40 protein-coding genes, 1 tRNA gene, 1 other RNA gene, 1 pseudogene and 1 CRISPR repeat array are annotated in these 49,052 nt (G+C 72.1%); of the genes and pseudogenes, 12 read left to right on the top strand and 31 right to left on the bottom strand.

Translation table 11 applies throughout. From position 1 onward, the window contains the following. Together AB0G74_RS28710 and AB0G74_RS28705 are read left to right on the top strand one after the other, a co-directional pair. Positions 1–276 (top strand): annotated as a pseudogene (locus AB0G74_RS28710) (hypothetical protein); the annotation flags it as partial. After that, positions 273–1,088 carry an SAM-dependent methyltransferase gene (locus AB0G74_RS28705; protein ID WP_361151898.1) on the top strand — a complete coding sequence of 272 codons (816 nt, stop codon included), beginning with the start codon at positions 273–275 and terminating at the stop codon, positions 1,086–1,088. The pseudogene AB0G74_RS28710 and the gene AB0G74_RS28705, both read left to right, overlap by 4 nt. A 46-nt stretch (positions 1,089–1,134) precedes the next feature. Here the strand turns inward: AB0G74_RS28705 and AB0G74_RS28700 are convergent, their stop codons facing one another. After that, on the bottom strand, positions 1,135–2,565 hold the full coding sequence (locus AB0G74_RS28700) for a PLP-dependent aminotransferase family protein (RefSeq protein ID WP_361151896.1): 1,431 nt from the start codon (positions 2,563–2,565) through the stop codon (positions 1,135–1,137). Between AB0G74_RS28700 and AB0G74_RS28695 the strand changes: the two genes are divergently transcribed. Both AB0G74_RS28695 and AB0G74_RS28690 read left to right on the top strand, forming a co-directional pair. Further along, positions 2,564–3,820, top strand: a complete 1,257-nt coding sequence (locus tag AB0G74_RS28695; protein WP_361151893.1) for an aminotransferase class V-fold PLP-dependent enzyme — start codon at positions 2,564–2,566, stop codon at positions 3,818–3,820. The genes AB0G74_RS28700 and AB0G74_RS28695 overlap by 2 nt on opposite strands. Next, a complete protein-coding gene (locus AB0G74_RS28690; RefSeq protein ID WP_361151890.1) occupies positions 3,817–5,106 on the top strand; it encodes an MFS transporter in 1,290 nt (429 codons plus the stop codon). The genes AB0G74_RS28695 and AB0G74_RS28690 overlap by 4 nt, the downstream gene beginning before the upstream one ends. A gap of 156 nt (positions 5,107–5,262) precedes the next feature. Here the strand turns inward: AB0G74_RS28690 and AB0G74_RS28685 are convergent, their stop codons facing one another. Then, positions 5,263–5,478, bottom strand: coding sequence for a DUF6243 family protein (locus tag AB0G74_RS28685; RefSeq protein ID WP_361151888.1), 216 nt, complete (start codon positions 5,476–5,478; stop codon positions 5,263–5,265). Between the two features lie 579 nt (positions 5,479–6,057). Between AB0G74_RS28685 and AB0G74_RS28680 the strand changes: the two genes are divergently transcribed. The 3 genes from AB0G74_RS28680 to AB0G74_RS28670 all read left to right on the top strand — a co-directional run bounded on the left by AB0G74_RS28680 (position 6,058) and on the right by AB0G74_RS28670 (position 9,790). After that, complete coding sequence (locus tag AB0G74_RS28680; protein WP_361151885.1) at positions 6,058–6,657, top strand: hypothetical protein; 600 nt, start codon at positions 6,058–6,060, stop codon at positions 6,655–6,657. A gap of 405 nt (positions 6,658–7,062) precedes the next feature. Beyond that, a complete protein-coding gene (locus AB0G74_RS28675; RefSeq protein WP_361151882.1) occupies positions 7,063–8,250 on the top strand; it encodes a methyltransferase domain-containing protein in 1,188 nt (395 codons plus the stop codon). A gap of 254 nt (positions 8,251–8,504) precedes the next feature. Continuing rightward, positions 8,505–8,899: a CRISPR direct-repeat array (repeat unit 29 nt; unit sequence GTGCTCCCCGCGCGTGCGGGGATGGTCCC). 141 nt (positions 8,900–9,040) lie between these two features. Continuing rightward, complete coding sequence (locus AB0G74_RS28670) at positions 9,041–9,790, top strand: dienelactone hydrolase family protein (protein WP_361151880.1); 750 nt, start codon at positions 9,041–9,043, stop codon at positions 9,788–9,790. A gap of 42 nt (positions 9,791–9,832) precedes the next feature. On the opposite strand, the gene AB0G74_RS28665 is transcribed toward AB0G74_RS28670, so the two are convergent. The 4 genes from AB0G74_RS28665 to AB0G74_RS28650 all read right to left on the bottom strand — a co-directional run bounded on the left by AB0G74_RS28665 (position 9,833) and on the right by AB0G74_RS28650 (position 14,217). Further along, on the bottom strand, positions 9,833–11,623 hold the full coding sequence (locus AB0G74_RS28665) for a DEAD/DEAH box helicase (protein WP_361151878.1): 1,791 nt from the start codon (positions 11,621–11,623) through the stop codon (positions 9,833–9,835). A 222-nt stretch (positions 11,624–11,845) separates the two neighbouring features. Continuing rightward, positions 11,846–12,256, bottom strand: coding sequence for a type II toxin-antitoxin system death-on-curing family toxin (locus AB0G74_RS28660; RefSeq protein ID WP_361151875.1), 411 nt, complete (start codon positions 12,254–12,256; stop codon positions 11,846–11,848). A 5-nt stretch (positions 12,257–12,261) separates the two neighbouring features. Then, the gene (locus AB0G74_RS28655) at positions 12,262–12,465 is read right to left on the bottom strand and encodes a CopG family transcriptional regulator (protein ID WP_361151905.1); all 204 of its coding nucleotides are present in this window, start codon (positions 12,463–12,465) and stop codon (positions 12,262–12,264) included. Positions 12,466–12,582: 117 nt separating this feature from the next. Then, on the bottom strand, positions 12,583–14,217 hold the full coding sequence (locus AB0G74_RS28650) for an MFS transporter (RefSeq protein WP_361151872.1): 1,635 nt from the start codon (positions 14,215–14,217) through the stop codon (positions 12,583–12,585). 265 nt (positions 14,218–14,482) lie between these two features. Here AB0G74_RS28650 and AB0G74_RS28645 point away from each other — a divergent pair. Continuing rightward, positions 14,483–14,554, top strand: a tRNA-Cys gene (locus AB0G74_RS28645). Between the two features lie 143 nt (positions 14,555–14,697). Here the strand turns inward: AB0G74_RS28645 and AB0G74_RS28640 are convergent. From AB0G74_RS28640 to AB0G74_RS28590, 11 genes are all read right to left on the bottom strand, one after another. Next, positions 14,698–15,294: an AAA family ATPase gene (locus AB0G74_RS28640; protein WP_361151869.1), complete on the bottom strand. Its 597-nt coding sequence runs from the start codon at positions 15,292–15,294 to the stop codon at positions 14,698–14,700. 306 nt (positions 15,295–15,600) lie between these two features. Beyond that, positions 15,601–17,931: a xanthine dehydrogenase family protein molybdopterin-binding subunit gene (locus AB0G74_RS28635; RefSeq protein ID WP_361151867.1), complete on the bottom strand. Its 2,331-nt coding sequence runs from the start codon at positions 17,929–17,931 to the stop codon at positions 15,601–15,603. Further along, complete coding sequence (locus AB0G74_RS28630) at positions 17,928–20,018, bottom strand: 2Fe-2S iron-sulfur cluster-binding protein (RefSeq protein ID WP_361151865.1); 2,091 nt, start codon at positions 20,016–20,018, stop codon at positions 17,928–17,930. The genes AB0G74_RS28635 and AB0G74_RS28630 overlap by 4 nt, the downstream gene beginning before the upstream one ends. Further along, positions 20,015–20,914 carry an FAD binding domain-containing protein gene (locus tag AB0G74_RS28625; protein WP_361151863.1) on the bottom strand — a complete coding sequence of 300 codons (900 nt, stop codon included), beginning with the start codon at positions 20,912–20,914 and terminating at the stop codon, positions 20,015–20,017. Before AB0G74_RS28625 ends, AB0G74_RS28630 begins: the two co-directional genes overlap by 4 nt. Positions 20,915–21,441: 527 nt before the next feature. Further along, complete coding sequence (locus AB0G74_RS28620) at positions 21,442–23,100, bottom strand: beta-N-acetylhexosaminidase (RefSeq protein ID WP_361151860.1); 1,659 nt, start codon at positions 23,098–23,100, stop codon at positions 21,442–21,444. Between the two features lie 104 nt (positions 23,101–23,204). After that, positions 23,205–24,032: a carbohydrate ABC transporter permease gene (locus tag AB0G74_RS28615; RefSeq protein ID WP_361151902.1), complete on the bottom strand. Its 828-nt coding sequence runs from the start codon at positions 24,030–24,032 to the stop codon at positions 23,205–23,207. A 77-nt stretch (positions 24,033–24,109) separates the two neighbouring features. Beyond that, a complete protein-coding gene (locus tag AB0G74_RS28610; RefSeq protein WP_358824032.1) occupies positions 24,110–25,105 on the bottom strand; it encodes a sugar ABC transporter permease in 996 nt (331 codons plus the stop codon). Between the two features lie 33 nt (positions 25,106–25,138). Continuing rightward, a complete protein-coding gene (locus tag AB0G74_RS28605; protein ID WP_361151856.1) occupies positions 25,139–26,437 on the bottom strand; it encodes an extracellular solute-binding protein in 1,299 nt (432 codons plus the stop codon). Between the two features lie 265 nt (positions 26,438–26,702). Next, positions 26,703–26,984, bottom strand: a complete 282-nt coding sequence (locus tag AB0G74_RS28600) for a DUF3039 domain-containing protein (protein ID WP_358824030.1) — start codon at positions 26,982–26,984, stop codon at positions 26,703–26,705. A 148-nt stretch (positions 26,985–27,132) separates the two neighbouring features. Then, complete coding sequence (locus AB0G74_RS28595) at positions 27,133–27,906, bottom strand: ABC transporter permease (protein WP_361151852.1); 774 nt, start codon at positions 27,904–27,906, stop codon at positions 27,133–27,135. Beyond that, positions 27,903–28,640, bottom strand: coding sequence for an ATP-binding cassette domain-containing protein (locus AB0G74_RS28590; RefSeq protein WP_361151900.1), 738 nt, complete (start codon positions 28,638–28,640; stop codon positions 27,903–27,905). The genes AB0G74_RS28595 and AB0G74_RS28590 overlap by 4 nt, the downstream gene beginning before the upstream one ends. Before the next feature lie 124 nt (positions 28,641–28,764). On the opposite strand from AB0G74_RS28590, the gene AB0G74_RS28585 reads away from it, so the two are divergent. Together AB0G74_RS28585 and AB0G74_RS28580 are read left to right on the top strand one after the other, a co-directional pair. Beyond that, on the top strand, positions 28,765–29,955 hold the full coding sequence (locus AB0G74_RS28585) for a histidine kinase (protein WP_361151849.1): 1,191 nt from the start codon (positions 28,765–28,767) through the stop codon (positions 29,953–29,955). Further along, positions 29,952–30,641 (top strand): response regulator transcription factor, encoded by a 690-nt coding sequence (locus AB0G74_RS28580; protein ID WP_361151846.1) that lies wholly within the window; start codon positions 29,952–29,954, stop codon positions 30,639–30,641. Before AB0G74_RS28585 ends, AB0G74_RS28580 begins: the two co-directional genes overlap by 4 nt. Before the next feature lie 438 nt (positions 30,642–31,079). On the opposite strand, the gene AB0G74_RS28575 is transcribed toward AB0G74_RS28580, so the two are convergent. Continuing rightward, positions 31,080–31,640: a YqgE/AlgH family protein gene (locus tag AB0G74_RS28575; protein WP_361151843.1), complete on the bottom strand. Its 561-nt coding sequence runs from the start codon at positions 31,638–31,640 to the stop codon at positions 31,080–31,082. A gap of 249 nt (positions 31,641–31,889) precedes the next feature. Between AB0G74_RS28575 and murA the strand changes: the two genes are divergently transcribed. Continuing rightward, the gene (gene murA, locus AB0G74_RS28570) at positions 31,890–33,233 is read left to right on the top strand and encodes a UDP-N-acetylglucosamine 1-carboxyvinyltransferase (protein ID WP_361151840.1); all 1,344 of its coding nucleotides are present in this window, start codon (positions 31,890–31,892) and stop codon (positions 33,231–33,233) included. A gap of 199 nt (positions 33,234–33,432) precedes the next feature. On the opposite strand, the gene AB0G74_RS28565 is transcribed toward murA, so the two are convergent. The 13 genes from AB0G74_RS28565 to ftsE form a co-directional block, all read right to left on the bottom strand. Further along, the gene (locus AB0G74_RS28565) at positions 33,433–33,714 is read right to left on the bottom strand and encodes an HU family DNA-binding protein (protein WP_004571953.1); all 282 of its coding nucleotides are present in this window, start codon (positions 33,712–33,714) and stop codon (positions 33,433–33,435) included. Between the two features lie 363 nt (positions 33,715–34,077). Then, the gene (locus AB0G74_RS28560) at positions 34,078–35,505 is read right to left on the bottom strand and encodes an NAD-dependent malic enzyme (protein ID WP_361151837.1); all 1,428 of its coding nucleotides are present in this window, start codon (positions 35,503–35,505) and stop codon (positions 34,078–34,080) included. Between the two features lie 495 nt (positions 35,506–36,000). Then, entirely contained in the window at positions 36,001–38,532 is a 2,532-nt protein-coding gene (locus AB0G74_RS28555; RefSeq protein WP_361151835.1) for a UvrD-helicase domain-containing protein, read from the bottom strand. A 71-nt stretch (positions 38,533–38,603) separates the two neighbouring features. Continuing rightward, the gene (locus tag AB0G74_RS28550; protein ID WP_361151832.1) at positions 38,604–39,623 is read right to left on the bottom strand and encodes a zf-HC2 domain-containing protein; all 1,020 of its coding nucleotides are present in this window, start codon (positions 39,621–39,623) and stop codon (positions 38,604–38,606) included. Beyond that, complete coding sequence (locus AB0G74_RS28545) at positions 39,620–40,213, bottom strand: sigma-70 family RNA polymerase sigma factor (protein ID WP_358824021.1); 594 nt, start codon at positions 40,211–40,213, stop codon at positions 39,620–39,622. Before AB0G74_RS28545 ends, AB0G74_RS28550 begins: the two co-directional genes overlap by 4 nt. A 645-nt stretch (positions 40,214–40,858) precedes the next feature. Beyond that, the gene (locus AB0G74_RS28540; protein WP_361151830.1) at positions 40,859–41,536 is read right to left on the bottom strand and encodes a CGNR zinc finger domain-containing protein; all 678 of its coding nucleotides are present in this window, start codon (positions 41,534–41,536) and stop codon (positions 40,859–40,861) included. Positions 41,537–42,235: 699 nt separating this feature from the next. Beyond that, positions 42,236–43,564, bottom strand: coding sequence for a serine hydrolase domain-containing protein (locus AB0G74_RS28535; protein ID WP_361151828.1), 1,329 nt, complete (start codon positions 43,562–43,564; stop codon positions 42,236–42,238). A 153-nt stretch (positions 43,565–43,717) separates the two neighbouring features. Next, on the bottom strand, positions 43,718–44,392 hold the full coding sequence (locus AB0G74_RS28530) for a disulfide bond formation protein DsbA (RefSeq protein ID WP_361151826.1): 675 nt from the start codon (positions 44,390–44,392) through the stop codon (positions 43,718–43,720). Between the two features lie 114 nt (positions 44,393–44,506). Next, positions 44,507–44,901: a transfer-messenger RNA gene (gene ssrA / locus AB0G74_RS28525) on the bottom strand. 223 nt (positions 44,902–45,124) lie between these two features. Beyond that, the gene (gene smpB, locus AB0G74_RS28520; protein WP_361151823.1) at positions 45,125–45,616 is read right to left on the bottom strand and encodes an SsrA-binding protein SmpB; all 492 of its coding nucleotides are present in this window, start codon (positions 45,614–45,616) and stop codon (positions 45,125–45,127) included. 18 nt (positions 45,617–45,634) lie between these two features. Then, complete coding sequence (locus AB0G74_RS28515; RefSeq protein WP_361151820.1) at positions 45,635–46,801, bottom strand: S41 family peptidase; 1,167 nt, start codon at positions 46,799–46,801, stop codon at positions 45,635–45,637. 67 nt (positions 46,802–46,868) lie between these two features. After that, positions 46,869–47,786 carry a permease-like cell division protein FtsX gene (ftsX, locus tag AB0G74_RS28510; RefSeq protein WP_361151818.1) on the bottom strand — a complete coding sequence of 306 codons (918 nt, stop codon included), beginning with the start codon at positions 47,784–47,786 and terminating at the stop codon, positions 46,869–46,871. Between the two features lie 56 nt (positions 47,787–47,842). After that, on the bottom strand, positions 47,843–48,532 hold the full coding sequence (gene ftsE / locus AB0G74_RS28505) for a cell division ATP-binding protein FtsE (protein ID WP_361151815.1): 690 nt from the start codon (positions 48,530–48,532) through the stop codon (positions 47,843–47,845). A gap of 267 nt (positions 48,533–48,799) precedes the next feature. Between ftsE and AB0G74_RS28500 the strand changes: the two genes are divergently transcribed. Further along, on the top strand, positions 48,800–48,991 hold the full coding sequence (locus AB0G74_RS28500; protein ID WP_361151812.1) for a hypothetical protein: 192 nt from the start codon (positions 48,800–48,802) through the stop codon (positions 48,989–48,991). Positions 48,992–49,052: the final 61 nt, after the last annotated feature.

The following is a 49,052-nucleotide window of genomic DNA, read 5'->3' as shown; positions in this document are numbered from 1 at the left end:
ATCGTGCCCCTCTGCCCCAACCCCTGCGCGACCCTCGCCGTCCGGCAGTGTCCGTCCCTCGCCCGGGGGTACCGGGCGGTACGGGTCCGCTACCCCCGCGCCTGGGGCTACCACGGCAACCAGTACGCCCCCGGCCCCGGACGGCGCCCCGCCACCACCGCGACCGCCGTCCACCTCGCCCACGAAGACCCCCGCCTGCCGTGGCTCCTCGCCGACCTCACCGTCACCCAACTCCTCGGCTGCACCCCCGTAAGCGACTTGGGGGATGTGTCGTGACCGTGCTCCCTACCCCGTCCGCGTTCCGGCCGGTGAGCAGTGCCCGTTTCCAGCACGCCGCCCTCGGTGACGCTGCCGAGGCCCTCGACGCGTACGAGGCGGACGAGGAACTCGTACGCACCCTCCACGCCCTCGGCTACCCCGCCCGCGAGGTCGCCCGCGCCACCCGCGCCTTCCGCCTGAGGGCCCTCACCCACACCACACGAGACCTCGGCATCGCCCAAGTCCTGGAAATCGGCCCCGGACTCCCACCCCGCTCCACCCCCGCCAGCCACCACCTGGTGCAACGCCACCACCACCGCGCCAGAACCCTCTACATCGACCACGACCCCCTCGCCGTCACCCACCTCAACACCGCCCACGAAACCGAAGAGACGGGCCGCATGGTCCGCGCGGTCCTCGGCGACCTCCGCAACCCCCACCACATCCTCGACGAGGCAGCCGCCCACCTCGACCTCAACAGACCGGTCGCCCTCGTCGCCACCGCAGTCCTCGACACCCTCTACGACCACGAACACCCCCGCACCCATCTACGAATCCTCTTGGGCGCTCTCCCACCCGGCAGCGCACTCATCGCCACCCACCTCACCCACGAACACAACCCCGAAACCGTCCACCGCGCGGTCCGCACCCTCCAGATCGCCGGACTCCCCACCCGACCCCGCACCTTCGAAGACATCGCCGCCTTCTACACAGGACTGACCCCCGCAGGCCCCGGCCTCGTCCCAGCCGGCCAATGGCAGCCCACCCACACCGACAACCACACCCCAGCCAACGACCACACCTACGCAGCCATCGGCCTCCTCACCTGAAAACCCCACCCGGACACAGGGCCCCGACTGACAAGGGCCGGTGGTGTCACTCCTCCCGCTCCGGGCCGAGATCCCCGAACGCGGCTCCCAGCCGGCGTACCCCCTCCGTCAGCTCCGCGCAGTCGGCCGCGGCCGCGAACCCGATACGCAGGTGAGCGGCCGGCGGCTCGGTGGCGAAGTAACGGCTGCCGACGCTCACGGCGACGCCGCGCTGCCGGGCGGCGCTCGTGAGCACCGCGTCGTCCACGCCGGGCGGCAGACGGACCCACAGATGCAGCCCTCCGGCCGGCAGCCCGGAAAGGGCCGCGCCGGGGACCTCCCGGGCGATCGCGGCGGCCACCACGGCGCAGCGCTCACGCAGCGCCGTACCGAGCGAGCGGACGTGCCGGTCCCAGGACGGGGAGCTGAGCACTTCCAGCGCGGCCTCCTGGAGCGGGCGCGTGACGAAGAAGTCGTCGACCAGGCGTACTGCCCGCATCCGTTCCATGACCGGCCCGCGAGCCACGAGGGCCCCGATCCGCAGGCTCGGCGCGGCGGGCTTGGTGAGCGAGGTGATGTGGACGACCGTGCCGTCGCGGTCATCGGCGACCAGCGGCCGCGGCACGGCGCCGCCGTGTCCCAGGTGCCGCGCGAAGTCGTCCTCGATCACGAACGCGCCGGAGGCGCGCGCCACATCGAGGATCTGGCTGCGCCGCTCGGGCGCCAGTACCGCGCCGGTCGGGTTCTGGAAGGCCGGCTGGCAGTACAGCAGCCGTGCACCGGTCATCGCGAACGCGTCGGCCAGCAGGTCGGGCCGCAGCCCGTCGGCGTCGAGCGGGACCGGCACCGGTCGCAGCCCCGCGGCGCGGGCGGCCGCCAGGGCGCGGGGATAGGTGGGCGACTCCACCAGGACCGGGCTGCCGGGTCCGGCGATCGCCCGGAAGGCGATCGACAGGGCGCTCTGTCCGCCCGCGGTGACCAGGACGTCCTGCGGTGCGACGCTGCCGCCGACGAGACGGGCGAACACGGTGCGCAGCTCCGTCAGACCGGCGGCCGGGGCACGGTCCCAGGCGTCCGGGCGGCGCGCCGCCCGCGCCAGCGCCGCGCTCAGGGCGCGGGTGGGCTGGAGCGAGCGGTGCACATAACCGCCGTCCAGGGAAATCGTCCCGGCCGGTGGCGGCCCGAGCCGATCGGCGATCAGATGTGTGTCGACGGCGCGGTCCGTGAGGGCGACCGTCTGCCAGTCGGTGCTGGTAGCGGAGTCGGAGGACTCTTCGCCGAGCCGGGTGCGCCGCGCCACGTACGTCCCGCTGCCCGGGCGGGTCACCACCGCGCCCTCCGCCGCCAGTGCGGCGATGGCCCGTGCCACGGTCGCGGGGCCGACCCGGTACTCCTTGATCAGCTCGCGGCTGCTCGGCAGCCGGTCGCCGGGCGAGAGCCGCGCGAGCAGTGTGCGCAGCCTGTCGGCCAACTCGCCAGAAGTGCTACTGTCATTCATGAGGAATGACAATAGCGCTATCGGTTCGGTTCGGGAAGCACTTCAGCTGGACGTCGCCGCGCTGCGGGCCGACACCCCGGGGTGCCGGAAGGTCATCCACTTCAACAACGCGGGCTGCGGACTGCCGACCACCCCCGTACTCGACGCGATGATCGGCCATCTGAACCTCGAAGCACGGATCGGCGGTTACGAGGCGTCAGCCGCCCGGGCCGCCGAAGTGCGCGCCTTCTACACGGAGATCGCCGCCCTCATCAACACCACGCCCGACAACATCGCCTTCGCGGGCAGCGCCACCCACGCCTACGCCAACGCCCTGTCCTCGATTCCCTTCGAGGCCGACGACGTCATCCTCACGACCCGTGACGACTTCGTCTCCAACCAGATCGCCTTCCTGTCCCTGCGCAAGCGGTTCGGCGTACGCATCGTCCACGCTCCCGACACCGCCGACGGGGGCGTCGACACGGAGGCGATGGCCGCGCTGATGCGGACCCACCGGCCCCGGCTGGTGTCCGCCACCCATGTCCCCACCAACTCGGGACTCGTCTCACCGGTCGCCGAGATCGGCCGGCACTGCCGGGAGCTGAACCTGCTCTACCTGGTGGACGCCTGCCAGTCGGTGGGCCAGTTCGTCATCGACGTGGCGGAGATCGGCTGCGACCTCCTCACCGCCACCTGCCGCAAGTTCCTCCGCGGCCCGCGCGGCTCCGGATTCCTGTACGTATCCGATCGCGTCCTGCGGGCGGGCTACGAACCGCTGTTCATCGACATGCACGGCGCCCGCTGGACCGAGCCGGGCGCATACGAGCCCGCTCCGACAGCGGCCCGGTTCGAGGAGTGGGAGTTCCCCTACGCCACGGTGCTCGGCAGCGCCGCCGCGACGCGCTACGCCCGCGAGGTCGGCATCGAGGCCGTCGAGCAGCGCACACCGGCACTCGCCGCCCGGCTGCGCGACCGGCTCGGAGCCGTACCCGGGGTGCGGGTGCTCGACCGCGGTCCGCGGCTGGCCGCGCTCGTCACCTTCGCGGTGGAGGGCTGGCAGCCGCAGCCGTTCAAGGCGGCCGTGGACGCCCGGGGTATCAACTCCGCCCTCAGTTTCCGCGAGTTCGCGCAGTACGACTTCCGGGACAAGGGCATCGAATGGTGCCTGCGTCTGTCGCCGCACTACTACAACACCGAGGAGGAGGTGGACCACGTCGCCGACGCGGTCGCCGACCTCGCCCGGCAGGCTCCCGATCTCCGAAGGGGGCGCCGATGACCGCCGTGGGGACGCGCGCCGCCGGGGGAACGGCTCCGGACAGCCTCTGGCGCAACGGCGACTTCCTGAAGTTCTGGTTCGGCGAGACCCTGTCGCTGCTGGGCGCCCAGGTCACCAACCTCGCCCTGCCGCTCACCGCGATCACCGCCTTCGGCGCCACCGACGAACAGGTCGGCTTCCTTCGGTTCCTGCAACTCGTCCCGTATCTCGGGCTCGCCCTGGTCCTCGGCGTATGGGTGGACCGCGCCCGGCGGCGGCGGCTGATGCTCGGCGCCAACCTCGTCCGGATGGTCCTGCTGGCCCTCGTACCCGTCCTCTACTGGACGGGCACGCTCGACCTGACCCTCCTGCTGGCCGTCGCCTGCGCCGTCGGCGTCGCCTCAGTGCTGTTCGACGTGAGCTGGATGTCCTACGTACCCACCCTGGTGCGTGATCCCGAACGCTACGTCGAGGCCGGTGCCAAGATGGGGATGAGCTCGTCAGCGGCCGATGTGGCGGGCCCCGGACTCGCCGGTCTTCTGGTCGCCGCCGTCACCGCACCCGTGGCGCTGGTCGCGAACGCGTTCTCCTGCCTGGTGTCCGTGGTGTCGCTGCTGCTCATCCGCACCCCCGAACCGCGACCCGTATCCGCGACCGTACGACGCCGTGTGCCGGCCGAACTCCGGGCAGGTCTCCGCTGGGTGCTGAGGAATCCGGTCCTGCGGTCGCTCGCGCTCATCGGGTTCTGCTGCAACTTCTCGATGGTCACCGTGTGGACTGTGTTCCTGCTCTACGGGACACGCGACCTCCACCTCGGACCGACGGCCATCGGCGGTGTCTTCGCGACCGCTTCGGTGGGCGGTCTGATCGGCGCGGCGATCTCCCGCACGGTGATCCGGCGCTTCCGGCTCGGACGCGTCTACCTCGTCGCGCAGTCGGCCCTCCTCCTCGGCCCCCTGCTGATCGTCCTGGCGGCTGGCCCCCGCCCGGTGATGGTGGGGATGTTCGTCTTCTCCTTCTTCACCAGCTACCTGGGGCTCGGTGTCGCCGGCGTCGTCATCGTCAGCCTGCGTCAGGCCGGCACCCCGCAGTCGATGATGGGCCGGATGACGGCGGTCTTCCGCACCCTGCTGTTCGGCGGCGGAGCCCTCGGCGGTCTGTCCGCGGGCCTGCTCTCCGGCCGCCTCGGCGCCCACGGGGCGCTGACCGTCGCGGCGGCCGGTTCCGCCGCCGTGGTGATCACGCTCGCGCTGTCACCCGTGAGCCGGCTCACCGGCCTGCCGACGGAACCGCCGGCCGAGACGTGATCCGCGTCCGGCCGCCGCTTCCGGGGGCCGCCCAGGGGCGCGGCGCGGTCGCATCGGTGTGCGGCACGCAGCACGCAGCACGCAGCACGCAGCACGCAGCAGGCCCGGGTATCCGACCCGGGCCTGTTTCGCGCGCTGCCGTCCGGCAGCGGCGCGTCAGCTCTGCGCGTTGTCGTCGCCCGTCGGCCCGGCACCCTCAGCCGCGTCCGTCTTCTCACGCATCTTGCGCACCAGCTCCGCCTTCCGGTCGGCGGCACCCCGGCGGTCGAGGTTGCGGTGCGGACCGTTGTTCTGACGCTCGGCGCGGGACAGCCTCTTGCGCTGGCCGCCGCCCTGGCCCACGGGGTTGTTGATGTTCTTGCTCACGGTCATGGGTTCTCCCGGGAATGGTGTGAAGTGATCTACGGATTCGTCGGTGGGGAGACGGTCGCGGCGACGACGGACGTCAGCGGCGGCCCGTCACGCTCTCACCCGGAAATCGGCGCCTGGAAGAACATGACAACGACGTTACCCGGTTCCGCCGGTCCCGCCCACCGAGCCGGTCGCCGCCCCGGTGCCGGTGGCGTCCGTCCCGGAAGGCCGACGCCGGGCCCCGGGGGCGGTCGCCGCCCGCCCGGACCGGGTACGGACGGGGGTCGGCGGGGCCACCGCGGGCGTTGTCAGTGGTCGCGGGCACACTGACGGCATGAGCGGTCAGGGCCGTTACCCGCGGCATGCCGTGATACGGAGACAGGACACGGTGAATGCGGAGTCTTGCCCGTAGCATTTATCTGCGAGCGCCATACTTTCCGATAAAGCCGAAGAGTCGCTTGCCGCCCGCACGGAAGAAATGCACAGAAGGCCGACCGGCGCCATCGCGAACGCGAACGCGTGTGCAATGAAGGGCAGTTGGCTCTTTCGTGATAGGGTCTTAATGAATTCGCAGGATGTCGCGACCCAAAGGGGAATGGCGTGAATACCGAGAAGGTTACGGCCCGTCGTCTTACTGCCGAGGAGATTTCAAGCCTGGGCGTCCAGGACAGAATTTTTGTCTCGGCGGGGACGGAGAGCCTTCCTCTGGACTGCTATGCCCCGGCTTTCCTCACGGAGCCGGGTAAGAATTTCGAGGGGGGATCCTTCGCCGCGAAGACGGTCTTCGGCGAAGAGGTCCATGCCCTCCCGGACGACGCCGAAGACGCCGGGATCTGGGTCGCCGACAAGGCGGGGCAGGAAATCGAGGTCCTCCAGAGCGCCGGCGTTCTCCTGAACCTCGCCCTCTTCGTGCCCGACGGGAACAAGGAGTCCCTGGAAGCGCTCTACTCCGCCGCGAGGGACGCGTTCGGCGCGGGAGTCGTCCAGCGCTGGAGCGAGGAGGTCGTGGCGGTCCCGGACGTCAAGGTCGACCTGTACGAGGAGCCGGCCCGGGCGCGGAAGAACGCGAACAATCAGAACCGCGACCGCCGCGCCCTGGACATCTACCCGACCCGGGTGCGGTTCCTGGAGCCCAGCGAAGGCTGGAAGTTCGTCGTCGAACCGCACAAGGAGATCGTCGACGACACGCCGACGATCTGATCCGGCGCCCTTCGGGGACCGGCCGCGCCACCCTCAACCGGTCCGGATAGCACGGAAGCCCCGGGCCGTTGGCCCGGGGTTTTCTGCGGAGCGGGCAACAAGAACCGAGGGCCGCTCCGGGATATGGCCCCACCGACGCCGATCCCTCACCGAGCCCATGACGTACGCGACTTCGCAGCCGATGCGAAGTGTCCGGTTGTCCGCGAACCGCTCGCCGAACGCGTTGCCGCCGAGAGCAGCCGGTCGAAGGCCGTCGACGCACGGCCCTGCTCACAGACCGGGACTCGGCCGATCCACGCGCAGTCCACAGCACGGACAGCAAACCCCTCGGGCAGTGGGACTGATTCGCATGAAACGGGACAGGCGATTACCGAAGCCATCGCCGACGACCGTGAGGAGCGTCCTATGACCCCACCCGACATCCCACTCCACTCCGCAGACCGGCTGCACGGACTGGTCGACGAACTCCACGCCCGGCAACCGCTCCCCGCCGAATGGCGCAACGCCTTCACCGAGGTGCCCCGGGCGATCTTCGTACCGGCCTGGTACGAGCACGGCCTCGACGAACGAGGCATCTCGGTATGGCAGCTGCGGGACGCCACCGACGATCGCGAGCGGTGGCTACAGGCGGTGTACAGCGACGAAACCCTGGTCACAGCGCTCGACCCCGCGACCGCCGAGAAAGTCGGCGACCGGGCGTGGACCGGCGTCGCGTCCTCCTCCAGCACAGCTCCGGGACTCGTGGCCGGAATGCTGACCGAGCTGCAACTCGAATCCGGCCATCGCGTCCTGGAAATCGGCACGGGGACCGGCTACAACACGGCCCTCCTGAGCGCGCGCCTCGGTCCGCAGTTGGTGTACTCCATCGATATCGACCCCGGCCTGGTCGAGACCGCGAGAACGCGGCTGGCCGAACTCGGGTACGCGCCGCTGCTCGCCGTCGGGGACGGTCGCAACGGCCATCCGGCGGGCGGTCCGTACGATCGCGTGATCGCCACCTGCTCCGTGACCCGGATTCCGGAAGCATGGATCCGGCAGACCCGGCCCGGAGGCATGATCCTCACCGATCTCGCCCTGGGTATCGACGGAGGAATCGTCAGACTGGTCGTGGACCCCGACGGCGGCGCCACGGGAGGCTTCACCGCGACCTCGGGCCGCTTCATGCCGGCCCGTTCCGATGCCACGACCTACCCCGTTCGGGAGCGTGCCGCGTACCGGCCGGAGTCCGGCACTCGACGCACGGCGGTCAGCGCCGCCGACATCCAGGAGCAGTACGGCTTCCGGATCGCTCTCTCCCTGGCCCTCCCCGAGGCGGAACTCGTCCACCACCTCGACGACGCGGGCGGCCCGACGTCCATCCAGTTCCAACAGCCGGACGGCTCCTGGGCCCGTACCCCCGTCGGCACGACCGACCACCCCCCGACCGTGACCTACGGCGGCGACGGCGCCCTGTGGGAACGCGTCGAGGCGGAGTGGGCCCGATGGAACGAGCAGGGCCGCCCGGGCCATACGGCATACGGCATCGCTCTGGACCCCGACGGGACGATGCGCGGCTGGCGCACCACCGACAACTACGTATGGCCCGTGGGATGAACGGACGCCGCCCCGCGTCGCCCCACGGCCGTGCGGGGCCCTGGTGGAGGGCTCGACGGGCCCTCCGGGAGCGGCTGGAGGAGCTGCGCCCCGCCGGGTATCGTCAGCGCTCGGTACCGACGAACGGGGTGGGAAGCGTGCCGTACAACGAGGCTCAACAGCCGCCCCATTCAAGCCGAATGCACTTTTCGCCGGAGTCGGCACTAGTGATGAAAAACAGCACCTCCGCCTGACAAACCCGCAGGTGGGAAACTGTGCTCCCCGCGCGTGCGGGGATGGTCCCGGGTTCGGGTTCCCCGGGATGATCCCGGCGGCGTGCTCCCCGCGCGTGCGGGGATGGTCCCACGATCAGCCCGGATTCCGCCGGCAGGCGGTCGTGCTCCCCGCGCGTGCGGGGATGGTCCCGACGTCTCCCCGGCTGCTCTCTTCCGGTCCGTGTGCTCCCCGCGCGTGCGGGGATGGTCCCGTCCGGCTTGCCAGCAGGGTCAAGGACGGCCAGTGCTCCCCGCGCGTGCGGGGATGGTCCCCCCGACAACGCCGCTCGGTACGCGGTCACCTTGTGCTCCCCGCGCGTGCGGGGATGGGCCCCAGCTCGGCTTGATGTCCGTCTCCGGCCTTTTGTGTTCCCCGCGCCTGCGGGGACCGTCGCCTCCCGCCACCGCCGACACCGCAGCCGCGAAAAGCACCGCGTCTTCACAGCAGCCAGCACAACCAGCGAGACGCCCGTGGCGTTCCGCCGACCGTGAACCCAGGACCCCTCCGGCCCGGTGATCGCTTACCGTCGAGTTTCATGACGACGACGATCACCACACGCACGGTCGAGTACCCGGCCGACGGTCTGACGATGATCGGGCATCTGGCGCTCCCGGCGCTCCCCGCCCTCCCTGCCGGGGGCGACCGGCGGCCCGCGGTGTTGGTCGGGCCGGAGGGCACCGGGCTCAGTGATGTCGAGCGGCGCCGGGCCGATGCCCTTGCCGAAATGGGGTACGTCGCGCTGGCCTTCGATCTTCATGGCGGCGGGCGCTACTTGAGCGAGCCCGAGGAGATGCTGGCCCGCTGTCTGCCGCTGCTCGACAACCCCGATCGGATGCGCGGCATCGGGCACGCGGCGCTCGATGTGCTGCGCGCCGAACCGCTGGCCGACCCCGGGCGGATCGCCGCCGTCGGCTACGGGACCGGTGGCGCGATCGCGCTGGAGCTCGGGCGGGACGGGGTCGACCTGCGTGCGATCGGGACCGTCAACGGGCTGGTCACCGGTCGGCCGGGCGAGGCGGCGCGGATCCGGTGTCCGGTGTGGGCGGGGGTCGGGTCGGAGGACCCGATCATGTCCCCCGCCCGGCGGGACGCGTTCACAGCAGAGATGGAGGCCGCGGGCGTCGACTGGCGTCTCGTGGTCTACGGCGGCGCCTTGCACGCCTTCCACCATCCGACGGTCGACCACACCGTGCTCCCCGGCGTCGGATACCACCCCGAACACGCGCGGCGAGCCTGGCGCGACATCGTCGGCCTGCTCACCGAGTGCCTGCCCGTGACGGAGTGATCCGGGCGGGACGTGTCGGCGTACGGCCCCGGAACCCGCCGGTCACCGCATCCGCGTCGCCCACTCCTGCACCTTTTTGATCCGTTCGCGGATCTGGCCCGCCGTGGCCTCGGCGCTCGGCGGGCCGCCGCAGACGCGGCGGAGTTCGGTGTGGATCACGCCATGCGGCTTGCCGCTCTGGTGGACGTAGGCGCCGACCATCGTATTGAGCTGCTTCCGCAGTTCCAGCAGTTCCTTGTGGGAGACGACGGGGCGGCGTTCGGCGGGGAGTTCGAGGAGGTCCGCCTCCTCGTCCGGCTTCTTGCGGCTGTGGGCGATCTGGCGGGCCTGGCGCTTCTGGAGGAGCATCTGGACCTGGTCGGGTTCGAGCAGGCCGGGGATGCCGAGGTAGTCCTGTTCCTCCTCGCTCCCCGGGTGCGCCTGCATGCCGAACTCGGCGCCGTTGTACATCACCCGGTCGAAGACGGCGTCCGACTCCAGCGCCTCGAAGGGGAGCTGGTCCTGGTCGCCGGTGTCCTCGTCCTGGGCCTTGTTGGCCTCGTCCATCTCCTTCTCGGACTCGGCGTACGGGTCCTCCTCGCCCTCCTTCTTCGGGCGGTCGAGGACATGGTCCCGCTCGACCTCCATCTCGTTGGCGAAGCCGAGGAGCATGGGGATCGTGGGGAGGAAGACGGACGCGGTCTCGCCGCGCCTGCGGGAGCGGACGAAGCGGCCGACGGCCTGGGCGAAGAACAGCGGGGTCGAGATGGTGGTCGCGTACACCCCGACCGCGAGCCGGGGTACGTCGACGCCTTCCGACACCATCCGGACCGCGACCATCCACCGGTCGGTGCTGTCGCTGTACTCGTCGATCCGCTTCGACGCCCCGGTGTCGTCGGAGAGGACGACCGTCGCCTTCGTACCGGTGATCTCGCGGATGAGTTTGGCGTACGAGCGCGCCGCGTCCTGGTCGGCGGCGATCACCAGCCCGCCCGCGTCCGGGATGGACTTGCGGACCTCGGTCAGCCGCTGGTCGGCGGCGCGCAGCACGTTCGGCATCCACTCGCCGCGCGGGTCGAGGGCCGTCCGCCACGCCTGGGAGATCGCGTCCTTGGTCATCGGCTCGCCGAGCCGGGCCGCGACCTCGTCACCGGCCTTGGTGCGCCAGCGCATGTTGCCGCTGTACGAGAGGAAGATGACGGGCCGCACGACCCCGTCGCCGAGGGCGTGGCCGTAGCCGTACGTGTAGTCGGCGGCGGAGCGGCGGATTCCGTCGTTGCCCTCCTCGTAGGTGACGAAGGGGATCGGGTTGGTGTCCGACCGGAACGGCGTACCGGTCAGCGCCAGCCGCCGGGTCGCCGGGTCGAACGCCTCCAGACACGCCTCGCCCCAGGACTTGGAGTCGCCCGCGTGATGGATCTCGTCCAGGATGACCAGCGTCTTCCGCTGCTCGCAGCGGTTGCGGTGGAGCATCGGGCGGACGCCGACACCCGCGTACGTCACGGCGACGCCGTGGTACTCCTTGCTGACCGGACCGGCGCTGTAGTCCGGGTCCAGCTTGATCCCTATCCGTGCCGCCGCGGCGGCCCACTGCTTCTTCAGATGCTCGGTCGGGGCGACCACGGTCACCTGCTGGACCACATGGTGGTGGAGCAGCCACGACGCCAGCGTCAGCGCGAAGGTGGTCTTTCCGGCGCCGGGCGTGGCGACCGCGAGGAAGTCCTTCGGCTGTTCCTGTACGTATCGGTCCATGGCCGCCTGCTGCCAGGCGCGCAGCTTGCCCGCCGTGCCCCAGGGGGCGCGGCCGGGGAAGGCGGGGGACAGATGGTGGGAGTGGGAGGCGGTAGTAGTCACGGTCTCCGGTGCAGCGATTCGGTGGGCGGCGGGTCGTCCGGGCGCGGGCGCGACGCGTCCCGGCCGGGCCCTCGGGGCTCGGTATGACAACCGGGCCACCCTACCGGTGCGCTCGCGACCGTCCGGTCCGGACGACGCCGCCGCCTCGGCGGGTGCGACCTAGCTCACACGGGCGGGGTGCCCGCACGAGGGCGGCGGAGGCCGGGGAGGGGCCCGGGCCCCTCAGCGCCTCGCTGCCGCGTCCGCGCGCAGCTCCCGCAGGCGTACCGCTATCTCCGGTACGTCCGCGAGAGCCCCCGACGCGACCGCGACGACCAGGTCGTACGCCGCGTCCTCGGAGACGTTCAGCAGCTCCTCGCCGTTGAGGTGGAGGAAGACCGCCGTACAGAGCCACGCCATCCGTTTGTTGCCGTCGACCAGGGGGTGGTTCACCGCGAGGGCGTGCAGCAGTGCCGCCGCCTTCTCGAAGACGCCGGGGTACGCCTCCACCCCGTACATCCGCGCCCCGGGGCGGTGGACCGCCGAGCCGAGGAGGCCGGGGTCGCGCACGCCGACGGGGCCGCCGAAGCCGATCTCGGCCAGATCGCCCGCCTCGGCCTCCGTGAGGGGCCGCGAGCGGAAGGGGAGCGTCATGGCGGCTACTCCCCCAGCCGTCGCAGCAGGTCCGCCTGGCGGCGGGCGTACAGCGTGCCGATCCGGCGGACCTCCGCGCGGTCCTCCGCCGCCGCCCGCTCCAGATACGCGTCCACCGCCGCGAGGACGAGCGCGTGCGGATCCCGGCCGTCGGCCTCCGCGCGGGCGGCCAGGGCCTCGTACCGGTCGGCTCGGAGCCGGAGTTCCATGGTGGTCGTGGCGGTCGTCATGGGGGCGACCGTAGCGGGCGGGCGTACGGGGGTCGTACTCATTTACGGGGGGGTACGGGCCCGGCCCCTGGCCGCCCCTCGGCCGCCCCGGGGCCGTCAGGCCGTCGTGGGCGCGATCGCCGTCGTCGGCGTCTCGGCCGGGGGCGACGGGACCCGCAGCCGGGTCGCGACCCAGGCGCCGATCAGGGCGACCACGGCCATCGGGACGAAGACCACCGCGAAGGCCGCCGGGTGGGAGCCGCCGGAGTCCGCCGCCGACGTGGTCGCGTGGTGGGCCACCGCGCCGCCGCCGAGGGCCGCGAAGGCCGCGCCGCCCGCCGCGAGCAGCATGATGTTGGAGAGGCCGTCGGAGATCTGGAGCGCGGCGGAGTTGGCCCCGGCCTCCTCGGGGGCGGAGAGCTTCAGCAGCAGCACACTGGTCGAGGCGATCACCATGCCCATGCCGAAGCAGCCGATTCCCCAGGCGACGGCGAGGGTCCACACCGGGACGGAGTCGATCAGTACGAGCGGGGCCGCCGCGATCGCCGCCGCGCAGAGGATCATGCCGCCGGACACCATCCGCTCCCGGTACGGCTCCATCTGCGGCCGGGACTGGAGGAAGGAACCCGCGGCCCAGGTGAGGCCGCCCGCCGCGAGGGAGAGGCCGGCCATCGTCGGGGAGAGGCCCCGCTGGGTCACCAGCATCAGCGGGATGAACGATTCGGCGGCGATGAACGCGCCCGCAGCCAGACCCCGCAGCAGCACCACGGACGGCAGTCCCCGGGCGGCCCGGTAGGTGCCCTTGGGGAGCAGCCCCAGCACGGCGGGCACCAGCAGGGCGGCACCGGCCGCCGCCGGGAGGAGGGAGAGCCAGACCAGGTCCTGGGCCGAGTACTGGAGCAGTCCGGCGCCGAGGGAGATACCGAGCGCCAGCCGGATCCGGCGGCGGTCGAACGGCGGCCGGGGCGCGGTCGGGTCGGCCGGGCCCGAGGCCATCCGGCGGATCTCGGGCAGCGCCAGCGCCAGCGGGAAGACCACCAGCGCGGGGATGCCGAGGAAGACCCAGCGCCAGCCCAGCTGCTCGGTGATGGTGCCGGAAGCGAGCGGTCCGACGATCGAGGGGATGATCCAGCTCGCGGCGAAGGCGGCGAGGATCTTGGGCCGCAGATGTTCGGGGTACGCGCGGCCGATGACCACGTAGAGACTGACGATCACGAGTCCGCCGCCGAAGCCCTGGACGGCCCGGCCGAGGATGAAGAGCCACATCGCCCCGGCGGTGCCGGAGAGGACGAGTCCGGCGCCGAAGGCGGCGATACCGGTGGCCAGCGGGCGCAGCGGGCCCTCGCGGTCGGCCCACTGCCCGGCCAGCACCATCGCGAGGAGGCTGGTGGTGAAGTAGGAGGAGAAGGCGAAGGCGTAGACCTCGACGCCGTTCAGCTCGCGGGCCGCGACGGGCATCGCGGTGCCGACGGCGGTCGCCTCGAAGGCGATCAGCAGGACGACGGCGATGATGCCGATACTGAGCGCCCGGTACGTACGGTCCAGGACCCCGTCGGGCTTCCCGGCGGGGACCTCCGTCGGCCCCGCCCCGGCGTCGCCCCTGTTCCCGGTACCGTCCCCGTCCCCGGAGGCCCGGATCGGCCCGGTGTCCACGGCGACCGGCCCCTCCTGGATCGGGGACTGTGCCTGGGGTATGACGGGGCCTGTGGCCTGTGGGGTGACCTCCGGGTCACGGGGTTCGAGGGCGCTCATCAGCCCAGGGTAAGTGGCATAACCAAAGATCGTCCCTGTCGCGGGGCGGGGATCGTCCTGGTCCCTTGGTCCTACGTCTCCGAGCCCCGCGCCGGACCGGTCGGCGGGGTACGGCGCCACCCCTCGCGGGACATACCCGGGAGGGGTTTATGAACGGAGCATGGCGGTTGTATTGCGGGGCTCCGTGATCCCTTGGCCCGCGCCCCCGCGCGCCCCTACGGTCGTGACCAGGGAGACCACCGCGACACCGGCGGGGGAACCCCACGACCGTGTACCCGAGTGGTTCAGGGCCTCGTCTGCAAAACGAGTTACGCCGGTTCGAATCCGGTCACGGTCTCGGTACGCGCGCTCATGGCGGGCGGACCATGGCAACACGGGAAACGGACCCGGTCGTCCCCTACGGCGGAAGGTGGGCGGCCGGGTCCGTGGCGTGCGCGTGACGTCTCCGCGCCCAGCGCCCCGCCGGGGCCGCACCCGGAACTACACCCGCGCCTCGTCCACCCGCGCCTCGTCGACCCGGGCCTCGTCCAGCCGCGCCAGGATCGCGTCCACCGTCTCCGCCACGGTCAGCCCGCCCGAGTCCAGCCAGAGTCCGGTACGCGGCGTCTCGTCGCGCAGGATCCTGTCCATCCCCTCCGGCGTCCAGCCCAGCCCGTAGCCCGTCTTGGCCCGGGCCTCCTCACGGGCCGAGATCACATCCGGCCGGGGCGCGAGCACGACGACGTACAGGGGGCGGGTCCGGACCATGGCCACGACCTCGGGGAGGGCGTCCCCGATCACGATGTCCTGGAGGACGGCCGTCAGGCCCGCGTCCGCGTACAGATCGGCGGTCGCCGCCGCGATCCGGTGCCGCAGGCGGAGTTGTTCCCGTACGACGTCACGGGCCTCGTCGTCGGCGCTCATCTCCGCCGCGCCGGAGACCATCATCCGGCGGAAGGCGTCCCCGCGGACATGCGCGGAACGGGGCAGGCGCTCGGCGAGGGCCTGGGCGACGGTCGACTTCCCGGCGGCCATCACGCCGGTCACGAGGACGACGGCGGAGTCGAGTCGGTGGAGGGGGGTGGGGTGATCGGTCATGATCCCGACGCTATGCCCCTGCGGGGTGCGCCCTCCACGTATTTTGCCCGCCACCGCGCAGGGGCCCGCGCCCCGAGCGCCCCGCCTGCGCGAGGGCCTTCCGCTCGGGCGAACCCGCCTGCCGGGAAAGCCTGTAGCCGGGCCGCGGACCGTGCGTGGCTGGTCGCGCAGTTCCGCCCCCCTATGCCTTCGGCAATGGGGAGACCCCCAGCGCCCCTGACCACCTCCACCTGACCGGCCCCCATGGGAACGACCACGGCGGGGCCGCGCCCCTAAATGCTCTCCCCAGCGCCGCCCCTGAGAGGGCTACGGCTGGACCACCGCCGCCTGGGGGCGGATCGGGAGGCGGTTGACCGGGCGGCCCGTCGCCGCGCGGACCGCCGCCGCGACCGCCGCCGGGGACGTCACCACCGGTACGGCGCTGGCCGGCTTCGCGCCGAAGGAGGCGACGACGTCCCGCTCCTCGACGAGTTTGACGATCCGGATGTCGGGGGCGTCCAGGGCCGTCGGCAGCGCGTAGCCCGTGAGGTCGGGGCGGCGGACGACGCCGCGGTTGGTACGGAGGTTCTCGGTGAGGGCCGTGCCGATGCCGAGGGTGACGCCCGCCTCGATCCGGACCGCGAGCTGCGCGGGGTTGAGGATCCGGCCGACGTCCTGCGCGACGGCCATCTCGACGACCCGGACGGAGCCCAGTTCGATGTCGACGTCGACCACCGCGCGGAGCGCGCAGAACGCCAGGCCGACGAAGGCGTCGCCCTGGCCGGTCTCGTCGAGGGGCTCGGTCGGGTGGGGGCGGCACTGGGCGGTGGCCCAGAGTTCCTTGCCCTCCAGGGCCTCCGCGACGGTGACCGAGAGCACCCCGTCGTACGAGGTGATCTTGCCGTCGGCGATCTGGAGCAGTTCGGTGGACATTCCGAACTGGTGCGCCAGGGGCTGGAGGAGCTGGGTGCGGACCATCTTCGCGGCGCGTTCGACCGCTCCGCCGGAGACCCAGGTGTGCCGGCCGTGGCAGGCGGGGCCCGCCGGGGGCTGGTCGGTGTCGACGGAGGCCACCTGGACCTCGTCGACGCCGAGGGTCTCCTGGACGATCTGCCGGGCGAGGGTCGTGAAGCCGGAACCGGTCTCCACGGCGGCGCAGATGACGGTGGCGATGCCGTCCTGGACCTTGACGGTGGCGGTGGACACCTCGTCGGTGCCCTCGGCGCCCAGCATGTGGACCATGCCGAGGGCGTAGCCGACGCCCCGGCGTACGGCGGCGGGCTCGCCCGCGCCCTCGGGTCCGCCGGGGAGCAGCCAGTCGTCCTCGGGCGAGTCCTTGGGGAGCGCCGGGAGGGGGTGGTCGCGTACCGCTTCGAGGAGTTCGGCGACGGGCGCCGGGCAGGTCACGGTCTGGCCGGTGGGGAGGAGGTCGCCGGTGGCCAGGACATTGCGGAGCCGCAGGTCGGTGGGGTCGAGGCCGAGTTTGCCCGCGAGCTTGTCCATCTGGGCCTCGTAGGCGGCGCAGACCTGCATGGCGCCCTCGCCCCGGACGTGGCCGGAGGGGGGGTTGTTGGTGCGGACGGCCCAGCCCTCGATGAAGGCGTGCGGGACGACGTACGGTCCGCAGGCGAAGGCGACGGCGGCGGCCAGGGACTCGGACGAGGAGTCGGCGTAGGCCCCGGCGTCGAGCAGGAGCTGGGCCTCGACCTTGAGCAGTCGGCCCTCGGCGTCGGCGTGGTGCCGGTAGCGGAGCAGGGTGGGGTGCCGGTGGGGGTGACCGAGGAAGGACTCCTCGCGGGTGGCGGCCAGTTTGACGGGGCAGCCGGTGCGCAGGGCGAGCAGTCCGAGGGGGAGCTGGAAGCCGGGGTCCTCGCGGTCGGAGGTGGCGCCGGGGACGCCGGTGACGACCACCTTGACGCGTTCCGGTTCGAGGCCGAAGCAGGCGGCGGCCAGATCGCGGTCGGTGTGCGGGTCGGTGGAGGCGACGTACAGTTCGACGCCGCCGTCGGGGCGGGGTACGGCGAGTCCGGCCTCGGCGCCGATGGGCGCGGGGTCCTGGCGGCCGATCCGGTAGAGGCCCTCGACGATGACGTCGCCGGTGACGTCGGGGTCGCCGTAGCGCAGCGGGATGTGCCGGACGAGGTTGCCGTCGGGGTGCAGCGGCGGGGCCTCGAAGGCGAGTTCGGGGTCGGTGACGGGTTCCAGCGCCTCGTACTCGACCTCGATGGCGGCGGCGGCGAGCCGGGCCGTGTCGGGGTGGTCGGCGGCGACGGCGGCGATCGCCTCGCCGTGGTGGCGGACCACTTCGGAGGCGAAGACGGGCCGGTCGGCGACCCGGCGGCCGTAGGAGGAGTCGCCGGGGATGTCCTGGTGGGTGATGACGGCCCGGACGCCCTTCATCTCCAGGGCCGCCGAGGTGTCGATCGAGAGGATCCGGGCGTGCGGGTGCGGGGAGCGCAGGATGCCCGCCCACAGCAGGCCCTCGGCCCAGAGGTCGGAGGCGTACGGGAAGGTGCCCTCGGTCTTGGCCCGGGCGTCGGCCGCCTGGAGGGACGTGCCGATGCCGTGCGCGGGCGGCTCCGGTTCGGGGCCGCGGGGGCCGGGCGCGGGGGCCGTGAGGGGGGTCGCCGTGGTGGTCGCGGTGGCGTCGCTGGTCACGCCATGCCTCCGTCATGGGGGTGGGGCTGCACACTACCCGCCCCGGGAGGCGCCTGGTGCGGGATACGGGCTTCCTGGCCGGGGGGCGCGGTACCGGGCCGGTGCTGGCCGGATTCCGCTTCGGCCGCCGCCGCGTTGGCCTCGCGTTCGGCGACGACCTCCCGTACGGCGTCGAGTACGCCCCGGTAGCCGGAGCAGCGGCAGAGGTTGCCGCAGAGGGCCTGCCTGGTCTCCAGGTCGGTGGGGCGGTGGTTGCCTTCCAGCAGGTCGTGGACGGTCATCGCCATGCCGGGGACGCAGAAGCCGCACTGGACGGCGCAGTTGCGGACCAGGGCGCGCTGGACGTCGGAGGGTTCGCCGTGTTCGGCGAGGCCCTCGACGGTACGGACCTCGGTCCCGGCGGCGGTGGCCGCGGGCACCAGGCAGGAGGCGACGAGCCGGCCGTCGACCTGGACGTTGCAGGCGCCGCACTCGCCCTGGGAGCAGCCGTCCTTGGCGCCCGCGAGGCCGAGGCGCTCGCGGAGCACGTAGAGCAGGGACTCGCCGATCCAGGCGTCGGTGACGGGGCGGTCGGCGCCGTTGACCCGCAGGACGTAGGAGGTGGGCGGGTGTTCCTCGAAGACGGGGGCGGGTACGGGTTCCGGTCCGGGCTCGGCGGCCGGTTCCGGTTCGGGGGTCTCCGCGGGCTCGGGGGCCTCGGCGGCGGCCGGTTCGGGCTCGGAACCGGCCTCGGATTCGGGAGCCGGTTCGGGAGCGGCGGGGGCTTCCCCGGCGGCCTCGTCGGTTTCCGTTACGGCCTCGACGGCGGCGGCGTCTTCGGTGGCTGCGGCACCGTCGGCCGGGGCGGCGGAATCCGGGCCGGGCTCCGGGGCCACCGGGCCGTCGGGGACCCCGTCGGCCTGCGGCTGTTCCGGGTGGGCCGGGTGGGGCGCCTGGTCGGCCGGGTGTCCGGCGACGGGCACGGTGACGGAACCGGCGGCGGGCGGGGCGACCGAACCGACTGAGCCGATCGCGGCTCCGGTCTGCGACTCCGGCTCGGGCTCCGGGTGGCCGAGGTGCTCGGCCGGGACGGCGGGAACGGCCGGTTCCGCGTGTTCGGGGTACTCGGGGTGCCCAGGATGTTCGGAGTGCTCGGGTTGTTCGGGGTACTGGGCGTACTCCGCCGACACCGGGAGTCCGGTCGGTCCCGGGTGCACGGGCGGCACCACGGACCCGTGGTGCGGGTGCCCGGCCACGGGCTCGCCGTGCGACGGGTGGTCGTGCGGCGGGTGTACGGGCACGGTGTGCGGATGCCGCGGCGCGGCCCAGGGCGCGGCGGCGCCGCCCGGCAGGGTCGCGGGGGCGTCGGAGGGCGCCCAGGGCGCCGCGGCGGCCGCCCCGCCGGTTTCGGGGTGGGGCTCGGTGCCGACGGACGGCTGGGGGCCGTTCCACTGCTGGGCCTGGAGCATGGCGGCGGTGTACTCGCCGGTCTCCTCGGGCAGATCGCCCCGGGCGACCGGGATCGTCCACTGGCCGGTGACATCGCTCGGCGCGGCCGGGCCGCCCTGCTGCCCGCCGGCGTCGGGGAAGGCCCACTGGCCGGTGGCGTGCGGGTCCTCCGCGCCCCGGGGGGAGTGCGGCCCTGCGGGGTCGGGCCAGCCGCCGGTGAGCTGCCCGCCCGCCGTACCGCCGTCGTGCGGAAGCCGGGCCTCCGGCGGGATCTGCGGATCGGCCACGGGGGTCAGCGGCAGGATCATCGGCGGTACGAAGCCGTGGCCCGGCGCCTCCAGGGGCGCGGCACGCAGCTGGTCCTCGGACGGGAGCTGGACGAAGGCGGTCGCCTCGTGGTCGAACGCGCCCTGGGGCATGGGCTGCCAGCCGCCGTGCCCGGTGGGCTGCGGATATCCCGGGTGGTGGCCGTGCGGGTCGTGATGGCCCTGGTGTCCGGTCTCGCCGTGGTGCCCCTGGTGCTGGTGACCGGGTACGCCCTGGTCGCCGGGGTGGTCACCGGCGGGGTTGCCCGGATGGGCCGCGTTCCCGGCGTGACCGGTGTGACCGGCCTGACCAGGGTGTCCGTTGTGACTGGTGTTTCCGTTGGTGTCGTTCACGACAGCGCCCTCCCCAGTGCGCGCCGGGCCAGCGCGGCGACGGTGCGCCGCAGATGCAGTACGGCGGGCGGCAGCGGTGGTGGCTCCTCGCCCGGGGCGGTGGGTTCGGGATCGGGGATGCAGGCGGCCGCGACATAGTCGCCGAAGGCCGCCAGCGCCTCGGCGGCGAGCCCCCGCTCGCCGTCCCAGTCGATCAGTGAGGCGATCCAGCGCTCCGCCTCCAGCGGGCGCAGCGGCATCGCCGCGATGGCGCCGACGGCGCAGCGCACCCCGCGCCGCTGCGGGTCGAGGACGACCGCGACGGACGCGGTGGCCCGGCCGGGTCCGGTCCGCCCGGTGGCCTTCAGGAACACCTGGGGCGCGTGGAGCAGGGGGACGCGGACGTAACCGATGAGTTCGGCGGGGCCCAGCAGATCGCGGCCCGCGAGGAGCTGGGCGACCGGGGTCTCCCGGCGGACGCCGCCGGGCCCGGCGATGATCAGCTCGGCCTCCAGGGCGGCGAGGACGGGCAGGGTGTCCCCGGTCGGCGCGGCGGAGGCGATATTGCCGCCCAGGGTGCCCGCGTTGCGGATCTGCGGCGGTCCGGCGGCGCGCGCCGACGCGGCGAGCGCCGGGATGAGCGCGGCGAAGTCGGGCCGTCCCATGCGGGCATGGGTGAGTCCGGCGCCGAGGAGGGCGTGTCCGCCGTCCTGGTAGCGCCAGCCGCGGATCTCGTTGATCCGGCCGAGTCCGACGAGTCCGGCGGGCCGCAACTGCCCCCGGTTGACCGCGGCCATGAGGTCGGTACCACCCGCGACCGGCACGGCCGTGGGCATGGCGGTCAGCGCCGCCACGGCCTCGTCGAGCGACGCCGGAAGCGTCACCGACTGCGAAGTCTGCGGTGCGTGCGTGGTCACCCAGCTGCCCCTTCCCGGTGTCCGGCGTCCCGCCTGTGTTGCCGTACCGTACGTGCTCACAGCCCGGACGTGGCAACTCTGGCACATCTTCCGAGCCGACCGCCGCGAGGGTCCACGAAGGGCCGGTCCGCGACGGATGCCCTCTTCCTTTGCCGATGCCCCTCTTTCAGCCTCATCGGCGTTCCGCCCCATCCGTACCCGTCGGACACCATCGGACACCTTCGGGGCATTCGCCGGTCAAAAGGCGATGCGGTGGAGATGACCGCTAAATCATACGATTCGCCGCGCAACGCCCCGGGTTCTTCCCGGGGATGGGCTCGCCGGGCGGGGTCGGGCAGCGGGGCGGGGGCCGAACGGCGGGGCAGGGGGCGCCGGAGGGCCGGGGAGGACGCCGAAGGGCCTGTACGTCACACCACGAGGCGCACCGGCTCCCGGCGCTCTCCGGTGGCGCGGGCGAAGCCGCGCGCGGCCCCCGGTGCCCCGCGACGGATCGCGGGGCACCGGGGGCCGGGGCGGGGGCCGGTCCGTCACACGTTCGGCGGGGCGCCCTCACGGGGGAAGCCCTTGACGCCGGGGCGCTTCTGCCAGGGCCTGGGGCCTTCGGGGCGGCGGTAGTCGACGCCGAGGGCGTCCAGCCGGGGGTAGTGCGCGCCCATCCGGGACTCGAACTCCGGGTAGTCGCGTTCGGCGGGGGCGGGCAGCGGCGACCACGCCACCTCGGCGAAGGCGGCCAGCCGGGGGAAGACCTGGTAGTCGACCCGGGCCCGCTCCTGCATCACCTCGGTCCAGACATTGGCCTGGGCGCCCAGGATCCGCGCGGCGGCCTCCGGTTCGAGGCCCGGCGGAACGGGTTCGAACCGGTAGACGTCCTCCAGGGTGCGGATATAGCCGATCGGCATGGGCTCGTCGGGCCCGCCGTCCTGCCGGTAGTCGAGATAGACGTGCTGCTCGGGGCACATCACCACGTCGTGTCCCGACCTGGCGGCCTCGATCCCGCCCGCGTAGCCGCGCCAGGAGGAGACCGTGGCGCCGGGCGCGAGACCGCCCTCCAGGATCTCGTCCCAGCCGATCAGCCGCCGGCCGCGGTCGGCCAGCCAGCGGTCGAAGTGGCGGATGAACCAGGACTGGAGGCCGTCCTCGTCGCCGACGCCCAGCTCCCGGATCCGGGCCTGCGCCGCCGGTGACTCCTTCCACTGGTCCTTGGGGCACTCGTCGCCGCCGATGTGGACGAAGGGCGAGATCTCGGCCGGAAACAGCTCCAGGACCTCCTCCAGCACACCCTCGTAGAACCGCAGGGTGTGCTCGGTGGGGGCGAGGACGTTCGGATTGACGCCCCAGGTGGTCCAGGGGGTCAGGGACGCGGTGTCGACGACATCGGTGTTGCCCAGCTCCGGATAGGCCGCGATCGCGGCCTGCGAGTGGCCCGGGATGTCGATCTCGGGCACGACCCGGATATGCCGCTCGGCGGCGTAGGCGACGATTTCCCGGATGTCGTCCTGGGTGTAGTAACCGCCGTACGGCTTCTCGTCCCACAGCTCCGAGAAACGGTGCCCCCATTTCGTCCGGGGCCGCCAGGAGCCGACCTCGGTCAGCTTCGGGTGGCGTTTGATCTCGATACGCCAGCCCTGGTCGTCGGTGAGATGGAAGTGGAAGACGTTGAGTTTGTGCGCGGCCAGCAGATCGAGGGTCCGCAGGACGTCGTTCTTGGGCGTGAAGTGCCGCGCCACGTCCAGCATCATTCCGCGCCAGCCGAAGCGGGGCGCGTCCTCGACGGTCTGCGCGGGGACGGCGGGGACGGCCGAACCGGCGCCGGGTACAGCCCGGAAGGCGCCGGGGCCCAGCAGCTGACGCAGGGTCTGGGCGCCCCAGAACACCCCGGCCGGGTCGCCGCCGGTGATCTCCACCCCGCCGGGGGTGACGGTCAGCCGGTACGCCTCGGCCGCCAGGGACGGGTCCACGGCGAGGGTGACGGTGTCGGGCCCGCCGGGCTCACCGGGCGGCAGCGGCAGGCCGAGGGCGGCGCCCACGGTGGTTCGCAGCCACCTTTCGGCGGTGCCGGTGCCCGGGCCCGCGGCGAGCGCGGTGGCGGGTCCCGGGGTGAAGCTCCCGCCGTCCGGGGCGGCCGTGACGGTGACCGGTGCCGGGATCAGTCCGGCGGGCCCGGGCCGCGCCTCTGTGTCGCTCATGCCGTTGTTTCCCTCCTGCCCGGCCGGGGCCGGGCGTCGCGTGTCCTTCCGGCTCGCAAGGGGCCGCCGCGCCCTTTCGCGCGGCGGCCCGGTATCCGAAACGCTCAGTCCTTGACCGCGCCGCCCAGTCCGGAGACCAGTCGCCGCTGGACCAGGACGAAGAAGACCAGGACCGGAATGGTCATCACCGTCGACCCGGCCATGATTCCGCCCCAGTCGTTCTCATCGGGTTTGAAGAAGACCAGCAGCGCCATCGGCAGTGTCGACTGCGAGGTGTCGCTGATGATGAACGACTTGGCGAAGAGGAAGTCGTTCCAGGTGGAGATGAAGGAGAAGACGCTGGTGGCCACGAGCCCGGGGAACACCAGCGGGAAGAGGATCTGCCACAGGAAGCGGGAACGGCTCGCGCCGTCGATGTAGGCGGCTTCCTCCAGCGCCTCGGGGACCGCCTTGACGAATCCCCGGAGCATCCAGATCGCGAACGGCAGGGAGAACGCGATGTGCGGCAGGATCAGCGACCACAGGGTGTTGAGCTGACCCAGATCCCGCATCAGGAAGAACATCGGAATGGTCAGCGCCTCGATGGGGACCATCTGCGCGACCAGGAACATGATGAGCAGGGTGGTACGGAACTTGAAGCGGAAGCGGGTGACCGCGGTGGCCGCCAGGAAGGCGATCAGCGCGGACGCCAGGACGACCGTTCCGGCGACCATCAGGCTGTTGAGGAAATAGCGCCCGAATTCCTGCTGTTCGAACACCCGGCGGAAGGAGTCGAGGGACGGGTTCAGCGTCCACGGCTTCGCCTCGGTGGACTGGATCTCACCGGCTGGCTTGAACGCCGACAGCACCATCCAGTACAGCGGAAAGGCCACCACGACGGCGATCAGAACGGCCGAGACCTCGGCGGCGAGCCGCCAGGGACGGCGGATCAGAGGGCCCCGGCGGCGGGCCGGAGCCGGGGCTTCGGCCTGCTTCTCCGATCCGTTCGCGGGAGCGTTCACGGTGCTGCTCACAGTTCTTCTCCCTGGCGTCGCATGAGCCTCAGATAGACGAGGGTGACGGCCAGCAGAATCAGCAGCATCACCACGCCGATGGCCGAGCCCAGGCTGTACTGCGAGGAGGCGAACGCCTTCTGGTACGCGTACACATTGAGCACGAGATTCTGTCCGGCGATTCCGCCGCCGGTGGTCATCACATAGATCTGGGTGAAGACCTTGAAGTCCCAGATGATCGACTGGATGGTGACGACCACCAGAATGGGCCGGAGCATCGGCGCGATGATCGTGCGCCAGATCCGCCACTGGGACGCCCCGTCCAGCGACGCCGCCTCCAGCACCTCGGAGGGGATCGCCTTGATGCCCGCGTAGACGGTCACCATGACGAACGGGAAGGAGCACCAGACGACCTCGAAGAGGACCAGGGCGAAGGCGCTGTAGCGCCCGTACGTCCACGAGTAGTCGCCGAGCCCCAGCAGCCGGTTGACCGGGCCGTGGTCGGGGTCGAAGAGGAAGACCCAGACGGTCGAGCCGGTGATCGCGGGCGTGGCCCAGGCGCCGAGGGCCGCCATCATCAGCAGCAGCCTGGGCACCGCCCGGATCCGGGTGAGCAGAACGGCCAGGGCGCAGCCGACGGCGAGGGTGGCGATCACACACCCGGCGGCGAAGACCACCGTCGCGATGAGTACGTCCCAGAACTGCCGGTCGGCGAAGAGCTCCTGGTAGTTCCCGAAGCCCACGAACGTGGTCGGCTCGCCACCGCTGACCTGGGCCTGGGTGTATTCGAGGAAGGAAATCAGGCCGAGCTGGTAGATCGGGTAGACCAGCAGCCCGGCGAGGACGACGAGGGCGGGCAGCAGATACAGCCAGGGTGTCCACCCGCTGCCGCGCCGCCCGCCGCGGCCCCGCCGCGCGCCGCGCGCCGTACCGTCCCTGCCGGGTCGCTTCCCGGCGGGGGCCGGGGCGGCGGTCTTCACCGCGCCCGGCTCCGCTGTCGCTTCGTGCGTCATATCGGTGTGTTCTCCGGTTCGGTTCCGGTCGGGTCAGCCGGAGAAGGCCGCGTCCATCTTCTTGGCGGCGTCATTGGCGGCGGATTCGACGTTCTTCTTGCCGCTGACGATCTCCTGGAACATGGTCGGCAGCACGGTGGAGGCGTCGATCTGGCCCCAGCCCGGGGAGGCCGGGACGAACTTGGCGCCCGCGCCGAGGGTGTCGACGAACGGCTTGACGAAGGGCTCCTTGGCGGCGACCTCGGTCCGGACGTCGGTGTAGGTGGGCAGGAAGCCCATGGCGTCGAAGAACTTGCGCTGGCTCTCCTTGCCCGCGAAGGACTTCATCAGCTCGACCGCGAGGGTGCGGCGGGGGCTGCTCTTGAGGACGCCGATGTTGTTGCCGCCCGCGAACGCGGGGGCGATGTCACCGGCCTTGGCGCCCGGCAGCGGGACGACCGCGTACTTGCCCTTGACGCTGCCCGCCTCGACGGCCTGGTGGCTGAAGTCGCCGCCGATCGCCATGGCGGCGGTGCCGGAGGCGAAGGCGGTGACCGTGGCGTTGCCGCCCATGGTGGCGCACTTGGCGGCCGGACAGTTGTCGTCGCCGAAGAGGGACGTGTAGGTGCTGATGCCCTTCTGGGCGGCGGCGCTGTTGATCGCGGCCTTGTACTTGCCGCCGTCCTCGGTGGCGATCTCGCCGCCGTTGGCCCAGATGAACGGCATGGCGCCGTAGGTGTAGGCGCCGCCGACGGCGATGCCGTACATGTTCGGCTTGGCCTTGCGGATCTTCTTGGCCGTGGTGACCAGTTCGTCCTGGGTGGTCGGCGGCTTGAGGTTCAGCTCCTTGAAGACGTCCGTGCGGTAGTAGAGCGCGCGGACGCCGACGAAGAGGGGGGCGCCGTAGATCTTGCCGTCGACGGTGACGGACTGCCGGGCGGTGGCGTCGGTGGCCTTGGCGTCGGCCCACTCGCCGAACTCCTTGGTCACATCGGCCAGGCCGCCGTCCTTGACGTATCCGGCGGTGTCGGTGTTGCCGTACTCGATGACGTCCGGGGCGCTCTTCGGGTCGTTGAAGGCCGCCTTGATCCGCTGGGCGCGGGTCTCGACGGGGATGTACTCGACCTCGACCTTGGTGTCCTTGTTCTTCTGGGTGAAGGACGCTATCGCCTCGTCGACGACCTTCTTCTTGGGGTCGTTGTTGACCTCCTGGAAGAGCCAGACCCGCAGGGTGCCGGTCTTCTCGTCCTTCTTGGAGCTGGTGTCGGAGGTCTGGGGCGCGCAGGCGGTGGCGGTGAGGCCGGCGAGGACGAGTGCGGTGACCGGAACGGCGATGCGGGAGCGGAGCTTCATTGGCGGTCCCTCGGGAAAGAGTGCGAAGCGCATTGCGACATATGCAACGCGTGTTTCGTGCTGCACAACACCCGGTGAACATAGAACGGCTCAAACGCCCCGACAAGTGGTCTCAACCACTCTGTGACCGGGCGAAGCATCCTGTGCAACGCAAAAGAAATGTCCCGCCGGACAACAAAACGGTCCCCGGGGCGCGAACCTTCGCGCCCCGGGGACCGTCGTCACCGTCATGGCCGCCGTCACGGCGGCGGGGATGGGACCCCCGTTACTTCTTGTCCTTGCCGCCCTTGTCGCCACCCGGGCCCATGGACTCGTAGATCTCCTTGCAGAGCGGACAGACCGGATACTTCTTGGGGTCGCGCCCCGGCACCCAGACCTTTCCGCACAGCGCGACCACGGGAGTGCCGTCGAGGGCGCTCGCCATGATCTTGTCCTTCTGGACGTAATGGGCGAAGCGCTCGTGATCGCCGTCGCCGTGCGACACCTGCGGCGTCGGCTCTACGAGGGTTCCCGTCCCTGTCCCGCGATCGGGCTCAAGAGTGCTCATGAACTCCAAGGGTACCCGGGCCCGGGCGGGGTACGGCCCCGCCCGCCGGGACCCGTGCGCCCGGCTCCGTACCGCCGCCGCGCGACCCGTTCCCTACGGTCCACCGGCGCCCGATTCCGTACGGTTCCGTACGCCCGGTTCGCACCGTCTACGCATCCCGCCGCCGCAGCACCACCAGACCCGCCGCGACCGCCGCCGCCGTCCACCCCAGCAGGATCAGCAGCCCGGCCCCCGGGCCGTACGGGATCCGCTCGTCCGCGACCGTCGACATCAGCCGGGTCCCGGCGATGTGCGGCAAGTAGCGGGCCACCGAACCGACCCCGGGCAGCGACGCCAGCAACTCCCCCACGATGAAGAAGAGAGGTACGAGGACCGAGAGCGCCACCACCGGACGGCGCAGCACCCCCGCCACCCCCGCCGACACCAGCCCCAGCAGGGTGAGATGGACCGCGAGGCCGAGCACCGCCCGGAACGCCCCCGGATCCCCGATCGAGACGTTCAGCTCCTCGCCCATCGCCCCCTGGGCCGTGAAGAACGCGGCGAAGGCCGTCGGCAGCGCCACCGCCACCAGGACCGCCGCCAGGACCGACAGCTTCGCGAACCAGAACACCGTCCGGTCCGGGACGGCCGTCAGCGACGCCCGGATCTGCCCGGTGGCATGCTCCCCGCCGACCACCGCCACCCCCAGGAACACCACCGTCAGCTGGCTGATCGAGACCCCCGCGAAGCCGAACAGCACCGGATCGAAATCGGGGCCCCGGAATTCCGCCGCGTTCCTCCCGACCGTCCCGCCGTACAGCAGGGCGACCCCCGTGGTGAGCAGCGCGGCGGCCGCCAGGGTCCACCAGGTGGAACGCAGGGTCCGCAGCTTCAGCCACTCGGCCGACGCGGCCGACGCGAACGACGCCTCGCGCCCGCTCACCGTCCGGCCGCCGTCCCGGCGGACGCGCCCGCCGTCAGCCGGATGAACGCCTCCTCCAGCGATCCGCCGGGCCCCGCGTGCGCCCGTACGACCTCACCGACCGGCCCCCGGGCCACCAGCCGCCCGCGCGCCACGACCACCACATCGTCCACGGTGAGCGCCGCCTCCCCCATCAGATGCGAGGAGACCAGCACCGTACGGCCCTCGGCGGCCCAGCGCCGCAGCAGCCCCCGGAGCCAGACGATGCCCTCCGGATCGAGCCCGTTCACCGGTTCGTCCAGCAGCAGTACGGGCGGATCGCCGAGCAGGGCGGCGGCGATGCCCAGCCGCTGCCCCATCCCCAGGGAGTACGTCCCGGTCCGCTTCCCGGCCGCCTCCGCGAGCCCCACCTGGTCGAGGACGGCATCGACCCGGGAGTCCGGGATCCGGTGCGTCCGGGCCAGAAACCGCAGATGGGCCCGCCCGGTCCGGCCCGGATGCGCCGACCGGGCCTCCAGCAGGGCGCCCACCGTCCGCAGCGGCCGGGGCAGCGCCGCGTACGGCAACCCGCCGAAGAGGGCCGTACCCGCGTCCGCCCGCTCCAGACCGAGCACGGTCCGCAGAGTCGTGGACTTGCCCGCGCCGTTGGGTCCGAGGAAACCGGTCACCCGGCCGGGCTCCGCCCGGAACGTCAGACCGTCCACGACGGTCACCGGGCCGCGGCGCCTGGTCAGCCGCGCGATGTCGAGAGAGATATCCGTGGTCACCACCCCACCGTGGGCCCCGGCCCCGGCCCGGCGCGTCAGGCCAGGGACCGAGCCGCCCCTCTCCGTCCCGGGACGGAGGCGCGCGGCCCCGCCCGGCGGCTACGTTGCGGGGATGACTGCCGACGGACGGACCGACCGGGGACCGGTCGTACGGGACGCGGCGGCCGTGGCCGGATATCTGCTGCTGACGGCCGCCACCGGGACCACCGACGGCGGCCGGGCACCGCTCGTCCCCATCCCGGCCGCCCTGCTGCTCACCCTCGCGACCGCCCTGCCGGTGGTGGCGCGCCGCCGGTGGCCCGTCCCCGTGTTCGCCGCCGTACTCGCCGCGACCTGCGCCGGAATCCTGGTGGACACCGTCCGCGACCCCTTCCTCCCGGCCGCCCTCGCCCTCTACACCGTCGCCGCCGAGGGCATCCGGACCCCCTGGTGGCGGCGATGGCTGCCCGGCCTCGCGATCCTCGCGCTCGGCGGCTGCGCCCTCCTCGTCCCCCTCCACACCGGCCCCGGCGACTGGTGGTCCGACGGCGTCGGGCTCCTCGTCCTCGGCTGCGCCGCCCTGCTCGGCGCGTGGGAACTGGGCCGGGCCGCGTACGAACGCCGGGCCTTCGCCGTCCGAACCGCCCACCAGCTCGCCCAGCGGGCCGTCGCCGACGAACGGCTCCGGATCGCCCGCGAACTCCACGACGTCGTCACCCACTCCATCGGACTGATCGTGGTCCGGGCCGGAGTCGCCAACCACGTCGTCCGCAGCCGCCCCGAAGAAGCCCACGAAGCACTCCGGGTGATCGAGGCCACCGGCCGGGGCGCCCTCACCGAACTCCGCCACATGCTGGGCGTACTGCGCTCCCCCGCCACCGGCGAACGGGTCCCCGCCGCCCTCGCCCCCGTCCCCGGAACCGCCGGACTGCCCGCCCTCGCCCGCCGCGCCGGAGCCGCGCTCACCACCGAAGGACTCGACGGACTCCCCGCCGGAATGGGCGTCACCGTCTACCGGATCGTCCAGGAAGCCCTGACGAACGTCCTCCGGCACGCGGGCCCCGGCACCCCCTGCCGGATCACCGCCCGCGCCACCGGCGACGCCGTACTCCTCCTCATCGAGGACGACGGACCACCCCGCCCGCCCGCGCCCGACGGCCACGGCATCGCCGGAATGCGCGAACGGGCCGCCGTGTACGGGGGCGTCCTCACCGCCGCCCCCCGGCCCGGCGGCGGCTTCACCGTCCGCGCGGAACTGCCCTACGCCGCCGACGCCCCGGCACCGGCGCCACCCGGACCGACGGAACGGAAACGCGGCACATGAACCCACCCGACGACACGGCCGTACGGGTACTCGTCGCCGACGACCAGGTCCTGCTCCGGTCCAGCCTGCGGCTCCTCGTCGACGCCGAACCCGGCCTGACCGCCGTCGGGGAGGCCGCCGACGGCGACGAAGCCGTCCGGCTGGCCGCCGAGACCCGGCCCGACGTGGTCCTGATGGACGTCCGGATGCCCGGCACCGACGGCATCGAAGCCACCCGGCGACTCTGCGCCGACCCCGCGACCGCCACCACCCGGGTCCTGATGCTGACCATGTTCGACCTGGACGCCTACGTGTACGGGGCGCTCCGCGCCGGGGCGAGCGGCTTCCTCCTCAAAGACACCCCGCCCGCCGAACTCCTCGCCGCGATCCGGGTCGTCGCGGCGGGCGACGCGCTGATCGCCCCCGCCGTCACCCGCCGCCTGATCGCCGAATTCGCCGCCCGCCCCGGCCCCGGAAACCCCTCCCCCGGCGGCCTCGACCGGCTGACCGGCCGCGAACGGGACGTCCTCGGCCTGGTGGCGCGCGGCCTCAGCAACCGGGAGATCGCCCAGCGGCTCTACGTCGGCGTCTCCACGGTCAAAACGCACGTCAGCCACCTCCTGACGAAGTTCGCGGCGCGGGACAGGGCGCAGCTGGTGATCGCCGCGTACGAATCCGGCCTGGTGATCCCGGGCACCCCTTCCTGACCCCGGGCCCGGGCCCGGCATCCCGCCGTGGGAGCAACGGCCGTGTCCCGACCGCGCGCGGTCCGTGGCTTGTCGCGCAGTTCCGCCCCCTATGCCTTCGGCAATGGGGGGGACCCCCAGCGCCTTGGCCCTCCCGGTGACGCCCACGCCACCCGCCCAGCCGGGCAAGCCGGTCAGGCGACCGCGCGCGGTCGGTGGCTTGTCGCGCAGTTCCGCCCCCTATGCCTTCGGCAATGGGGGGACCCCCAGCGCCACCTGGGTTGCCCTCCTGACCGCCCTCGGAAAGAGACGGGCCCCTCTTCCCGGAGCGGGTACCCCATTTCAGGGGCGGCGCCGGGGAGAGCATTTAGGGGCTCGGGGAACTGCGAGAGAAGCCACGGGCGGGCCGCGGGTGGCATCGGGCCGGCGGGGGCAGGCCGGGAGGCCGGGCGGTGGGGGTCAGTTCAGGGACGGGTCGTCGGGGTACGTCGCGAACATCGCCAGCTCACTGCGCTGGCGCCGCAGCACCGCCCGCCACAGCGCCTCCGGCTTCGGGGACGACACGTCGCCCGGTTCGGATTCGACGACGTACCACGCGCCCTCGTCCAGTTCGGTCTCCAGCTGGCCGGGGCCCCAGCCCGCGTAGCCGGCGAAGATCCGGAGGCTGCCGAGGGCGGCGCCGAGGAGTTCGGGGGGTGTCTCCAGGTCGACGAGGCCGATCGCGCCGTACACCCGCCGCCAGCCGAGGGGGCCCTCTTCGCCGGGGATGACGGCGACTCCGAGGGCGGAGTCGAGGGAGACGGGGCCGCCCTGGAAGACGACGCCGGGCTCCCCGGCGAGCGCTTCCCAGGGCTGGAGGATGTCGCCGACGCCGACGGGGGTCGGCCGGTTGAGGACCACACCGAGCGAGCCTTCGTCGTCGTGGTCGAGCAGCAGGACGACCGCCCGGTCGAAGTTCGGGTCCGCGAGGGCGGGGGTGGCGACGAGCAGTCGCCCCGTGAGCGAGGACGCCTCGGTCATGCGAGCAATGATCCCGCATCCCGCCGCGCGGCGGGACCCGGCCCCCCGGTCGGGCCGCAGTCGGGCCCCGGCCCCGTACCCTCACGCACCCCGCCGCGGAACCCGTCACGCTACGCGCCGCGCCGCACACCCTGTGTGCTGTACCGAAATCATGACCCTCTACCCCCTCCCCGCCCTGACGGGGCACGGCCCCCGGCCCCTTACCCTTTTCTCTGGCCCCCTGCCCGACCACTCCGGAACGCGAGATTCATGACCGGCACAGACGATGTACTGCTTGTCCACGGCGGAACTCCGCTGGAGGGCGAGATCCGCGTCCGCGGCGCCAAGAACCTGGTGCCGAAGGCGATGGTCGCCGCGCTCCTCGGCAGTGAACCGAGCAGACTGCGCAATGTGCCCGACATCCGCGATGTGCGGGTGGTGCGCGGGCTCCTCCAGTTGCACGGGGTCACCGTCCGGCCGGGTGAGGAGCCCGGTGAGCTGGTTCTCGACCCGACGCACGTGGAGTCGGCGAATGTCGCCGACATCGACGCGCACGCGGGCTCGTCGCGGATCCCGATCCTCTTCTGCGGCCCGCTGCTGCACCGGCTGGGCCATGCCTTCATCCCGGGTCTCGGCGGCTGCGACATCGGCGGCCGGCCGATCGACTTCCACTTCGACGTGCTGCGGCAGTTCGGCGCGAAGATCGAGCGGCGGGACGGCGGCCAGTACCTGGAGGCCCCGCAGCGGCTGCGCGGCTGCAAGATCCGGCTGCCGTACCCCTCGGTCGGCTCGACCGAGCAGGTGCTGCTGACGGCGGTGCTCGCCGAGGGCGTGACGGAGCTGTCGAACGCGGCGGTCGAGCCCGAGATCGAGGACCTGATCTGCGTTCTGCAGAAGATGGGCGCCATCATCTCGATGGACACCGACCGGACGATCCGGATCACCGGTGTCGACCGGCTCGGCGGCTACACCCACCGGGCGCTGCCGGACCGGCTGGAGGCCGCGTCGTGGGCGTCGGCGGCGCTGGCGACCGAGGGCAATATCTATGTCCGGGGCGCCCAGCAGCGGTCGATGATGACGTTCCTCAACACCTACCGCAAGGTCGGTGGCGCGTTCGAGATCGACGACGAGGGCATCCGGTTCTGGCATCCGGGCGGCTCCCTCAGCGCCATCGCCCTGGAGACGGACGTCCACCCCGGTTTCCAGACCGACTGGCAGCAGCCGCTGGTGGTGGCGCTGACCCAGGCGTCCGGGCTCTCCATCGTCCACGAGACGGTCTACGAGTCCCGGCTGGGCTTCACCTCGGCGCTCAACCAGATGGGTGCCCACATCCAGCTGTACCGGGAGTGCCTGGGCGGCTCGGACTGCCGCTTCGGCCAGCGGAACTTCCTGCACTCGGCGGTCGTGTCGGGCCCCACGAAGCTCCAGGGCGCCGATCTGGTCATCCCGGACCTGCGGGGCGGTTTCTCGTATCTGATCGCGGCTCTGGCGGCCCAGGGGACGTCCCGGGTGCACGGCATCGATCTGATCAACCGGGGTTACGAGAACTTCATGCGGAAGCTCGCGGACCTGGGCGCGAAGGTCGAGCTGCCCGCCGCGGGCAAGGGCCTGTAACCGGTCTTACGGCCCCGGGGCGCACGCCCGCGCCCCGGGCCACGGGTCGGGCCGCCGGGTCCGCGCCCCGGGCCGCCCGCCCGGCGGACGGCCCCGGAAACGACACGAGGGCGGTCACCATCGAATGGTGACCGCCCTCGTCGCTGTCCGGCGACCGCGCTCCGCCGTACGGCGGTACGGCCGTGATCCGGCCGAAGGGTTACTTGCCCTTGGCCGCTTCCTTCAGCTTCGAGCCCGCCGAGACCTTGACGCTGTAACCCGCGGGGATCTGGATGGGGTCGCCCGTCTGCGGGTTGCGCGCGGTGCGAGCGGCACGGTGGGTGCGCTCGAAGGTCAGGAAGCCGGGGATGGTGACCTTCTCGTCGCCCTTGGCGACGACCTCACCGACGGTCTCGGCGAGGGCGGCCAGCACGGCGTCGGCGTCCTTGCGGGTCACCTCGGCGCGGTCGGCCAGCGCGGCCACCAGCTCACTGCGGTTCATGTTCTTACTCCCGTGTTTCTTCTTGCCTGTGAGGCGTGAGATCGAAGCCGATGCTGCCAGGGCCCTCTGACACTCCCCCGGTCAGGGGGTCCGTCAGCTGACCCCGCCCTGTCCGGTGGAATCTCCCCAGGGACGCAGGTCCTCGGAGCAGCATCCTGCCTCCACCAATGGCGGGAACGCCAATCCGGCACCCTCCCGGATCACACGAAAAGCGCCACCGCCCCGCCGTGGTGACGTTCCGTCGACACGGCGGGGACACAACGCAGCCGCGCGGGCCCGTGGTTCCGGCCACCCTAGATCGGCGGCGGGCGCGCCGCGTTCCACGACGCGCCGGGAGCCGAGGTCAGGCGGGGTCGGCGGGGGTCAGGTGGTGGGGGTCACATCGGCCGCGGCGGCCTTCGCGGCGGTCCGGACGGCGCCCGCGACGGCTCCGGCGACCTTGTCGTTGAAGACCGAGGGGATGATGTAGTTCGGGTTCAGCTCGTCCTCGGTGACGACATCGGCCAGGGCGGTCGCCGCGGCCAGCATCATCTCCGTGTTGACGGTCCGGGACTGGGCGTCCAGCAGACCGCGGAAGACCCCCGGGAAGACCAGCACGTTGTTGATCTGGTTGGGGAAGTCGGAGCGGCCGGTGGCGACCACGGCGGCGGTACGGCGGGCGACGGCGGGGTCGACCTCCGGGTCCGGGTTCGCGAGCGCGAACACGATGGCGTCGTCGGCCATCGCCGAGACGTCCTCGGCGCCGAGGAGGTTGGGCGCCGAGACGCCGATGAAGACATCGGCCCCGGCCACGGCCTGCTTCAGGGTGCCGGTGACGCCCTCGGGGTTGGTGTTGTCGGCAATCCAGCGGAGCGGCGTACCCGGGGCGGCGTCGACCAGGTCGGGGCGGTCGGCGTGCACCACACCGTGGATGTCGGCGACGACGGCGTGCTTGACCCCGGCCGCGATCAGCAGCTTCAGGATCGCCGTACCGGCGGCCCCGGCACCGGACATGACGACCCGTACGTCCGAGACGGCCTTGCCGACCACGCGCAGCGCGTTGGTCAGGGCGGCCAGCACCACGATGGCGGTGCCGTGCTGGTCGTCGTGGAAGACGGGGATGTCGAGGGCCTCGCGCAGCCGGGCCTCGATCTCGAAGCAGCGGGGCGCGGAGATGTCCTCCAGGTTGATTCCGGCGAAACCGGGCGCGATGGCCTTGACGATCGCGACGATCTCGTCGGTGTCCTGGGTGTCCAGGCAGAGGGGCCAGGCGTCGATCCCGGCGAACCGCTTGAAGAGGGCCGCCTTGCCCTCCATCACGGGCAGGGCGGCCTTGGGGCCGATATTGCCGAGGCCGAGTACGGCGGAGCCGTCGGTGACCACGGCGACGGAGTTCCGCTTGATGGTGAGCCTGCGGGCGTCCTCGGGGTTCTCCGCGATGGCCATACAGACCCGGGCGACGCCCGGGGTGTAGATCATGGAGAGGTCGTCACGGTTGCGGATGGGGTGCTTGGACTGCATCTCGATCTTGCCGCCGAGGTGCATCAGGAAGGTCCGGTCGGAGACCTTGCCGAGGACGACTCCCTCGATGGAGCGCAGCCCCTCGACGATCTCGTCGGCGTGCGCGGTGGAGGATGCCGCGATGGTGACGTCGATCCGGAGCTTTTCGTGCCCGGAGGCGGTGACGTCGAGGCCGGTGACCGATCCACCGGAGGACTCCACCGCCGTGGTGAGCTGGGAGACCGCGGTTCCGCTCGCGGGCACCTCCAGCCTGACCGTCATCGAGTACGAGACGCTTGGCGCCGTTGCCATGGCCGGATCCCTCTGCTTTCCCTAGCTCTTTCGCTCCACCGCCGCGGCCCGGCGCTTCGGCTGGGCTACGGCGGCGCACTCCCGATGGTCGCACCTACCTGCGGGTAGCAGGTAATAGTGGTCGTATTGTTTCTGGAAATCCAGTTCCACGATACGAGAAAAACCTCAGGTCAGCGGGGTCGTGGACCGCTCGCGGAGGCCGCCCCGGAACGAGATCGGGCCCGCGCCCCGAGGGGACACGGACCCGATCCGTACGACTTCTACGCTGAGTGACACCGGCCCGCCATGCTCGCCTCGCGGCAAGTGGTCGCTCGAAGCGACGAAGGTTGGGCCCGGGGGCTTGGATCGGGCCGGTGCCAATCCCAAGGCTAACAAACTGTTCTTGGTTCGCAGGCGGGTTGCCCCGTACGGACCGCGCCGGTCCGCCCGCCCGCCCCCGACCGGCGGAACCGGTACGCCCACCCGGCTCCGAGTCGGCCCCCCGGTCGGTCCCGGTCAGTCCCGCAGCAGCTCCGGCACCCCCGCCTCGTCCGGCGCGTCCGCCGCCGTGGTGACCACGGTCAGCTCCCGGGTCGCCCGGGTCAGAGCCACGTAGAGCACCCGGAGCCCGGTCTCGTCGGCGCCCGCGATCTCGGCGGGCGCCACCACGATCGACGCGTCGTACTCCAGGCCCTTCGCCTCCAGCGAGCCGAGGGCCACCACCCGGTCGCCGAGTCCGGCCAGCCAGCCCGCGGCCTCCTCGCGGCGGTCCATGGCGACCACCACGCCGACGGTGCCGTCGACCCGGGCGAGCAGCCGTTCGGCCTCCGCCCGGACCGTCGCGCCCAGTCCCGTACCGCCGCCGGTGCCACCACCGGCACCGTCGGCGGGGGCGAACCGGGGCACCACGCCCGTCGAGCGGACCGCGGTCGGCGAGGTCGCCCCCGGCATCGCGCGGGCCAGCACCTTCGCCGCAAGTTCGGCGATCTCCGCCGGGTTGCGGTAGTTCACGGTCAGCTCGAACCGCCGCCTCGGCCGGGTCCCCAGCGCCTCGTCCCGGGCCTCGGCCGCGTCCTTTGGCTCGGGCCACGACGACTGCGCCGGGTCCCCCACCACCGTCCAGGTCGCGTGCCGCCCCCGGCGGCCGATCATGCGCCACTGCATGGGCGTCACGTCCTGCGCCTCGTCGACGATGACATGCGCGTACTCGGTACGCTCCGCCGCCAGCCGCTCGGCCCGCTCCCGCTGGGTCTCCTCGCGCCGGGGCATCAGCTCCTCCAGGCCGGTGAGCTGGTCCAGCGGGTCGTACTCCCGCTTCCGCTTCGGCCGGGCCGGGGTGCCCAGCAGGGTGTCGAGCTCGTCCAGCAGGGCCACGTCGTGCACCGACAGCGGCCCGGAGCCGTCCGGGCCGATCCGCTTCAGGGAGCGGGCCGTCGCCCGGACCTCGCCCGGGGTCAGCACCCGGCGCGCCCAGCGGCCCAGCCGCCGCTCGTCGGCCATCGCCGCCAGCACGGTCCGCGGCGTCAGCTCGGGCCACCAGGCGTCGAGGAAGCCGGTGAAGGCGTCCTCGGAGGTGACGTCCTCGTCGAAGGAGGACCGCAGCTCGGCCGCCAGCTCGGGGTCCGCGTGCCGGCCGGCCGAGCCGGAGCGGGCGTACAGCGCGTCCAGCAGCAGCCGCCGGGCCCGGGGCCGCAGCAGATTGACCGGGGCCGTGCCGCTGAGCACGGTCTGCCGGATCCGGCGCAGCTCGGCGGCCTCCAGTTCGAGCCGCCGCCCGAAGGCGACGACCCGCAGCAGATCGGTCCGTACGGGCGGCTTCGCCGCCGGGGACTCGTCGGTCCCCTCGTCGTCTCCGAAGGCGAGCTGCCCCTCCGACGCGGCGGGCGGCGGCAGCTCCAGCGCGCCCCGGGCGGCCTTCCTGAGCACCTTCAGCATCCGCGACGCGCCCTTGATCCGGGCCACGGCCGGGGTGTCGTAGGCCGTCGCCTCCGCGCCGTCGACCAGATGGCCGACCGCCCGGATCGCGACCTGCCCCTCCTCGCCCAGGGACGGCAGTACGCCCTCCGTGTAGGCGACGAGCAGCGGTGTCGGGGAGACGATCAGGATTCCGCCCGCGTACCGGCGGCGGTCCTGGTAGAGCAGATAGGCGGCCCGGTGCAGGGCCACCGCCGTCTTGCCGGTGCCGGGGCCGCCCTCCACATGGGTGACCGAAGCGGCGGGCGCCCGGATGACCAGGTCCTGCTCGGCCTGGATGGAGGAGACGATGTCGCGCATCGTATGGCCGCGGGACCGGCCGAGCGCCGCCATCAGGGCGCCGTCGCCGATCACCGCCAGCTCCCGGCCGTCGAGGCTCGCGGTCAGCTCGGGGCGCATCAGGTCGTCCTCGACGCCGAGCACCTTGCGCCCCTTGGAGCGGATCACCCGGCGGCGGACGACCCGGCCCGGGTCGACGGGCGTGGAGCGGTAGAAGGGCGCGGCGGCCGGGGCCCGCCAGTCGATCACCAGCGGCGCGTACTCCTCGTCGAGTACCCCCATCCGGCCGATGTGCAGGGTCTCGCCGATATCGGCGGTGTTGTCGGGGCGTACGGCGTCGTCCGCGGGCTCCACCGAGGTGTAGGCGCCGTCGGGGCCCCGTTTGCCGTCCTTGCCGTACAGCAGGTCGATCCGGCCGAAGAGGAAGTCCTCGTACTCGGCGTGCAGCCGGTTGAGATGCACCCCGGCCCGGAAGACCTGGGCGTCCCGCTCGGCCAGCGCGCCGGGCGTGCCGACCTGGCCGAGCCGGGCGGCGTCGTGCATCAGGAACTCCGCCTCGTGGATCTTCTCCTCAAGACGTACGTACACCCGGTCGAGGTGTACCTGTTCGACGGCGATCTCCCGATCGCGGACGGAATCGGCCGCCGGTCCACCGGCCGTTTCCCCGGCCGCGTCCCGGGCCGGTTCTCCGGCCGTTTCCCGGGCGGGGCCGGCCGGCGGTCCACCGGCCGATCCCCGAACCGTGTCTCCGGCCGAATCGTCGGCCGTGTCCGCAGCGGCGTTGTGCCTGGCCACCGAGGCCCCCTTCTGACGTGCACTGGGCAGCCGTCAACCGTACGCGAAGGGGGGCCGTCTGTCAGGCGGGGTCAGACGTCGATCTCGACCAGTTTCTGATTGCCGAAGGTCCGTACCTCGAACCGGTCGATCTCCTCGCGGTCCATCGCCGCGCCGCCGTGCACGTACAGCGGGTGCCGCGACGCGCCGGTCGGCCCGTCCGGGATGCCGTACCCCCACGCGGGCACCGCCCAGGAGGTGATGACCTCCTCCTCACCGGTCTTCGACACGGCGACCAGATTGCACTTCAGCGGGCCCTTGACACCCTTCAGCTCCAGAACGGTCCGGGTCCCCCAGCCCCTCGGCTCCATTCCGACGGTCGCCGACACCAGGGTCGTCGGATCGGTCGCCCGGGCCTTGTCCCGCATCTCCGCCAGCAGCGCGTGCTCGGAGGGGGCCATCGGCAGCGGCCCCGTACCGACGCCCGGCTGTCCCCCGCCGTCGGCGATCAGATACGTCACCACCGGGGCCGCCACGATCAGCGCCGCGGCGGCGGCCACCAGATACGTACCGCGCCTGCGCCGGGCCGACCGGGCGGCGGCCACCTGGCCGAGCAGTCCGTCGAGCGCCCGGGGCGCGGGCGGCCCCGGCAGCACCGGCAGCAGATGGGCCCCCGGCGCGCCCGGTGCCCCCGGCGGCCGGCCGGGCGGACCCTCCCGCCCCGGCCCGCCACGGGCACTCGGCCCGGGACCGGCACCGGGCCGATACGAACGGGCCGAACCGGAAGACCTGATCGCGCCGGGGGAATGGGGCGGCTCCGTTGAATAAGGAGCATAAGGAGAATAAGGGGCGCGAGAGGAATGAGGGGAATGAGGGGAGAGAGGCGAACAGCGTGAACCGGGAGGGGGCGAGGGCGTGGCGGCGGGCGGTACCGGGGCCTCGGCCAGCACGGCCAGCATCGGCTCCAGACAGGAGAACTCCTCCAGTCGTCCGGCACACATCTCGCATCCCGCCAGATGCACCTCGAACGCGGACATGTCCGCGTCGTCCAGGACTCCGAGCACATACGCCCCCACGGCGTCGTGAATCGAGCCCTGCCCCCGCATGGTCATGCTGTGACCCCCCTTTCCTCCAACGCGAGTTTCATCGAACGCAGCGCGTAGAACACTCGCGAACGGACCGTCCCACTGGGAATGCCGAGCGTTTCCGCCGCCTCGTTGACCGTCCGGCCCTTGAAGTAGGTCTCCAGGAGTACTTCCCGGTGCGCAGGTGTCAAATCGTCCAGTGCGTCCGATAGCGTCATCAGCCACAACGCCTTGTCTATCTCGTCCTCCGCGGGCATGACCTCCAGCGGCGACGGGTCGACCTCCTGCGGCCGGGCCTGCCGGCTGCGGTGACCGTCGATGACGATCCGCCGGGCGACCGTCACCAGCCAGGGTCGGACGGAGCCGGTCGCGCGATTGAGCTGACCGGCGTTCTTCCAGGCACGGATGAGCGTCTCCTGCACCACGTCCTCGGCACGCTGGCGGTCGCCGGCGACGAGACGCAACACATAGGCGAGCAGAGGTCCCGCGTGTTCGCGGTAGAGCGCCCGTACCAACTCCTCGTCGGGGACGGCGGAGAACTGGTACGGCGGCGTGCTGCGATGGCGAGCCCTCTGCGGACGGTCATCGGCCACGGCGGCATCTTTGCGCACCTGCAACCTCCCGGTCGAGACCTTGACATGGCTTCGGCTGACTACTGTCCCCGTCCTTTACGGACGAAGACGCCTCGGCATTCAAGGCGACCGGAAAAACTTCCGACCAGCCTGGGAAAACGCCCTGTTCGCCCTCCTTTCCCTACTCATTTCCATGGTCGTGACAGTGATTTCGAACCGCCCCGGCGTACGGCCGCGGAACCGCCCCGGCGCCGGGTTCACCCCGTTTTACGTACCGGACCGGGAAACGGTTCAACGCATCCGAGATCATTCTTCGAATTCCCGGTTTTTCCGGATTCCCGGATGTCCAGATATCCGGATATCCAGGAATCCGGCGCCTCGCCTCCCGGGGCGGTGGCGCTCCCGGCTCCCCCGGCTTCCCGGGTGCGCGGTGTTCCCGGTGCCCCCGGCTTCCCCGCTTCCCGGGCACGCCAACTGCCCGGGTCGGCCGGGTACCCGTGTGCGCGGGTGCGCGACGGCCTCGGCTTCCCGGCTTCCCGGGTACGCCGACGGCCGGAGTCGGGCGGCTTCCCGGCTTCCCGGGCCGGTCGGCTCCCGATTCCCCGGGCGCCCCCGCCCGGGTCAGCGGCTTCCCGGTGCCTCGGGCCCCGGACGGTCCCCGAGGCGGCGGGTTCTTCGCGTCGGTGGACCTCAGGCCCGGGCCAGGGCCGCCTCGGCGACCCGCCGCCGGTGTCTGGCGACCCGCTCCCGGTTGCCGCAGGTCTCGCTCGAACACCAGCGGCGGCGGCTGCCGCGCGAAGTGTCCACATACACCCTCCGGCAGCTCTCGCCCTCGCACTGCCGCAGCAGCCGCCGGGCCGCCGGGTCGGTCAGCAGCTCGACGGCGTCCCGGGCGACGGCGGCCAGGAGTTCGGCGCAGTCGGGCGTCCGGGTCACCGCCCGGACCAGGGTCCCGCTCGGGTCCCGTACCGCCCGCACCGCCGGGGGCGCCCCGGCGGCCAGCGCGTTCACCCGGTCAAGGGCGACATCGGCGGGGGTACGCCCGCCGCCCTCTCCCCACCCCTCGATCTCGGCGCGCACCACCTGGGCCAGATGACCGCGGAGTTCGGCGAACCGCTCCACCCAGCGGGGGCAGTCGGCGGGCAGCGGAGTCCCCGGCGGCACCAGCCGGGCCCCGACCAGCCAGCGCCGCAGCCGCCCCTCCCCGGCGAGCGGCTCGTCCACCGGCCCGCCGCCGGGGGCGGGTTCGGCGGTGGCGACGAGGTCCAGACAGACCCGCCCGCTGTCAAAACGCCAACCATATGGATCGGGCGCCTCCGGGTCGCGTCCGTCGGCGGACCTCAACGGGTCCGCTGCCTGTGCCGCCATGCCCCTGTCACCACCTCGGGCTCGCCACGGGTCTCGCTCCCAGAGTGCTCCTACCCTCCCGCCCCGAAAACACCCCGCGCGCCGCGACTCTCGGCTCTCCCGGGCGCCACCGACAACCCGGACCGCGCCCGGCAACCTGATGTTGTTCGCGGCCCGCGGGCAATGGGGCCCCAGCGCCTGGCTCTCCCGGGCACCGCCCCGAACCCGGGTCCCGCCCGGCGCCCTGATGTTGTCGGCGGTGCACACCACCCTCGTGGCTGGTCGCGCAGTTCCGCCCCCTATGCCTTCGGCAATGGGGGGACCCCCAGCGCCTTGGCTCTCCGAGTTGCCGCCCCGAACCCGGGTCCCGTCCGGCGCCCGGGCGTTGTCGGCGGTGCACACCACCGTCGTGGCTGGTCGCGCAGTTCCCCGCGCCCCTGGTTGCCTTCCTGACCGCCCTCGGAAAGAGGCGGGCCCTCGTTGGTGGGGCGGTGCCTTTTTCAGGGTCGGCGCTGGGGAGAGCATTGAGGGGCGCGGGGAACTGCGCGACCAGCCACGGACGGTCTGCAGACCGCCGACAACGCCCGGGCGCCGGGCGAGACCCGGAGAGCGACGCGCTCGGGGTCCCCCACCGCCGAGGCACAGGGGCACAGGGGCACAACGCACCGCGCGAGCCGCTGGGACGGCGCCGCGTCACCCCGCGGCGCCGTCCGGGCGCGGCTACTGCGGAACGGCCCGCCCCGGCGCGATGTCCTCGTGGCGCTCCGCCCGCTCGGGCGCAGCCGAACGAGCCGCCGGCGCCGTCGCGGCCGCGGGCGCGGGCGCGGGCGCCGCGGGACCGCAGAACGCCGCCTCCAGCGTCCTCGGCAGCGTATTCAGCACCGCACCCGTGTTGGACGTGTTCGCCACCGCCGTGATCGCCCGCCTCCCGTCCCCCGACGCGAAGGCGAAGGTGTAGTACCCCTGCACGGTCCCGGTGTGCCCGTACACGGACACCCCGCAGGACAGATCGCGCCGCCGCAGCCCCAGCCCGTACCCCTGGGTGGAGTTGACCGGCGTCCAGGTCCGCATCTCCGCGAGCGCCGCCGCCGAGGTCAGCCGTCCCTTCATCAGCGCCGACATGAAGGTGTTCAGATCACGGGTGCTGGAGATCACGGCGCCCGCGCTCTGCGCCCAGGACGCGGTCTGCCGGGTGGAGTCGACGAGCGGCGCCCCGGCCTCGTCGGGCCGGAGGTAGCCCTTGACGTGGCTGCCGGGGATCGCGGTGTCCGGGTGGACATAGAACGTGTCGTCGAGGTCGAGGCGGTCGATGATCCGCCGCTCGTACGCCGTCCCGACGTCCGTGCCCGTCAGCTTCTCGATCAGCATGCCCGCGACGACGAAGTTGGTGTTGGAGTAGGAGTACGTCGTCCCCGGGGTGACCGTCGGCGGCTTCGCGAGGGAGAGATCGAGCAGTTCGCGGTAGCTGAAGACCCGGTTGCGGACGGATTCGAAGCCGGGCACCGTCGCGGCGAACATGTCGTTGGTGTAGTCGTAGAGCCCGGTGCGGTGGCTCAGCAGATGGCGGACCGTGATCCGGGGGTCGATCAGCCCGGGGAGGTAGTCGTTCACGGGCGCGTCGAGCGCCAGCGCGCCCTCGTCCACGAGCTGGAGCAGGACGACGGCGGAGAAGGTCTTGCTGACACTGCCGATCCGGAACCGGTCGGCGGTGTTGATGGCGCGCCCGGTGGCGCGGTCCCCGATGCCCTCGACCTGCCGGAGTACGCCGATGCCGTCGTCGATCCGGGCCATCGCGCCCGGCGCGCCGTTGGCGAGGGCGGCCTTGAGGGCGGACCGCAGGGCGACGGGGTCGGGGGCGGTCAGGGGCGCGGCCGTACGGGGCGCGCTCGCCCCCGTACCCGTACCGCCCGCGCCCGCCGGGCCGGGAGCACCGGCGGCACCGGGCGATCCGGGCGCCGCGACCGCCGACTGAGCGGGTACGAGGACCGCGCACAGCGACAGCAGTGCGGCACCGGCCGCGGTTCCCCTGCTCACCTTGGCTGAGACCATGTGGTCTTTCTCCGTCCTTGGTTCTGGAGGCGGCGGCGCTGACACGCCGCCGTCACCAGCTATAGACGGCGATCCGCCGGAAGAGGTGCACCGGCGGGGGTGAACTCCCGTCATGTCCCGTACTCCGGACGGTCTTCGGCGGTGGCCGGCCCGTCAGCGGAGCCCGTCGAGCCGGGGCGCGGACTCCGTCCGGGTGCGCTTGATCTCCTGGAATCCCGGTACGGAGGCCAGCAGCAGAAAGCCGTCCCAGAGCCGTCCGGCCGCCGCCCCGGTGGGTACGGGCGAGACCACCGGGCCGAAGAGCCCGATCCGGCCGCCGCCCGGCCCGCCGGAACCCCCGGCACTGCCGGAGCCACCGGGTCCACCGGGTCCACCGGGTCCACCGGGCCCGGGGACGCCCAGGACGGGGGTGCCGACGTCGGTGCCGACGAGGGCGACGGCCTCGGCGTGCGAGGCCCGTACGGCGTCGTCGTACTCGGTGGTCCAGGCGGTGTCGGCCGCTCCGGGCGGCAGCCCGGCCCGCTCCAGGGCGCCGGGGATCGCGTCCCAGTCGCCGTCGAGATGGAAGGCGGCGCCGAGTTCGCCGAGGAAGGCGCCGAGCGCGTCGGAGCCGTACCGGTGCTCTACGGCCGCGCAGACCCGGACCGGCGCCCAGAGATATTCGCCCCAGTCGCCTTCGGGGTCGTCGTCGCGGTGTTCGTTGAGTACGGCGAGGCTCATCACCCGCCACCGGACGGAGAGCGGCCGTACGGCGGCGGCTTCCCGGAGCCAGCGGGAGGTGAGATAGGTGTACGGGCATACGGGGTCGAACCAGAAGTCCACATCCACCGCTCCACGTTAGGCCCCCCGCGCCGACCGCCGTCGCAGGTCGCCGCGAACGCTCCGACCACACGACGAAGGCCCGGCTGTCGCTGACAGCCGGGCCTTCGCCTCACATGGGATGAGTGGAGATGGCGGGAATCGAACCCGCGTCCAACGGTGCGGAACCAGGGCTTCTCCGAGCGCAGTCCGCTGCGATTTTCTCGGCCCCGGAGATCACACGGACAAGTCTCCGACGGGCTCAGTCACTGTTGGATTTTCCTCTTGACCCCGTGACCGGGTCTAGAGGTTGAGTTCCCTAGTTGACGCCAGGGACCGGGTCGGGAACACCCCCGGGCTGACGCTCCATGAGTGAAGTTTCGTCTCTACTGCTTATTAGGCAGCGAGGGCGAAGGCTTCGGAGTTATCGCGCTTGGAATTGGCGATTATTGTTTGCGACATATGGTTTACGAGATCATTGCCGCTTCCTCGGCTCGCTTCCCCTGCCTCGACATCCGCTGTCGAAACCGATCATCCCCATGTTGAATTTTCAAGCAATACCGACGGCAGCCCGTCGGCTCGCCCCTCACCGAGGGACGTTCCCATCGTACGGGACCAACACGATCCGGTGCCAGCGCATTCCCCGGCACCCGGCTCCGCGCCGGAACCGTAGCGCCGCCGCGACGCGACGCGAGCCCTGACCGGCCCCGGAATCCAGGACCCGACCGGGCGACGGCCGACAGCCGGCGTCGGCGGAACAGGTCAGCGGGGCTCCTGCGCCCGCTGCCGCCGCCGCGCCGCCGAGATCGCCTTGTCCGCCTCGCGCCGGTCCTGCCGCTCCCGCAGCGTCTGCCGCTTGTCGTACTCCTTCTTGCCCCGCGCCAGGGCGATCTCCACCTTGGCCCGGCCGTCCTTGAAGTACAGGGCGAGCGGTACGACGGTATGACCGGACTCCTGCGCCTTGGACTCCAGCTTGTCGATCTCCGCCCGGTGCATCAGCAGCTTCCGCTTCCGCCGCGCCGAGTGGTTGGTCCAGGTCCCCTGCGAGTACTCGGGTACGTGCACGTTGTGCAGCCACGCCTCGTGCCCGTCGATCTGGACGAACCCGTCCGCCAGGGACGCCCGCCCCTGGCGCAGCGACTTCACCTCGGTACCGGTGAGCACCAGACCGCACTCATAGGTGTCGATGATGTGATAGTCGTGCCGCGCCTTCTTGTTCTGCGCGATCAGCTTGCGCCCTTTTTCCTTAGCCATAGTGCGGTCATTTTCGCACTACGACCCCGCCCCCAGGCCACTCAATACCGTCTCGGCCCGCTCCTCGGCGTCCTCGCCGTCCGCCGGGGTCAGATCGGGCACGATGCCCCGGCCGTCGACCTCGTGCCCCTCGGGCGTGCGGTAGTGCCCCACGGTCAGCTCGGCCACCGAGCCGTCCAGCAGCGGCCGGGGCATCTGGACCGACCCCTTGCCGAAGGTCCGGGTACCGACGGTGACGGCCCGGCCACGGTCCTTCAGGGCGCCGGTGACCATCTCGGCGGCGCTCATCGTGCCCCCGTCGACCAGGGCGACCACCGGCCGGCCGGTGTCCCCGCCGGGCTCCGCGTACAGGGCGTGCTGCTCGCCGTCCATGTCGTAGGTGGCGACCAGACCGCCGTCGAGGAAGGCGGAGGCGGCCGTCACGGCCTCGGTGATCAGCCCGCCGCTGTTGCCCCGGAGATCGAGCAGTACCCCGGCGCCGTCGGGCGCGTCGGCGACGGCGTCCTTCACCCGCTCGCCGGTGCCCCGGGTGAACGACGACACCCGGATCTTCACCGCGCCGCCCGCCAGCCGCTCGACCGTCACGGACTCCGCCGACAGGGTCGTCCGGACCAGGCGCTCGGTCCACGCCCGGCCGCCACGGGCCAGGCCCAGGGTGACGTCCGTCCGTTCGTCGCCCCGCAGCAGGGCGACGATCTCGGTCACGGGACGGCCTTCGACGGAGCGCCCGCCGATGGTCCGCAGCCGGTCGCCGGGCCGGATCCCGGCCCGCTCGGCCGGGCCGCCGGGCCGGACCCGGGCGACTTCCACCCGGCCGTCGGCGGAACGCTTCGCCCAGAGCCCGACGCCGGTGTACTCGCCGTCGAGGGTCTGCTGGAACCTGGCGTACTCGTCCCGGTCGTAGACCGCGCCCCACCGGTCGCCGCTGCGGCTGACGACCTCCCGGGCCGCCTTCGTACCGGAGCCGCCCTCGGCGACCGCGTCGGCCGCGGCCCGGGCCACGGCATCGGGGTCCACGGTCGCCCCGGCCGGTCCCGCGGCCAGTGGCCGGTGGTCGTCGGCGGGCCGGTCGACCGGCAGCGCGTCGGTCACGGCGCCGGTGGCCAGCACTCCGGCGAAGACCAAAGTCAGGGCCGCCCCGCGGCGGGAGCGGCGGGGCCGAGGGCGGAACTCAGGGCCCGGCATGGGCCCGAGTCTAGGACAAGCGTCGGGCGCCGTACGGTCGTTGCCCGCACGGCGCCCGGGGCGGATGTCACACCTTGAGGTACTTGCGCAGCGCGACGAAAGCGGCAAGGGCCGGCATCAGCAGACCGATCACCACGACCAGCGGCAGGGTGGCCGCGACCGCGTCCCAGCCGATGAAGTTGATCAGCGGCATCTTGTCCGCGAGCGCCAGTCCGTGGTCGATCAGGAAATAGCGGCCCGCGATCAGCATGCCCGCCGCCATCAGCCCGCCCAGCAGCCCGGCGATCGCCGCCTCCAGGATGAACGGCAGCTGGATGTAGAAGCTGGACGCGCCCACCAGCCGCATGATGCCGGTCTCCCGCCGCCGGCTGAACGCCGAGACCCGTACCGTGTTGACGATCAGCATCAGCGCCACGAGCAGCATCAGCGACATCAGGGCGATCGCCGCCCGGTTCATCCCCTTCATCAGGTCGAAGAGATTGGCCAGGATGTCCCGCTGGTCCTCCACGGACTGCACTCCGGCCCGGCCCGCGAAGGCCGTCTCGACCACCGCGTACTTCTCCGGGTCGTGCAGTTTCACCCGGTACGACTCCGGCATCTGGTCCGGTGTGATCGTATCCGCGAGAGGAGTGTCGCCGTAGCTCTCCTTGTAGCGCTTGTACGCCTGCTCCGCGCTCTCGTAATGGATTTTGTCGACGATCTCCATCTTTTCGAGCTCGGTCTTGATCTCTTCCTTCTGCCCGCCGGTCACCGCGCCCTTGGAGCACTGCTTCGAGATCCGCGCGTCGTTCTTGTTGCAGAGGTAGATCGAGACATTGACCTTGTCGTACCAGTAGTCCTTCATCGTGCCGACCTGCTTGCTGAGCAGTACGGCGCTGCCGAAGAGGGCGAGCGACAGGGCGACCGAGATGATGACGGCGAAGGTCATCGTGAGATTGCGGCGGAGACCCACACCGATCTCCGACAGGACGAACTGGGCGCGCATCGCGTGCGATCAGCCTTTCTCGCGCAGGTGGTACGGAAACGGGCCCGCCACGGCCGTCAGTGCTGGTAGCCGTAGACGCCGCGGGCCTGGTCGCGGACGAGGCGGCCGTGTTCCAGCTCGATGACGCGCTTGCGCATCTGGTCGACGATGTTCTGGTCGTGGGTGGCCATCACCACCGTGGTGCCCGTCCGGTTGATCCGGTCGAGCAGCTTCATGATCCCGATGGAGGTCTGGGGGTCGAGATTTCCCGTCGGCTCGTCGGCGATCAGCAGCATCGGCCGGTTGACGAACGCCCGCGCGATCGCGACCCGCTGCTGTTCGCCACCGGACAGCTCACCGGGCATCCGGCGCTCCTTGCCGCCGAGCCCGACCAGATCGAGCACCTGCGGTACGGCCTTGCGGATCTCGCCGCGCGGCTTTCCGATGACCTCCTGGGCGAAGGCCACGTTCTCGGCGACGGTCTTGTTCGGCAGCAGCCGGAAGTCCTGGAATACGGTGCCCAGCTTCCGCCGTACCTGCGGCACCTTCCAGTTGGAGATCTTCCCCAGATCCTTGCCGAGGACATGGACCGTTCCGTGGCTGGCCCGCTCCTCCCGGAGGATCAGCCGGAGGAAGGTCGACTTGCCGGAGCCCGAGGAACCCACCAGGAACACGAACTCGCCCTTGGTGATATCCAGGGAGACATCGTGCAGCGCTGGCCGGTTCTGCTTGGGATAGGTCTTGGAGACATGGGCGAATCGGATCACGGGACACACCACGGGTCAGCCGGGAGCAGAGGTGTGCGTGAGACTACGCGAACCCTCTGTGGCTACGCAGTCGACGGCCGGGGTTGCGAAGATTGTCACGCCCATTTGCCGCTCCCCCGCAGGGGGGAAGAATCCGGGCCCCGCGCCGAACCGCGCCGGAGCTGGCACAGTGGTAGGGGAACAGTCGCGTCGCCCGGAGCGTTGTTGCCACCAGAGGTGTGCCGACGGACCGCGAGGACGCGGCTCGGCGCGGGAGGAGGAGAGCGCATGACCTATGACCGTCTGGTGTGCGCCAACTGTGCGGCCCCGGTCTCCGAGGGCCGCTGCCCGGTATGCCGCGCGAACCGCGAGCGGCTCCAGCAGGATGGCCCGCTGGCGTCGCTGACGCCCGTGGCGCTGGCCGCGCTGCTGATCGTCCTGATCGCGGCGGTCGCGGTACTGGCGACCCGAACGGCCTGACATACCCGACCTCGGGCAACCTCAATATGACCACCGTCCGCGTCACCGGCGCCGATTATCG

It is taken from the genome of Streptomyces sp. NPDC020875, from assembly GCF_040641415.1.
Lineage (GTDB): Bacteria > Actinomycetota > Actinomycetes > Streptomycetales > Streptomycetaceae > Streptomyces.
Note: the sequence above shows the minus strand (reverse complement) of the source record. Positions and strands in the feature narration are given on the sequence as shown.

Coding starts and splice junctions, on each gene's coding strand:
- AB0G74_RS28515 (WP_361151820.1), bottom strand. CDS start 46,801: ATGCCGGGCCCTGAGTTCCGCCCTCGGCCCCGCCGCTCCCGCCGCGGG.
- AB0G74_RS28690 (WP_361151890.1), top strand. CDS start 3,817: ATGACCGCCGTGGGGACGCGCGCCGCCGGGGGAACGGCTCCGGACAGC.
- smpB (WP_361151823.1), bottom strand. CDS start 45,616: ATGGCTAAGGAAAAAGGGCGCAAGCTGATCGCGCAGAACAAGAAGGCG.
- AB0G74_RS28600 (WP_358824030.1), bottom strand. CDS start 26,984: ATGAGCACTCTTGAGCCCGATCGCGGGACAGGGACGGGAACCCTCGTA.
- AB0G74_RS28575 (WP_361151843.1), bottom strand. CDS start 31,640: ATGACCGAGGCGTCCTCGCTCACGGGGCGACTGCTCGTCGCCACCCCC.
- AB0G74_RS28670 (WP_361151880.1), top strand. CDS start 9,041: ATGACGACGACGATCACCACACGCACGGTCGAGTACCCGGCCGACGGT.
- AB0G74_RS28605 (WP_361151856.1), bottom strand. CDS start 26,437: ATGAAGCTCCGCTCCCGCATCGCCGTTCCGGTCACCGCACTCGTCCTC.
- AB0G74_RS28540 (WP_361151830.1), bottom strand. CDS start 41,536: ATGGCGGCACAGGCAGCGGACCCGTTGAGGTCCGCCGACGGACGCGAC.
- AB0G74_RS28580 (WP_361151846.1), top strand. CDS start 29,952: ATGAACCCACCCGACGACACGGCCGTACGGGTACTCGTCGCCGACGAC.
- AB0G74_RS28610 (WP_358824032.1), bottom strand. CDS start 25,105: ATGACGCACGAAGCGACAGCGGAGCCGGGCGCGGTGAAGACCGCCGCC.
- murA (WP_361151840.1), top strand. CDS start 31,890: ATGACCGGCACAGACGATGTACTGCTTGTCCACGGCGGAACTCCGCTG.
- AB0G74_RS28685 (WP_361151888.1), bottom strand. CDS start 5,478: ATGACCGTGAGCAAGAACATCAACAACCCCGTGGGCCAGGGCGGCGGC.
- AB0G74_RS28700 (WP_361151896.1), bottom strand. CDS start 2,565: ATGAATGACAGTAGCACTTCTGGCGAGTTGGCCGACAGGCTGCGCACA.
- AB0G74_RS28535 (WP_361151828.1), bottom strand. CDS start 43,564: ATGGTCTCAGCCAAGGTGAGCAGGGGAACCGCGGCCGGTGCCGCACTG.
- AB0G74_RS28620 (WP_361151860.1), bottom strand. CDS start 23,100: ATGAGCGACACAGAGGCGCGGCCCGGGCCCGCCGGACTGATCCCGGCA.
- AB0G74_RS28640 (WP_361151869.1), bottom strand. CDS start 15,294: ATGACCGATCACCCCACCCCCCTCCACCGACTCGACTCCGCCGTCGTC.
- AB0G74_RS28500 (WP_361151812.1), top strand. CDS start 48,800: ATGACCTATGACCGTCTGGTGTGCGCCAACTGTGCGGCCCCGGTCTCC.
- ftsX (WP_361151818.1), bottom strand. CDS start 47,786: ATGCGCGCCCAGTTCGTCCTGTCGGAGATCGGTGTGGGTCTCCGCCGC.
- AB0G74_RS28695 (WP_361151893.1), top strand. CDS start 2,564: ATGAGGAATGACAATAGCGCTATCGGTTCGGTTCGGGAAGCACTTCAG.
- AB0G74_RS28655 (WP_361151905.1), bottom strand. CDS start 12,465: ATGGAACTCCGGCTCCGAGCCGACCGGTACGAGGCCCTGGCCGCCCGC.
- AB0G74_RS28565 (WP_004571953.1), bottom strand. CDS start 33,714: ATGAACCGCAGTGAGCTGGTGGCCGCGCTGGCCGACCGCGCCGAGGTG.
- AB0G74_RS28650 (WP_361151872.1), bottom strand. CDS start 14,217: ATGAGCGCCCTCGAACCCCGTGACCCGGAGGTCACCCCACAGGCCACA.
- AB0G74_RS28675 (WP_361151882.1), top strand. CDS start 7,063: ATGACCCCACCCGACATCCCACTCCACTCCGCAGACCGGCTGCACGGA.
- AB0G74_RS28560 (WP_361151837.1), bottom strand. CDS start 35,505: ATGGCAACGGCGCCAAGCGTCTCGTACTCGATGACGGTCAGGCTGGAG.
- AB0G74_RS28660 (WP_361151875.1), bottom strand. CDS start 12,256: ATGACGCTCCCCTTCCGCTCGCGGCCCCTCACGGAGGCCGAGGCGGGC.
- AB0G74_RS28550 (WP_361151832.1), bottom strand. CDS start 39,623: ATGACCATGCGGGGGCAGGGCTCGATTCACGACGCCGTGGGGGCGTAT.
- AB0G74_RS28585 (WP_361151849.1), top strand. CDS start 28,765: ATGACTGCCGACGGACGGACCGACCGGGGACCGGTCGTACGGGACGCG.